The 57671-nt window shown below is 46.4% G+C and carries 50 protein-coding genes, 2 tRNA genes and 2 pseudogenes; 30 read left to right on the top strand and 24 right to left on the bottom strand.

What is annotated here, in order from left to right; all coding sequences use genetic code 11:
- The first annotated feature begins 37 nt into the window (after window positions 1–37).
- From QUA10_RS12520 to QUA10_RS12500, 5 genes are all read left to right on the top strand, one after another.
- Entirely contained in the window at window positions 38–208 is a 171-nt protein-coding gene (locus tag QUA10_RS12520; RefSeq protein ID WP_333082970.1) for a hypothetical protein, read from the top strand.
- A gap of 741 nt (window positions 209–949) precedes the next feature.
- Window positions 950–2050: a saccharopine dehydrogenase NADP-binding domain-containing protein gene (locus QUA10_RS12515; protein ID WP_333082971.1), complete on the top strand. Its 1101-nt coding sequence runs from the start codon at window positions 950–952 to the stop codon at window positions 2048–2050.
- Between the two features lie 387 nt (window positions 2051–2437).
- Window positions 2438–2788 carry a hypothetical protein gene (locus tag QUA10_RS12510; RefSeq protein ID WP_333082972.1) on the top strand — a complete coding sequence of 117 codons (351 nt, stop codon included), beginning with the start codon at window positions 2438–2440 and terminating at the stop codon, window positions 2786–2788.
- Between the two features lie 286 nt (window positions 2789–3074).
- Window positions 3075–3596, top strand: a complete 522-nt coding sequence (locus tag QUA10_RS12505) for a hypothetical protein (RefSeq protein ID WP_333082973.1) — start codon at window positions 3075–3077, stop codon at window positions 3594–3596.
- Between the two features lie 564 nt (window positions 3597–4160).
- The gene (locus QUA10_RS12500; RefSeq protein ID WP_445243580.1) at window positions 4161–5486 is read left to right on the top strand and encodes a hypothetical protein; all 1326 of its coding nucleotides are present in this window, start codon (window positions 4161–4163) and stop codon (window positions 5484–5486) included.
- A gap of 140 nt (window positions 5487–5626) precedes the next feature.
- On the opposite strand, the gene QUA10_RS12495 is transcribed toward QUA10_RS12500, so the two are convergent.
- On the bottom strand, window positions 5627–5938 hold the full coding sequence (locus QUA10_RS12495; protein ID WP_333082977.1) for a hypothetical protein: 312 nt from the start codon (window positions 5936–5938) through the stop codon (window positions 5627–5629).
- A 145-nt stretch (window positions 5939–6083) separates the two neighbouring features.
- On the opposite strand from QUA10_RS12495, the gene QUA10_RS12490 reads away from it, so the two are divergent.
- The 7 genes from QUA10_RS12490 to QUA10_RS12460 all read left to right on the top strand — a co-directional run bounded on the left by QUA10_RS12490 (window position 6084) and on the right by QUA10_RS12460 (window position 15463).
- A complete protein-coding gene (locus QUA10_RS12490) occupies window positions 6084–6986 on the top strand; it encodes an ion channel (protein WP_333082979.1) in 903 nt (300 codons plus the stop codon).
- 67 nt (window positions 6987–7053) lie between these two features.
- Entirely contained in the window at window positions 7054–7380 is a 327-nt protein-coding gene (locus QUA10_RS12485) for a DUF433 domain-containing protein (RefSeq protein WP_333083023.1), read from the top strand.
- Window positions 7381–7383: 3 nt separating this feature from the next.
- Complete coding sequence (locus tag QUA10_RS12480; protein ID WP_333082981.1) at window positions 7384–7725, top strand: DUF5615 family PIN-like protein; 342 nt, start codon at window positions 7384–7386, stop codon at window positions 7723–7725.
- 80 nt (window positions 7726–7805) lie between these two features.
- Window positions 7806–8981, top strand: coding sequence for an exonuclease SbcCD subunit D (locus QUA10_RS12475; RefSeq protein ID WP_333082982.1), 1176 nt, complete (start codon window positions 7806–7808; stop codon window positions 8979–8981).
- A 253-nt stretch (window positions 8982–9234) separates the two neighbouring features.
- Complete coding sequence (locus QUA10_RS12470) at window positions 9235–12276, top strand: SMC family ATPase (protein WP_333082983.1); 3042 nt, start codon at window positions 9235–9237, stop codon at window positions 12274–12276.
- An 84-nt stretch (window positions 12277–12360) separates the two neighbouring features.
- On the top strand, window positions 12361–13533 hold the full coding sequence (locus QUA10_RS12465; protein ID WP_333082984.1) for a pyridoxal phosphate-dependent aminotransferase: 1173 nt from the start codon (window positions 12361–12363) through the stop codon (window positions 13531–13533).
- 16 nt (window positions 13534–13549) lie between these two features.
- Window positions 13550–15463, top strand: a complete 1914-nt coding sequence (locus QUA10_RS12460) for an aminopeptidase P family protein (RefSeq protein ID WP_333082985.1) — start codon at window positions 13550–13552, stop codon at window positions 15461–15463.
- Between the two features lie 240 nt (window positions 15464–15703).
- Here the strand turns inward: QUA10_RS12460 and QUA10_RS12455 are convergent, their stop codons facing one another.
- From QUA10_RS12455 to QUA10_RS12445, 3 genes are all read right to left on the bottom strand, one after another.
- Complete coding sequence (locus QUA10_RS12455) at window positions 15704–15838, bottom strand: hypothetical protein (RefSeq protein WP_333082986.1); 135 nt, start codon at window positions 15836–15838, stop codon at window positions 15704–15706.
- Window positions 15839–15953: 115 nt separating this feature from the next.
- A tRNA-Thr gene (locus tag QUA10_RS12450) sits at window positions 15954–16026 on the bottom strand.
- A 124-nt stretch (window positions 16027–16150) separates the two neighbouring features.
- Window positions 16151–18307 carry a WD40 domain-containing protein gene (locus QUA10_RS12445; protein WP_333082987.1) on the bottom strand — a complete coding sequence of 719 codons (2157 nt, stop codon included), beginning with the start codon at window positions 18305–18307 and terminating at the stop codon, window positions 16151–16153.
- A 379-nt stretch (window positions 18308–18686) separates the two neighbouring features.
- On the opposite strand from QUA10_RS12445, the gene QUA10_RS12440 reads away from it, so the two are divergent.
- The 5 genes from QUA10_RS12440 to QUA10_RS12420 all read left to right on the top strand — a co-directional run bounded on the left by QUA10_RS12440 (window position 18687) and on the right by QUA10_RS12420 (window position 28213).
- On the top strand, window positions 18687–19832 hold the full coding sequence (locus tag QUA10_RS12440) for a sulfate ABC transporter substrate-binding protein (RefSeq protein ID WP_333082988.1): 1146 nt from the start codon (window positions 18687–18689) through the stop codon (window positions 19830–19832).
- 101 nt (window positions 19833–19933) lie between these two features.
- Window positions 19934–20794 carry a sulfate ABC transporter permease subunit CysT gene (gene cysT, locus QUA10_RS12435; RefSeq protein ID WP_333082989.1) on the top strand — a complete coding sequence of 287 codons (861 nt, stop codon included), beginning with the start codon at window positions 19934–19936 and terminating at the stop codon, window positions 20792–20794.
- Complete coding sequence (gene cysW, locus QUA10_RS12430) at window positions 20784–21662, top strand: sulfate ABC transporter permease subunit CysW (protein WP_333082990.1); 879 nt, start codon at window positions 20784–20786, stop codon at window positions 21660–21662. The genes cysT and cysW overlap by 11 nt, the downstream gene beginning before the upstream one ends.
- A 155-nt stretch (window positions 21663–21817) precedes the next feature.
- Complete coding sequence (locus tag QUA10_RS12425) at window positions 21818–22177, top strand: NIL domain-containing protein (RefSeq protein ID WP_333082992.1); 360 nt, start codon at window positions 21818–21820, stop codon at window positions 22175–22177.
- Window positions 22178–22855: 678 nt separating this feature from the next.
- Window positions 22856–28213: a DUF4347 domain-containing protein gene (locus QUA10_RS12420; protein ID WP_333082994.1), complete on the top strand. Its 5358-nt coding sequence runs from the start codon at window positions 22856–22858 to the stop codon at window positions 28211–28213.
- Between the two features lie 145 nt (window positions 28214–28358).
- Here QUA10_RS12420 and QUA10_RS12415 read toward each other — a convergent pair whose 3' ends face one another.
- Window positions 28359–28739, bottom strand: coding sequence for a c-type cytochrome (locus QUA10_RS12415; RefSeq protein ID WP_333082996.1), 381 nt, complete (start codon window positions 28737–28739; stop codon window positions 28359–28361).
- A gap of 180 nt (window positions 28740–28919) precedes the next feature.
- On the opposite strand from QUA10_RS12415, the gene petG reads away from it, so the two are divergent.
- The gene (gene petG, locus QUA10_RS12410; RefSeq protein WP_006632329.1) at window positions 28920–29039 is read left to right on the top strand and encodes a cytochrome b6-f complex subunit V; all 120 of its coding nucleotides are present in this window, start codon (window positions 28920–28922) and stop codon (window positions 29037–29039) included.
- A gap of 217 nt (window positions 29040–29256) precedes the next feature.
- Here petG and QUA10_RS12405 read toward each other — a convergent pair whose 3' ends face one another.
- From QUA10_RS12405 to QUA10_RS12355, 11 genes and pseudogenes are all read right to left on the bottom strand, one after another.
- Entirely contained in the window at window positions 29257–30339 is a 1083-nt protein-coding gene (locus QUA10_RS12405) for a glycosyltransferase family 1 protein (RefSeq protein ID WP_333082997.1), read from the bottom strand.
- Window positions 30340–30437: 98 nt separating this feature from the next.
- Window positions 30438–31508 (bottom strand): glycosyltransferase family 1 protein, encoded by a 1071-nt coding sequence (locus tag QUA10_RS12400; RefSeq protein WP_333082998.1) that lies wholly within the window; start codon window positions 31506–31508, stop codon window positions 30438–30440.
- A 14-nt stretch (window positions 31509–31522) separates the two neighbouring features.
- Window positions 31523–33652 (bottom strand): glycosyltransferase, encoded by a 2130-nt coding sequence (locus QUA10_RS12395; protein WP_333082999.1) that lies wholly within the window; start codon window positions 33650–33652, stop codon window positions 31523–31525.
- Between the two features lie 10 nt (window positions 33653–33662).
- Window positions 33663–34196, bottom strand: coding sequence for a hypothetical protein (locus tag QUA10_RS12390; protein WP_333083000.1), 534 nt, complete (start codon window positions 34194–34196; stop codon window positions 33663–33665).
- A 345-nt stretch (window positions 34197–34541) separates the two neighbouring features.
- Window positions 34542–35612 (bottom strand): glucose-1-phosphate thymidylyltransferase, encoded by a 1071-nt coding sequence (locus QUA10_RS12385; RefSeq protein WP_333083001.1) that lies wholly within the window; start codon window positions 35610–35612, stop codon window positions 34542–34544.
- Window positions 35613–35896: 284 nt separating this feature from the next.
- Entirely contained in the window at window positions 35897–36607 is a 711-nt protein-coding gene (locus QUA10_RS12380; RefSeq protein WP_333083002.1) for a M15 family metallopeptidase, read from the bottom strand.
- Window positions 36608–36652: 45 nt separating this feature from the next.
- Window positions 36653–36877 (bottom strand): annotated as a pseudogene (locus tag QUA10_RS12375) (DUF433 domain-containing protein).
- A gap of 124 nt (window positions 36878–37001) precedes the next feature.
- Window positions 37002–37664: a class I SAM-dependent methyltransferase gene (locus QUA10_RS12370; RefSeq protein WP_333083003.1), complete on the bottom strand. Its 663-nt coding sequence runs from the start codon at window positions 37662–37664 to the stop codon at window positions 37002–37004.
- A gap of 36 nt (window positions 37665–37700) precedes the next feature.
- Window positions 37701–38060 (bottom strand): hypothetical protein, encoded by a 360-nt coding sequence (locus QUA10_RS12365; RefSeq protein WP_333083004.1) that lies wholly within the window; start codon window positions 38058–38060, stop codon window positions 37701–37703.
- A gap of 142 nt (window positions 38061–38202) precedes the next feature.
- Entirely contained in the window at window positions 38203–38625 is a 423-nt protein-coding gene (locus tag QUA10_RS12360; protein ID WP_333083005.1) for a type II toxin-antitoxin system VapC family toxin, read from the bottom strand.
- Window positions 38622–39029, bottom strand: a complete 408-nt coding sequence (locus QUA10_RS12355) for a type II toxin-antitoxin system HicB family antitoxin (RefSeq protein WP_333086267.1) — start codon at window positions 39027–39029, stop codon at window positions 38622–38624. Before QUA10_RS12355 ends, QUA10_RS12360 begins: the two co-directional genes overlap by 4 nt.
- A gap of 287 nt (window positions 39030–39316) precedes the next feature.
- Between QUA10_RS12355 and rpmH the strand changes: the two genes are divergently transcribed.
- From rpmH to QUA10_RS12305, 10 genes are all read left to right on the top strand, one after another.
- Window positions 39317–39454 carry a 50S ribosomal protein L34 gene (gene rpmH, locus QUA10_RS12350; protein ID WP_006632320.1) on the top strand — a complete coding sequence of 46 codons (138 nt, stop codon included), beginning with the start codon at window positions 39317–39319 and terminating at the stop codon, window positions 39452–39454.
- Window positions 39455–39496: 42 nt separating this feature from the next.
- A complete protein-coding gene (rnpA, locus tag QUA10_RS12345; protein WP_333083007.1) occupies window positions 39497–39901 on the top strand; it encodes a ribonuclease P protein component in 405 nt (134 codons plus the stop codon).
- Window positions 39873–40265 carry a PH domain-containing protein gene (locus QUA10_RS12340; RefSeq protein WP_333083008.1) on the top strand — a complete coding sequence of 131 codons (393 nt, stop codon included), beginning with the start codon at window positions 39873–39875 and terminating at the stop codon, window positions 40263–40265. Before rnpA ends, QUA10_RS12340 begins: the two co-directional genes overlap by 29 nt.
- Window positions 40266–40468: 203 nt before the next feature.
- Window positions 40469–41617, top strand: a complete 1149-nt coding sequence (yidC, locus tag QUA10_RS12335; RefSeq protein WP_333083009.1) for a membrane protein insertase YidC — start codon at window positions 40469–40471, stop codon at window positions 41615–41617.
- Window positions 41618–41628: 11 nt separating this feature from the next.
- Window positions 41629–42102 carry a R3H domain-containing nucleic acid-binding protein gene (locus tag QUA10_RS12330; protein WP_333083010.1) on the top strand — a complete coding sequence of 158 codons (474 nt, stop codon included), beginning with the start codon at window positions 41629–41631 and terminating at the stop codon, window positions 42100–42102.
- 90 nt (window positions 42103–42192) lie between these two features.
- Window positions 42193–42705 (top strand): YceD family protein, encoded by a 513-nt coding sequence (locus QUA10_RS12325; protein WP_333083011.1) that lies wholly within the window; start codon window positions 42193–42195, stop codon window positions 42703–42705.
- A 115-nt stretch (window positions 42706–42820) separates the two neighbouring features.
- Window positions 42821–44329, top strand: a complete 1509-nt coding sequence (locus QUA10_RS12320) for an AAA family ATPase (RefSeq protein WP_333083012.1) — start codon at window positions 42821–42823, stop codon at window positions 44327–44329.
- Window positions 44330–44512: 183 nt separating this feature from the next.
- Complete coding sequence (locus QUA10_RS12315) at window positions 44513–44974, top strand: SH3 domain-containing protein (protein ID WP_333083013.1); 462 nt, start codon at window positions 44513–44515, stop codon at window positions 44972–44974.
- Window positions 44975–45528: 554 nt separating this feature from the next.
- On the top strand, window positions 45529–45705 hold the full coding sequence (locus QUA10_RS12310) for a hypothetical protein (RefSeq protein ID WP_333083014.1): 177 nt from the start codon (window positions 45529–45531) through the stop codon (window positions 45703–45705).
- A 530-nt stretch (window positions 45706–46235) separates the two neighbouring features.
- Window positions 46236–47810 carry a peptidoglycan-binding protein gene (locus tag QUA10_RS12305; protein WP_333083015.1) on the top strand — a complete coding sequence of 525 codons (1575 nt, stop codon included), beginning with the start codon at window positions 46236–46238 and terminating at the stop codon, window positions 47808–47810.
- Window positions 47811–47987: 177 nt separating this feature from the next.
- On the opposite strand, the gene QUA10_RS12300 is transcribed toward QUA10_RS12305, so the two are convergent.
- From QUA10_RS12300 to lipA, 4 genes and pseudogenes are all read right to left on the bottom strand, one after another.
- On the bottom strand, window positions 47988–48515 hold the full coding sequence (locus tag QUA10_RS12300) for a transcriptional repressor (RefSeq protein WP_333083016.1): 528 nt from the start codon (window positions 48513–48515) through the stop codon (window positions 47988–47990).
- 411 nt (window positions 48516–48926) lie between these two features.
- On the bottom strand, window positions 48927–50168 hold the full coding sequence (sigC, locus tag QUA10_RS12295) for an RNA polymerase sigma factor SigC (RefSeq protein WP_333083017.1): 1242 nt from the start codon (window positions 50166–50168) through the stop codon (window positions 48927–48929).
- A 475-nt stretch (window positions 50169–50643) separates the two neighbouring features.
- Window positions 50644–50862, bottom strand: coding sequence for a hypothetical protein (locus QUA10_RS12290; protein WP_333086266.1), 219 nt, complete (start codon window positions 50860–50862; stop codon window positions 50644–50646).
- Between the two features lie 113 nt (window positions 50863–50975).
- Window positions 50976–51851 (bottom strand): annotated as a pseudogene (lipA, locus tag QUA10_RS12285) (lipoyl synthase); the annotation flags it as partial.
- Window positions 51852–51942: 91 nt separating this feature from the next.
- On the opposite strand from lipA, the gene QUA10_RS12280 reads away from it, so the two are divergent.
- A tRNA-Pro gene (locus QUA10_RS12280) sits at window positions 51943–52016 on the top strand.
- Window positions 52017–52494: 478 nt separating this feature from the next.
- Window positions 52495–53616 (top strand): EAL domain-containing protein, encoded by a 1122-nt coding sequence (locus QUA10_RS12275; RefSeq protein ID WP_333083018.1) that lies wholly within the window; start codon window positions 52495–52497, stop codon window positions 53614–53616.
- A 165-nt stretch (window positions 53617–53781) separates the two neighbouring features.
- Here QUA10_RS12275 and QUA10_RS12270 read toward each other — a convergent pair whose 3' ends face one another.
- From QUA10_RS12270 to QUA10_RS12255, 4 genes are all read right to left on the bottom strand, one after another.
- Window positions 53782–54657, bottom strand: a complete 876-nt coding sequence (locus QUA10_RS12270) for an SDR family oxidoreductase (RefSeq protein WP_333083019.1) — start codon at window positions 54655–54657, stop codon at window positions 53782–53784.
- Between the two features lie 171 nt (window positions 54658–54828).
- Window positions 54829–55614, bottom strand: coding sequence for an exodeoxyribonuclease III (gene xth, locus QUA10_RS12265; protein ID WP_333083024.1), 786 nt, complete (start codon window positions 55612–55614; stop codon window positions 54829–54831).
- A gap of 295 nt (window positions 55615–55909) precedes the next feature.
- A complete protein-coding gene (locus QUA10_RS12260) occupies window positions 55910–56206 on the bottom strand; it encodes an IS66 family transposase (RefSeq protein WP_445243578.1) in 297 nt (98 codons plus the stop codon).
- A 34-nt stretch (window positions 56207–56240) separates the two neighbouring features.
- Window positions 56241–56945: an IS66 family transposase gene (locus QUA10_RS12255; protein ID WP_333083021.1), complete on the bottom strand. Its 705-nt coding sequence runs from the start codon at window positions 56943–56945 to the stop codon at window positions 56241–56243.
- Between the last annotated feature and the right edge of the window lie 726 nt (window positions 56946–57671).

Raw genomic sequence — 57671 nt, 5'->3', positions numbered from 1 at the left:
TTTCGGAGTTTCCTCAGTAGAGGGGAATTCTAGTCAAATGTTAATATCAATTGATATTGTATTTTTCTCAATCACACCTATACCAACTCTTTTTACTAATGCTTCTGTGGGTACAGAATTATTTATTTTAAATTCAGGAGAAGACAGAGTTTTCGATCCGGCTTCCTGTAGCCGATCGCAAATATTGCGCCAATTTCCTACAGGTTAGTTAGGTACATCTGCGAGTTTTTTAACATATTGGTATAAAGTTTTACATAAATGAAATTCTGCACTTTTGGAACTCTGAAATAGTTGGCGAGCGATTTCGGCGGGACTGCAACCGGAAAGCAATCCTCGGAGGTAAAGTTTTTCTGTTTCTGTTAGTCCCCTTCGCGATCTCATACTTGTAAAGTGCTGACAACAAATTACAACGGAGACTATAACAGCGGCGACGATTTCGATCGGGTTCCCACCTCCAATTTTTAGCTGGGCTACCCATGTGAGATGCTCCCCACTCTGCTCCAATTAAACAATTTTTTTTATAGCCTAACTAAAATTAGTTGGCAAGAGGTATATTCAAAAAATACCCAAAACTATTTGGATAAAATTTAAAATTTTGCTCTATTGATAACTGATGAATCAATCAAATATGAGGCATTGAAACATCTAGCTAAAAACAATCCTGGAAGCGAAAAAATACGATCGAGTTGTTCAGATTGCTAAAATTATAGGGCTAGAGTGAGTCAGAGTTACTTCTTGGGGGTTGATTGTTGGTCCCGATTGGTAAAGCTAGTACGGGACTAAATTAACAACTCATTCTCTTTGTCTCTCGCCCCTGCCCATCTCTGGATCAGGGCGATCGCCGCCGATCCCCCAGCATCTCGCATTCTCCTCAATTCATACTTTATGCGGATGAAAACGCTGGCCCCAATTTGAGAAACTGAAAAGTGGCGTTACCCTTTTTTTAGCGATGGCAAACCGAGTTTTGATTGTCGGCGGTCGGGGACGAATTGGCAGCAGCGTTGCCCAAGACCTTGTTACCCATACCGACGCGGAAATTACTGTTACCGGACGCAATTCTGAAGCCTCTATTGGGCGGGGATTGCCGCCGGATCGGGTGCATTTCCAAACTTTAGATTTAGCAGACAGTGCAGCCCTGCACCAAGCGGTTTCATCCTCTAATCTCGTCGTTCACTGTGCCGGGCCTTTTCACTACCGAGACGCCAGTGTATTGAAAACTTGCATAGAAGCAGGTGTTAATTATACTGATGTCAGCGACAGCCGCAGTTTTACTCGCAGGGCTTTAGAATTGCGTGAAACTGCTAAGAATGCTGGGATAACGGCTATTATTAATACGGGAATTTTTCCCGGTGTGTCTAATAGCATGGTGCGGCGAGATGTGGAACAATTAGATGAAGCAGAACACATCCATTTGAGTTATGTTGTCGGAGGTTCCGGCGGCGCTGGCGTTACCGTCATGAGAACCACTTTTTTAGGTTTGCAAACCCCTTTTGACGTTTGGGCCGATCGCAAGTGGCAGCAAGTACAACCCTACAGCGATCGCGAAACAATTGAATTTCCCGCACCCTACGGCAACACAGGGGTTTACTGGTTCGATATGCCGGAAGCAATCACTTTGCCCGAAACTTTCCCCGTCAAATCAGTTGTGACCAAATTCGGTACGTCTCCCGACCTTTACAATCACCTTACCTGGTTTGTTGCCAAGTATTGGCCGGCTAGCTGGCTCAAAAATAACTCCGTGATTGAATTTCTCTCCTATGTCAGTTATGGGATGACCAGTGTTACTAATAGTTTTAGTGGGGTTGGTGTGGCAGTGCGATCGCAAGTGACTGGTCTCAAAAACGGCAAACCGACTAAAGTTTGCTCGACAGCGGTACACCCCAGTGCTGCCGTCGCTACGGGCATCGGTACTGGCAGCATAGCTCAATTAATGTTAGAAGGTAAACTGGAAAAACCGGGCGTTTGGTCGGTAGAGCAAGCTCTTTCTACTGAGCTATTTGAACGAGCTATGCAGAACAGAAACCTAGAGATAGAGCAGGTGGTTTTGTAGTGAGTTAGGTTATTTATAGCAATTTAAAATGTTGAGAAATGGAATTTGTTCCAGAACTGCAAAGACGCGAAAGACGCGCCGAAAAAGAAGAGTCAGGGGCTTCGTAATAGATGAGAAAACCCCTAGATACGGTTCCTCGCAGGAATTGCGATCGCCCCTCATAGGAGATGAGTTCCGCTTGTCTAACTAATCTATCTTTTGGTAGAAGTAATAGTAACAAGCAGGCGCTTAAGATATGGGATGTCACGGGAAACATCCCTTTTGGCTCGCTCTAGATGCGGTAGCTGCGACAAAGATTGCGCTTGAACCAAGGTTGTAAATGTGCGATCGCAGTGAAGGGGCGACAAACACCATAATTTTTGCGGAAAAATACGAGGAGAAGTTGATATGAAGCGGGTTTTAAAAGCTCTCGGAAAAACATTGAGCCAAAGCATTTTGCTGGTCTGTACCCTGGCGTTCATTGGTCTGCTAAGTCTAGCGGTAGTACCCAGTCAGGCTGCTTACGCAGGTCAAGACAGGACTCAGGCGCAGCCAGAAGCTAAAATTACTGACCCCGCAGAAAGTTTCGAGGATCTCAATCCCCAAGCAGCTTACGAAGAAATAGTCAAAACCTCTCAAAATCCTGCAAAGGTTGAGAAAGCTTACGACGAAAGCTTAAAGGAGTACAAGGGAGAACACCCGCAAGAAGGAATAGTTCAAAAAGCTGAAGATTTGATCGAAAAGGTCACGGGCAACTAATAAATCAAGAGATTTATATCTAACTCAAGTTGCTGGTAAATACACAGCTTCAGCGAATAGACATTTGAGCCGAGTTCAGAACTCACTTGAAAATAATTATCTAGGGTGCGCCTCGGCGCACCTTATTGCTTAAGAGTAGCGTGTAAAACTCGTTTTTGAGTCAAAAAGTATGTTCTCATTTCCCTTCTTTTTAAGCTAGCAGATTCATCCTTAAGGCAGATGAATAGATATGAATTTAAAAGGTAAATTTAATAATAGTTACATTTAGATAAAAGGAAAAAATATCATGAGCGATGACAAAAAAACGGTACATGAACCTGATGCTAACCTCGACCCGCTTTCGGGGGAAACAGGGGCTCATCCAGTGGCAACGGGTATCGGTGCGGCGAGTGCCGGTGCTGCGGGTGCTGCGATCGGCGGTGCCATCGGCGGGCCTGTAGGAGCAGTTGTCGGCGCTGTTGTGGGTTCATTTAGCGGCGGTTTGGTGGGCAAAGGTGTGGGCGAGGCGATCGACCCCACGGTAGAAGATGCTTACTGGCAAAGCAACTACAGTTCCCGTCCTTACGTGGACACTAGCGCAACTTATGAAGACTATCAGCCTGCATACCGCACCGGTTATGAGGGATACAGCCGCTATGGCGCTACTGGTAAGAAATACCACGAGATCGAACCGGATTTGCAGCGCGACTACGAAACAAATCGCGGTAAGTCTAATGTGACTTGGGAAAAAGCTAAGCACGCCACGCGCGACGCTTGGGATCGGGTGGAACGGGCTGTTCCTGGTGACATTGACAAAGACGGCCGCTAAGGGCTTACGCCAAGTATTTCTCTGTCTTGGAGACACAAAAACTCAAGCGTTCCGGTTATTTTTAGCCGGGTACCGGAATGGAGAGAAGTGTTTGATCAAAAAAAACCCCGGCTGCTGCGTCTTGGACTGTTGTTGATAGATAGCACAGTTTTTAACGCGAGTTTAGCGAAGTTTTTGGGGATTTTCAGCCCCTCTCTACATCGGAGAGGGTATTTTTATGCTCCCTTGAAATCCCATTTTTCATCACTATTTTTATTTCACAGGACTGTTCGCTGTGAGAACTCTCTAGAGACGTAGAGGCTTTGCTGTGCGGGACGATCGCACTCCTAAAAAATGCTTTTTACAAAATTGGGATGCTTCCGTTTGAGATTAACATTTTTTTTTGACTATTAGCCTTAAAATTAAACTTATTCAGGACTGAGGCATCGATCGCATATTTCTGTCATTGTTCGCCATGCGCTTTATTCAATCGCAGCCCCAGCGTAAAGCGTTGGTTGCTTCAAGCCCGATAATTGTTAAAAATCTAAATCCTCTCATTCAAAATCGGTATAAATTGTGGATGAAATGTTGGACAGAGCTTGGACACTCAAGCAAAATTTAATTGACTTTGTGCTGGATGCTGAGGGAGAGTTGGCGGTAGCTTTGGAAGCTTATGCTGCTGCTCGATCGACCGGCGAGCGCTACGATATTGCTCAGCAAAATCAAGTGATTGACAGTTTTACCATCGAAGGTAAAGTCGGAGAGAAAACCCCGATCGACATATTTGTCGAAAGTCAGCCGGATTTAACCGAGAGCGATCGTAGCTTGCTCGAAAGTTGGGAGCACAGAAGCTTCACTGGCTTATTTGAAATCACTCAACTTTCCCCCGACAAGTTTGAACTGATGAACTGGCTGACGGCTAAGCACTACATTGTCAAGCCCAACAGTCCTAATTTTCTGGCAGAAATGTCTCGCTTTAAATTAGGAGAAATCTTGCTGGCTCGAATTTCTCCCCTTACCGATGACTGGTGGATACTTTCGAGTTCTCCCATCCTGAAGGGGAAATTGGGTAAGCCGAAGTTGGCGGTGGCGATCGGCAATTTCAAGCAAAATCACAAAAATAACCTATACTGCGATGCGCCGGAATTGTTAGAGCAAGCTTGGCAGTCAGTAGAAAAGTACCATGAAGATTTTACCGAATTTTTTGGCAGTGAGGAAGTCACGCTATCGGGATATCATCTAAATAAACAGTTGGCTGAATTTCAGGAATTTATCACTAAAAAACACCTAGCTGATATCGGCATTGATGAACATAAATCTCTGGCGGATATTGTTGAAGATGCCGGAGTCGATCGAGAAGAAGTCAAAGCAGCGGCAATCGCGGCTGCAGGTGCCGATGCTAAAGCAGTTGAGGTAATGCTCGACAGCAATGCTAGTTCAAAAATGGTAATGCCGAAAGTCGAATTGCCCGATCGCTTCAAGAAAGCCGAACAGGTGACAGCACTTTCTCATCCTCGCTGGGGACAAACCTTTTTGTCTACCTACGCTCAATTTACTGCACTGCTAACCGCCGAAGACTTTTCAACCGTTCCCGGTTACGAAAAGCTGGTGCGTAACTATTTAGAAGATCCTGCAATTAATGCCTGGATTTGGCAACGTTTAGCTAAAGTTAATCCAGCGAAATTAGAACAAATTTTGCAAACTGTATTGCAACGTACAGACTTTCAGCTCGATCGCGATTTAGATGCCCTGCTGCAAGAGTTTAAAAAACCCTTAGAACCCGAACTCCCGGAAATTGCCAGCGTTCCCGTACACCTGCACAACTTATTTCAGGAAGCTTTAGGCGAAGTTAATAAGTCAAAGTCTAAACCGCAGGAGAAAAAGAAAAGCTCTAAAGGCTTTAAATCCTAAGCAACCGAGTTCGTGGCATACTCACAGCTAACTGTGAGTTTATTGCCCGGTAATATAACTCAAATAGCTTTGCAGTCAGGACTTTAGTTTTTCTTCAGCGCGATCGAAAGAACTGAAGTCCTCACTACAAAAACTTTTTTTTAATCTTCAACTTCTCGGACAGCCATGCGTTGCAGCGGCAGGCTGAGTATGCTAGAAGCAGTCAACAAGTAAGAAAGAACCGTAGTCAGCTTCAAACTGAGCAATAACCAGCTATCTTCTGGTAGATGAAGTTTCAACCCGAAAAAAGAGATGCAGTACACTATCCAGTAAGTAAAGCTCATCTTGATTAGGATTTCTTCGCTCAAAGTACGTGAAGCGAAGCTATCCCGTAGGGAATCGTCTGTTGGCTGCGAGTCACGATTATCACCCAGCAGGACTAGACCCGCAATAGATGCCACAAAAGAAACCATAACGAGATAGTCATGCCAGTTAAGCTCAACCATTTCTAAACTCCGCTTTTATCCGAATATTTGGAATCAGACATCAGTCTAAAGGATAAGTTTTCCCGGTCAAAGCAATAGTTACAAATTGAAACAGCCGCAGTTACAAATCGCAATGAAAAGCAACCGCAACCGCCAGCAACAGGCGCGTTTAGTCAGCCGCCAAGGACAATTCCCCTTAAATATTGTCAAGTTGGGAGTACCTCGCCTGCATTTTGCCGACCTCTACCACAGGCTGCTAACTCTTTCTTGGCCACGATTTTTCCTGCTCATTTGTCTGTCGTATACAGTCGCGAATTCTTTATTTGCCTTAGCATACTTGGCGGGAGGAGATTGCATTGCTAACGCGCGGCCCGGTTCTTTCCCAGATGCCTTTTATTTCAGCGTACAAACAATGGCGACGATCGGCTACGGCTCTATGTATCCGCGCACGGATTACGCTAATACTATAGTTGCGATCGAAGCGCTTTTTGGTTTGTGGGGAGTGGCGATGGTGACGGGGCTGGCTTTTTCGAGATTTTCCAGACCAACAGCCAGAGTTCTCTTCAGCCACGTAGCTGTGATCGCTCCTTTCAACGGTGTTCCGACTCTGATGTACCGCACTGCAAATCAGCGTTTTAACCAAATTTTAGAAGCGCAGCAGCGAGCTACTTTGATCCGTGACGAGGTAACAGCGGAAGGAGAATTTATGCGGCGTTTTTACGATTTGCAATTAGTGCGAAGTCACTCTCCGGTTTTTGCCTTAACTTGGACGGTTATGCACGCAATTGAGGAGAGCAGTCCTTTGTACCAACTTACTGCCGAAGACTTGATGGAACAGCAAGCAGAAATTGTAATTACTTTAACAGGAATTGACGAAACTGTTTCGCAAACTATTCACGCGCGGCATTCTTTTGTTGCCTCGGAAATTATGTGGAATATGCGATTTGTAGATATTCTTTTGAAATCGGCGACGGGAGGGCGGGTGGTTGATTATACTCGGTTTCACGATGTGAAGCCTGTGGAAGAGAAGTTGTGAGTATAATAGTGCTAGAATACCTCTCTGACGACAAAAGTGGATATTTATGACTTCAGTTACTACGAAGATGACACTCAAAGAATTGCAACCGCAACTCTTGGCTTTAACTCCCGAAGAAAAGGCTCAAGCTATACAATTCCTAGCCCAAAGTTTAAGCAACTTTTGGCCGGGAATTCAAAAGACTCCGGGTGTCATGGGTGGAGAAGCCTGTATCCGAAAAACTCGGATTCCTGTTTGGCTGTTGGTAAGTTATCGCCGTCAAAGTGCCACAGATGCTCATATTTTAGAAGGTCATCCCGATCTGAGTGCCGTAGATTTGGTGAATGCTTTTAGTTATGCTGAGGCATATCCTGATGAGATTGAAAGAGCAATTCGAGAACAGGAAGAGGCATAAACTGTGGCGCGTCTTTATGCAGATGAACAATACCCGTTTCCTGTTGTAAAATTACTGCGAAATTTGGGCCATGATGTCCTGACAGTTCAAGAAGCGGGGAAGGCTAACCAAAAGATTCCGGATGAAGAAGTTCTAGATTTTGCTATTAGCAATAATCGTGCAGTATTGACATTAAATAGACCGGATTTTATTCGACTGCATAGGTTTAACTCTGACCATACGGGCATAATTGTCTGCACAAACGACCACAACTGGGAACGGCTGGCTGTACGCATTAATCAAGCTATTTCTAATCTAGAAACACTGAGAAGTCTACTGATTCGAGTTAATCGGCCGTCGGAGTGAGTATAACAGCCGCAGAATGAATCAATTCATATAGCAGCTATCGCACAAAGTATTAAAATAAACAAAATACTCCTCGTACTATGCGAATAATTCATACTGCTGACTGGCATTTAGGGCGACGTTTTCGAGGGATCGATCGCACTTTTGAAATTGCGATCGCCCTCGAACAGATTTTGAAGCAAGCAAAAGCCTTGGATGTCGATGCTGTACTGGTTGCCGGTGACATTTTCGACGTACCCAACCCGCCCGCTTACGCCGAACGCATTGCTTATAACTTTTTCTGCGAACTCCAAGCGGCAGGAATTCCCGCAATTGCGATCGCCGGTAATCACGATTCGGCATCCCGCATCGACAGCATCGCGCAATTGCTTTCCCTCGCCGGTGTTCGCGCTTTAGGCAAACCCAGGCTTTCTGCAGACGGCGGCACAATTACTCTCAACACAAAAAGCGGTAAACTTTGCGTGGGAGCGATGCCTTTTGCTTCCGAACAAAGACTGTTAGATGCTAATTCTCTCTGGCAGTCTGGCGATGCCGACCGCCGCAAAGATTACCGCGAAATCGTAGCATATTTACTCGAAGATTTAAGCAGGGATTTTAGAGACAATACTGTCAATTTTCTCATGGGACACATGAGCATTGACGGCGCTCGATTGGCAAAATCCGAAGTCGCTTATTACACGCGAGAAAAATACCTGCTGTCCTCGCAAACTCTGCCGCCGGAAGCTCAGTATGTCGCCCTCGGACACATCCACATTCACCAGCGGATTTCTGAGACTTCTCCCGCTTATTATTCCGGTTCTTTGATTCAGTTAGATTTTGGAGAAGCGGAACAGGAAAAAGGATTTTGCTTGATAGAAGTTGAGCCGGGAAGTCAGGCAAAGGTGGAATTTAAGCCTGTGGCTTGCCACAAGCCGTTAAAAGTGCTTAAATGTCATAACGACAATCTTGATGAAACTTTACAAGCTCATCAGTATCATCCGGGTTTCTTGAAAGTAATTGTCGAACTGGACAGTCCGCAAATCGGACTTGCCGATCGAGTGCGCCAAATTTGTTCTCAAGCGCTGTTAATTGAACCGCGCTATCCAGATGCAGCGCTAGAACCAACAGAAATAACTAATATCGATCCCAATAATTTCGATCCGGCAGCAGAGTTTTGCAACTATTATCAAAACCGATTGGGAACGACACCGAAACCGCCAGTATTGGAGGAATTTAAAAATTTGTACAAGAAGTTTAAGGAAACAGTTAACAATTAAATGGGTAAAAAGATAGAATCCAAAATCCCAAATCTCAAATTTCAAATAGTTTTAAGACTGAAACCCACGCTCAATGTCGCTTGTAGTCGAGTCTAGAACCCCCTAAATCCCCCTGGTTGTTGGGGGACTTTGATAATACTCTTGTCCCCCCCCTTGTTAAAGGGGGTTAGGGGGGATCGGGAAGACTGTAGAAGGAAGACAGTAGACCTCAATATAACAATCTCAAACCCCAAATCCTAAAACTAAAATCAGTATGCGTCCACTCGAACTTATTCTCGAAGGATTTACCAGCTTCCACCGCGAACAGCGTTTAGATTTTTCTCAACTCGATTTGTTTGCAATTACTGGTGCTACAGGTGCGGGCAAATCTTCGCTGTTAGATGCCATGACTTACGCTCTTTTTGGCACGACAACTCGCAGCGGCAAACAAGTAAGTGATTTGGCGAGTCAAGGCAGCGAAAATTTTAAAGTGCAGTTGCATTTTGCTGTGGGTTCGGCACAGTATCGGGTGACGCGAAGGTGGCGTTTTCGTCCGAAATCTCCCGAAAATAAGGTGATTTTGGACAACTGGCAAAATGGTCAATGGGAGACTTTGGGGACGAGTATAGTTGCTGTTCAAAATACCATTGAACAGATTTTAGGAATGGATTTTGATACTTTTACGCGAGCAATTGTTCTGCCTCAAGGCAAGTTTGATGAGTTTATTAAAGGGGATACATCAAAACGCCGGGAAATTTTGCGGCAGCTAGCGGGATTTGAGATTTTTGAGCAGATGCGGAAGGAAACAAATGAACTCGCAAAGTTGCTGAAACAGGAACGGGAAATGGTGGAAAGGCAGCTAGCGGATTTGAGTGCACCGACGGCTGAGGAGGTGGCTCAAAAACGATCGCAACTTTTGATTTTAGAGCAGCAGTTACCCCAGTTCGATCGCGCTGTGATGAAAGCTCAAAAGGATCTAGATGAAGAGGAACAGCTATTTTCGCAAATTGCTCGCTGGCAAGAGCTACAACAAGAACTCGCTAAATTAAATGCTAATTCTGCTGAGGTTGCAATTTTAGCACAGCGTTTAGAGAGAGCGCAAGCTGCCAATCATTTACAGGGAGATTGGGCTTTAGTGCGATCGGCTCGCAGTCAGTATGAAACTGCCGAAAGTGCCTCTGTGGCAGCGCGAAAGCAGTTAATTAAAGCTCGCTCTGAGCTAGCAGTAGAGCAGCAGCAACTTGACGCGGCAAAAGCTAAAGAAGAGGTGCTAGCGCCACAAATTAAGGCTCGCGAAGATGCTTTAGCTGCTGCTAAAGTATATGAAGAACAACGCGCTCAATTAGAAAAAGAAGTTGCGCTTGCCCAAAAAATTCAACAGGAAAAACTCCGCTTTTTTATGGCAGCAGATAAAGAACTGCAAGCTGCTAACACTAAAATTCAAGGTGCGGGTTTTCGAGTTACTCAAGCAGCGGCGCAGCTCGAACAGTATGCACCGGGAGGGAAGCGTTTAGAGCAATTGCAGCAAATTTCACCCTTATTGATGGAATTGCAGCTAATTACCAAGCAGCAAAAGACTCAGCAAGAACAGTTGGATAAATCTCTGGCAGATAAGGAAAAAGCTCAACAGAATTATGTGCAGGTTGCCGCTAATTTAGAAGCAGCAGAAATCCGACTAAAAGAGTGCGATCGCGAGTTAGAAGTGGCCCAAACAGCTAATGCGGAAGCCGCACGTTTAGAGAGTGTGGCTGCTGTCAGAATGTCGCTGAATTCTGGCGATACTTGCCCGGTGTGTGGGGGGGTGCATCCTGAGAGCGATCGGCTCCCTCCTTTGCCCGATTCTAATATTGTCGATGTCGCTGGTTTGCGGCAGAAATTGGCTGCTGCAAATCAGGTTTTTCAAGATGCTCAAAGGTTGGCTGCTGAGGGAAAAAGTGCAGTGGCAGCCTGCCTGCAAAAAGAGTCGGAAATTGCTCAAATGTTGGAATTAACTGCGACTAAAGTTGCTCAATTGCAGCAGGAAATCACTCATGTGCTGGAAAATCCTCAGTGGGAAAGCTTGGGGTTGCAGCAGGAGTTGGCACTCCTTAAAGAGAGCGATCGCCAATACCGCCAAACCGAACAGCAGTTCCAACTCGCATCATTGGAATATGATAATTTTCAACAAAAATTTAATTTTGCTGTGGCGACTCAAGCAGCTAAACAGCAGGAATATCAAGATGCGATCGCTGAATCAGACCGTCGCCAGCAGCAGTTGCAAAGTTGTGTAAATGCGCTTTATCAAATTACCGAATATCAACCTTATGCTAATTTAGCAAAAGTCTTAGAACAAGACAAGCAAGACTTGGCAAATCTGCTGAAAGTTGCCGAAAAATCATATCAAACTGCTCAAAATAAGGTTATTCAAGCTGCTGAGAGAGAGCAACAAGCTGGAGAAGCTTTTGGACAAGCCCAGACCCAGAAACAGCAGTTAAACCAGGATTGGGCCACAAAATTAACAGCGGCTGATTTCACAGAAGAGACCTTTTTAGCAGCGGTTGCGACAGTTAAGGAACAATCAGAATGGGAAAATGCTATTCGCTCTCACCGCGAATCAAAAATTCAGTTAGAGACGCGGGCGAAAGATTTGAGCGAGGCGATCGCAGGCAGAACTACCGATGAGAATACTTTAGCACAAGTGCGATCGGCAAAACATACCGCCCAAGAAAACCTCAAACAAGCCAACAACAACCGCGCCGAACTGTTAGCTTGGATTCAAGTAGCAGCTCAAAATCTCGAACAAGCCGAAAGACTGTCACAGCAAATCACAAATTTCACAGAACAAGAGCAAACTTATCACACCTTAGCGCAGAACCTCAAATCCAACGAATTTCAATCATACATTTTAGAACATTTAGAAGCAGAATTAGTCGGCAGCGCCACCTTAATTTTGCAAGAATTAACCGAAAATCGCTACAAACTAATAAACCAAGACGGCGAATACTGGGTAGCAGATAATTGGAACGGCGGCGAAGCTAGACGAGTGCGTACTCTTTCCGGTGGCGAAACCTTTGCCACTTCTTTATCAATGGCTTTAGCTTTGTCAGAAAAACTGTCTCAAGGAACTCACTTGGGCAGCTTATTTCTAGATGAAGGATTTGGTACTTTAGATACCGAAACTCTCGAAAGCGTTACTCAAATTTTAGAATCTTTGCGGCAGCGAGACAGGCTGATTGGAGTGATTACCCACGTTCGAGAATTGGGGGAAAGATTGCCCGCACAAGTTAAAGTTTCCAAATCCCCGCAAGGTTCTAAAATAGAAGTACATAGATCCTGAAGCGGAGAAGCGCGTGCGTGAAATAGTAAACTTGCTTAAGGACGTACATTATCACTAAACCTGCCCTACAATTACCTATAATATATGATAAAAAATCACGCGAGTCGAATGCAATCGGTACAGTCGCCCATAATTCCAGTAGTTGGCGAACTGATTCGTCAAAATCCGGGAACGATATCTTTAGGACAAGGCGTAGTTTACTACAATCCGCCACAAGAATCATTTGAAAAAATTCCCGAATTCTTCGCAAATCCCGACAATCACAAATACAAAGCCGTGGAAGGAATTCCACAATTACAAGATGCCATCGCAGCTAAACTCAAAACAGATAACGACATAGATATTAATAGCAAAAACTGCATTGTCGTTACCGCCGGCAGCAACATGGGATTTACCAATGCCCTTCTCGCTATCACTTCGGCGGGGGACGAAGTTATAATCCAATCACCTTATTACTTTAACCACGAAATGGCGGCAATTATGGCAAATTGCCGACCAGTGATAGTAGAAACTGACGCCAATTATCAACTTAATATCGATGCTATAAAAAAAGCCATTACTGACAAAACACGAGCCATAGTTACCATTTCACCAAATAATCCCACTGGTGTTGTTTATCCTTCCGAAGCACTGCGGGAAGTTAACGAAATTTGTCGCCAGCACAACATTTATCACATCAGCGATGAAGCTTACGAATATTTTACTTATAACGGCGTCAAACACTGTTCGCCCGCCGCTTTTCCCCACAGCAGCGAACATACAATTTCTCTATTTAGCCTCTCCAAAGCCTACGGTTTTGCGAGTTGGCGGATCGGGTATATGGTAATCCCAGAACACTTGCTCGTTTCAGTGAGAAAGATTCAAGATACAATCTTAATTTGTCCGCCCGTAATTTCTCAGTATGCAGCGCTGGGAGCCTTGCAAGTTGGTAGAGGTTACTGCGATAATTATGTAAGGGCGATCGCATCTGTGCGACAACTCGTATTAGACGAACTCAATACCATCCAAAATTTGTGTACAATTTCCCCAGCCTGCGGAGCATTCTACTTTTTCTTGAAAGTTGATACTGAAATCGATACAATGGAATTAGTAGAAAAATTAATTCGCGAATATCACGTAGCAGTGCTTCCCGGTACAACCTTCGGCATGGATAGCGGCTGCTATTTGCGCGTTGCTTACGGTGCTTTGGAGAAAGCAACCGCCACCGCTGGTATTAGGAGATTAGTTAAAGGTTTGAAGACAATTTTAAACAAGTAAAATAGGAAGATTCAACATGGTTGCCACTAACTTAAAAGCAAATACAAATATCCAAGATACCTCCGCTGCCAGACTGGCAGACTTGCGCGATTTGATGGCAGATTATGAATTAGATTGCTATTTCATCCCAGCGGTTGACGAACACTTAAATTTATCAGTTCCAGCAGCCAAGCAACGACGAGCTTGGATGTGCGGTTTTACGGGTTCCGCCGGTGATTTGTTGGTTGGCAAAGATTGCGCTTGGTTGTTTGTGGATTCCCGCTATTACGAACAAGCCGAATTGCAAGTCGATACTGGAATTATTCAAATATCGAAACTCGGCTTAGAAGGAAATTTAACCTTAATTGAAACTTTAGAAAAACTGGCGGTAGAATCGGCCGAAAAATCAACTAAAATTCGCATGGGTTTTGACCCGTTTACTGTAGCCACAGAGCAATATCAAAATTGGGTTAAAAAATTCGCAACTGCGGAGATTGAGCTCATACCGATCCGGGAGAATTTGACAGACAAAGTGCGATTGCAAACTCCTTGGCAAACAGCAGAGACTTTACCCGCAATTGATGCAGAGCCCATATTTAGCTTACCTGTATCCCTGACAGGAGAAACCGCCGCCGAAAAATTAGCCAGAGTCAGGGAAGCGATGCAAAAAGCCAACATCGATGTGCTTCCGATTACCAACCTCAATCAAATAGCGTGGCTGTTCAACCTCCGAGGCTCGGATATTCCCCACATTCCCATTTTCATATCCTATGCCATTGTCACCACAGATTCAGCGTTTTTGTTTACAAATCCCGAACGAATTTCGCTAGAAATCAAGCAAGAATTGCGGGCGGATGTAACATTGCTTCCCTACGCCGACTATCCGCATACATTACAAACTTGCATAAATTTGCCACATAAAGTTCGGGTACTTTTAGACCCGAAACACAGCACAGCAGGGACGTACCAGTTAATATTAAACCATCAACAAGCGCAGTTATACAACATCGAAATACTTTTTGAGACACATCCGGTAGAAGGGATGAAAGCTCGCAAAAATCCGGTTGAAATCGAGCAGATGAAATCAGCTAATTTCAAAGCAAGTCGAGCGAAAACTTTGACTTTAAAGTGGTTGAATGAACAGCTAGAAAATGGTAAGATTTTGACAGAGTTTGATGTCAAAGAAAGCATCGAAAGATTTTACCAGGAAGAAACTGATTTTCAGACTTTAACTTTTAGAACGATCGCAGGTGCGGGAGCCAATAGCTCGATCGTACATTACGGAACCCCCAGCCCAGAAGTCACATTAAAACCCCGAGAATTGCTGCTGCTTGACTCAGGCGCGCAATATTTAGCAGGTACAACCGACGATACGAGAACAATAAGTATCGGAGAACCGACGGCGCTACAAATAGAACACTACACCACAGTGTTAATCGCGCACATCAACTGTGCAATGCAGCAATTTCCCAAAGGAACAACGGGAGCGCAATTAGATGCGATCGCCCGTGCGGTATTATGGCAAGAACAGCTAGACTACGGACATGGCACCGGGCACGGAGTCGGCGCGTTTTTAGCTGGTCACGAAGGGCCAAACGGCATCAGCAAATCGGTACAATATCCCCTGGAAGCCGGAATGGTAACTAGCATCGAACCGGGATATTACGAACCGGGATGGGGCGGAATTCGCATCGAAAATCTCTATGTTGTCAGGGAAATGCCCTCCAAAAACGGTTCGGTTTGGTACGGATTTGAATCGCTGACGTATATTCCGTTTGAGCGCAAATTGATAAATGTCGATCGGCTGTCAAAGACTCAACTCGCATGGTTGAATAATTATCACGCTTCGGTAGTCGAGAAACTGGAACCCGTACTTGATGCAGCAACAATTGAATGGTTGAAAACAGCCTGCACTGCGTTAGGTAAAATTGATGTTACTTTTAGCCAATAAGCCGATCGTACTCTGCGTGCGCGCCGATCCAAAACCACAAAATCCCCTGCTCAATCCCTATACCCAAAGCTCGGTAGTCTTGTCCGGCTCTGACTGACGAATACTTGCCGACTTTTTTGAAATGGAGCGATGGATGAGTTGGATCGGCTTTGAGTAATTCGTAACATCAATCGGCTGAAAGCTTTACGGTTTCAGGTAAAGCGTTGTAGCATTCCCAAAATCGACCAGTCGTGTAGTGCATCAAATTTCCCGATAGCGCCCCGCCTCAAAATCTGCGAGTGCCTGCTGGGCTAAATCTTCCAACTTACCGCCAGCAATATCTTGTTCTAACTGCTCGTCCCAACGCCGATAATCCAACTCAAAAAACCATTCCAAAAGTTGATGAAACTTATCTGGTGGTAGATCCAGGATAGCGGCTTAAATTTGCTCGATCGTCAACATAGAGCTGGTGATTTGTAGATAGTTATATCTATCAAAATTATACTAATAAAGCTGGTGACAGGATTTGAACCTGCGACAGGCTGATTACAAATCAGCTACTCTACCAACTGAGTTACACCAGCAGTGAAACTTAATATAGCAAACTTATAGTCATTAGCGCAACCCCCCCAGCCATTTTTTTTCAAATTCGCTCAAAACCCCTCCCCGTAAGGGCACAACCGAAATTGTCTGCCCAGTGCCAATTAATTAATCGCAGCGCCAAATCTTAATCGTCTGATCCGCACTGCCGCTGGCGAGCAAATTGCCCGAAGGTGCGATCGCCACCGAGTACACCGTACCCGAATGTCCCTTCAGACTGCTCAACAACTCCCCCGTCTGCAAATTCCAAATATTAATCGTATTATCATCGCAGCCACTAACCAAAGTCAAACCGTCCCCACTGATAGCAACCGAATCGCCCCGACTCACATAATTCTGCAAAATATGCACCGCCTCATTCGTTCCTAAATTCGTTACACCCTTTCCCTTCGCATAATTAGTATTTAAAATCCGCAACAAACTGCCCGTGTGCAAATTCCGCAGCTTAATCGTATAATCATTGCTCACGCTAGCAAGAATCTGACCGTCCGGGGCGATCGCCACAGAATTCACCCCAACATTCAACCCCGAAAGAGTCCGCAGCAACTTGCCGCTTTCCACATCCCAAACCTTACTCGTCGCATCCGAACTGCCACTCGCCAATATTTTACCGTCCGGGCTAAAAACCACCGCATTCACATTGTCAGAATGACCCTTCAAAGTCCGCAGCAACTCACCACTCCGCAAATTCCACAGCTTAATCGTATTATCAGCCCCGCCGCAGCTAGCAATTACCAGGCGCTTCGGGTTAATCGCCACCGAATTCACCTCCATAGAATGTCCCGGAAAAGTACACAGCAAATCACCGCTGTGCAAATTCCAAAACTTAATTGTTTCGTCCGAACTGCCACTAACCAACATTTTTCCGTCAGAACTAATAGCAACCGAATTTACGCGATCGGAATGTCCCGTCAGAGTGCCAATTAATTCCGCTGTTTCTAAATTCCAAATCTTAATAGTTTTATCCCAACTACCGCTAGCCATAATTTTACCGTCAGGGCTAATCGCCAGAGAATTCACAAACGATGAATGTCCCGGCAGCGTATATACACACCGCCATTTTTGATGTTTTAATTTGTGAGCTAATTCCTTCACCCGCTTAGCTGCCGCCTCAGCTTCCTCTCTGCGTTTGAGTTCAGCCTCCTCCAAACGCTGGCGTTCCGCCTTAGCTTTCGCCTCTCGCAGCGCCAGCCGCCGCATCTCTCCCTTATAGACTATTCGCTGTTGCTCCTGAATTTCTTTAAGAGTTTCAATATACGGTTGGGCCCAATCTTTAGAAAACCATTCCTGAGCAAATTCCGCCTCTAATTTAAATAACTGAGGTTCGTGAGTAAAATCGATATTTAAATAATACAAATCAGCTAAAAAAGCGGCCAATAACTTGTGAATAGTCACAATTATTTGCCGAATAATCCGCAGGCTCAGCTTTTTGTCTTTCCCCTCTGCCTCCAACTGGTTATAAACCTCTTCCCAATTCCAAGGCTGCATCGCCACTAGAGAAACGCTCTGATTGATGACTCCCCAAAAACCCACATGAAAATTAACTTCATAATCGCTGATATCGCTGTACAGTATAGCTGTCGGTACGGGAGACAACACAGTCTGCAACCGCTCCACATCAATATCAGAAATGGATTTTTTGAAATAGTCTCCGTAAAACTGAACCGGGCACAAATCTCCGTGGGGGGGGTAGTGCTGATTCAAGAAAGCTCTTAACTTAGCTGGTAGCTCGATATTCAGATTGTGGCGAAACGAATCAGGGCAATCTTGGCTAATTTTTGCGGGAGCAACTAACAGCAGCAATCGGTGCTGCTGCTGCTGCAAAATCTGTTCAGTTTCCTGCCTGCTCAAATTAGAAAACCAGTTGTCCCTGTCCCAAATAGTTTGAATTTCGCTCAGCTTCACTCGAATTGCTTCTGATTGAAACTCCCGCATTAAGTCGCGGCAAAGCCGGCTAATTGCCCGCTTATCTCTTACTTCTTGTGCCTTAATTCGATTAGCTCGTTCTTCCTTTACCCATTCTTCTGCGTCGGCGATGGCGATTAATTCTTGTTCTCTGGCCTGCTGACGCTGCAAATATCTTACTTGTGCTTTAATCCAGCGGGGGTCTTTTTTGATTTGCTGGTTCAAAGCTGAAGAACCAGACGGCTCAATTTCTGCATAGCGTTCGTTGACAGCGCTTGCTCCCAATCTTTCTCCCAATTCAGAGGCTACAGGCTTCAACAGTTCAATTAGGGTGTCTGAGACGGGGCGGGGTAAGGACATACCAGTTAAAACTTTTTCTTATTTAAGGACGATCGCGCGAGTCAGGGATATCTCACTGGGGCGGGGACTCTTGGCAGGGCTATTAGATTTGGGCGATCGGCCGATGATATATGTAAGGCGTATCGTGCAGGCGTATCGTGCAGCGGCGCAAGTTTAGCACCTTAACTCAATAATAGTATTTATACACTTTACATTTTACCCCGAATCTGAATCCAAAGCACCGACGGAAAAGACTTCAGGATATGCGATCAACCCTGAGTTACCCCAATTTGTTTTTTTTGTTGCCTTTTGACTCGCTCTTGTCTATAATCGTACTTCACAACCATAATTACGGTATTCCGACCTAATAACCGTACTTTCTCGCTTAGGAACAAATATAATGAGCCCGTGGCAACGCCTAACTCAACACCTTCACTGGCCACAGCAGCCATCAGCCAGCACAAATCAATCATTTACTGCCCTGAAAAGATTTGTGTCCCTATTTTTAGTGGGAATAACTTTAAGTCTGGCGGTTGCATCCTGCGGCCAGGGAACCACCAACAACCCCGCAGCCACTCCAGGCGGTGCTACCCCAGCAGCTAACAAAGGCAACGTAGAATTAACCCTAGTATCCTTCGCCGTCACCAAAGCCGCCCACGAAGCGATAATTCCCAAGTTTGTAGAACAATGGCAAAAAGAAAAAGGCCAAACCGTCACCTTTAACCAAAGCTACGGCGGTTCCGGTTCCCAAACTCGGGCCGTAATTGACGGTTTAGAAGCAGACATCGTACACCTAGCCCTCGCCCTCGACACCGCAAAAATCGAAAAAGCCGGACTCATTGAGCCCGGGTGGGAAAAAGAAGTCCCCAACGAAGGTATAGTCAGTAAATCCGTAGGAGCAATAGTCACTCGCGAAGGTAATCCCAAAGGCATCAAAACCTGGGAAGATTTAAGCAAAGACGGAGTAAAAGTGATTACTGCCGATCCTAAAACATCAGGCGTTGCACGCTGGAATTTCCTCGCACTTTGGGGTTCGGTTGTTAAAACCGGAGGAGACGAAACCAAAGCATTAGACTTGACTACTAAAGTTTACAAAAACGTCCCCATCCTGACTAAAGACGCCCGCGAAGCCACCGACGTATTTTTCAAACAAGGCCAAGGCGACGCCTTAATTAACTACGAAAACGAGATTCTTCTGGCTGGTCAGAAAGGCGAAAAACCGACTTATACTATTCCCGAAGTTAATGTTTCGATCGACAATCCGATTGCCATTGTCGATAAAAACGTTGATAAACACGGCACTCGCGAAGTCGCCGAAGCATTTGTCAAATTTCTGTACACCCCAGAAGCTCAGCGAGAATTTGCCAAAGCAGGCTTCCGCCCAGTAGATGCGACAGTAGCGACGGAACCAGAATTTGTCCAAAAATATGCCCCCATCAAAACCCTATTTACAGCTCAAGACTTAGGAGGTTGGGGAGATATTCAGAAGAAATTCTTCGATGACGGAGCTGTTTTTGACAAAATCCAAGGTTCAATTAGACAGTAGTGGCCGGGGCGGGTTTACGAAATGATTGGTTTTAGGCAATTATTTTTGGTAAAACCCGCCCCGGAGCGCAATTATTCTTTCCAACTCAAAACTATTGACTTATGGCTGAATCATCTGCAATCAGTAACCCTCAATCTCCGATCGAAAATATCAAAAGGGCGATCGGCAAAATCACATTACCTTGGGGAATCACCCTAGGCTACCTCAGCTTAATGCTATTGCTCCCAGTTGCAGCAATGCTGCTGAAAGCCAGCACAGCAAACCCCGCCGAATTTTGGGCAATTGCCACCAGTCCGATCGCCCTTTCCGCCTACGATGTCACCTTCTTTACGGCATTAATTGCGGCATTAATTAACGGAGTATTCGGCACATTAATTGCCTGGGTTTTAGTCCGCTACGACTTTCCCTTAAAACGGATTGTCGATGCAATCGTCGATTTGCCTTTTGCACTGCCCACCTCCGTCGCAGGTTTAACCCTCGCCACAGTTTACAGCGATAACGGCTGGATTGGTTCGCTTTTTGTACCTTTGGGAATCAAGATATCGTTTACTCGATTGGGCGTAGGTATAGCGATGATATTTATTTCCTTGCCATTTATCGTTAGAACGGTACAGCCAGTTTTAAACGAAATGGAAAAAGATATCGAAGAAGCAGCTTGGTGCTTAGGGGCTTCTCAATTTGAAACCTTCTGGCGAGTAGTTTTGCCGCCACTATTTCCGTCTATTTTAACCGGAGTAGCACTCGGATTTTCGCGAGCGGTTGGCGAGTACGGATCTACTGTAATTGTAGCTTCTAACATACCGTTCAAAGATTTAATCGCGCCAGTTTTAATTTTCCAAAGGTTGGAACAGTACGACTATGCAGGAGCAACAGTTATTGGCACTTTCATGTTAGCTATTTCCCTGGCAATGCTGTTCGCCATAAATCTATTACAAGCATGGAGAAGACGCTATGACGGCTAATATCAATTCACCCGCTGGTTACAAATTTCCGCCCAGTGGTTCTAGCCGGAGTCAGGAAAAAGCTTGGGTAAAACCAACTTTGATCGGAATTGCGATCGGCTATCTCGCTCTGGTCTTATTTATCCCCACTCTCAACGTTTTTTATCAAGCTTTCAGAAAGGGATTTGAGCCATTTTTGTCTAACTTAACTTCGCCGGATTTTCTGCACGCAGCGCAACTTACCCTGGTAATTTCTCTGATAGTTGTGCCTATAAATACAGTATTCGGTTTGTGTGCAGCCTGGGTAATTGGTCGCAATAAATTTCGGGGCCGCACGCTATTAATCAGCCTTTTAGACGTGCCTTTTGCCATCTCTCCCGTAGTTGCAGGTTTAATGATTGTACTGCTTTACGGTCGGGTGGGATGGTTCGGGCCGTGGCTGGAGGCGGCCAATATCAGGGTTATTTTTGCCTTCCCGGGAATGGTGCTAGCTACTGCCTTTGTTACCTTGCCTTTTGTGGCGCGCGAAGTGATTCCTGTTTTGGAAGAAGTGGGAACTGATCAAGAAGAGGCGGCGAAAACTTTGGGAGCAAATGACTGGCAAATTTTCTGGAATGTCACGCTTCCGAGTATTCGCTGGGGATTGCTTTACGGAGTAATTTTGACCAATGCTAGAGCAATGGGAGAATTTGGAGCCGTCTCTGTGGTGTCGGGAAATATTGCTAAAAAAACGCAAACTTTACCTTTGTTTGTAGAGGATGCTTACAAGCAGTATGCGACGCAAGCCGCATTTTCGGCGGCGGTAGTTCTAGGTCTTTTAGCAGTTGTTACCCTCGTGCTTAAGGAGATTTTAGAACGAAAAACTAGGATCAAAGAAGTTGAAGAATAATCACCATTCATGAGGTTGTAGGGGGCGAACTTTTTAGTCATTAGTATGGTGTAGCGCTATCGAAAAGCTGGTTGGAATCCGGAAAATCTCACACCGACCCACCCTACAAGATATTGGTGCAAAATGTAAACTGAAACAAACATTAGGAGTCCCCAATGTTAGATAACAACACTAGCGAATCTCTATTTGAGGCGATCGGCAATTTTGACAAAACCCAAGAATCAGATATTCTCCAATCTGATAGTCGTGACAACAGACCAACTCAAACGCGCATTCGCATTCGTATTCCTAAAGAATATCATCAGGAACCTGTCATTTCTCACCTGATTTCTGAATACGGTTTGACGGTGAATTTTAATGCTGCTTTGTTGGGTGTTAAAACTTTAGATGACGGTTGGTTTGACTTGGAACTTAACGGTACAAGTAAACAGATTGAAACGGCTCTGATTTATCTCAATGATTTAGATGTGGAAATCTGGAGCAATTCCAATCATCCCGATGAAGAAACTTGGTAATTAGTGAGTCTTTGACGCACAAACCTGGAAGAGGAGTTAATATTCTGGACTGCCACGCCTAATTTTCTTTCTTCGAGCCGGTTTATTGAGTCTAATAGGCTCCAGGAATGTTAGTCATGAGTCAGCCTATCTATTCCTGTAAAATTACAGTTATCACGCTTCTAGTGAGGAATGCAAGTGGTCATAAAACTCAGAGGACTTGTATTCCTTACTGCCAAGCAATTTGATTGCGGTTGTTCGTTAGCGAAGCCCTCGAAGAGGATCGCACATACAGATAATTCAGCAGCCAACAAGTACCAAATAACACCAGCTTACAGCTAATAACCGTGATTGATGACTTTTGATTAACCAATATCGATCATCATCAGTTCACTATTCGATTGACAATTTTTATAAAATCTGCTGTTTTCTCCATATCTGGTATATCCATAAACAGCGCGCAAGTCTTTTCCAACATTTTGTAACAGCCGGAACAATATCCCCCTTTAACACTTCTAAGCAATCAAACTAACTCAGCTAGGGCAGGGGAGCATAAAAAAAGGTTTTTGTCAATATTCAATTTAGGTGAAAGTTAGGGGCGATCGACTCTCATCCGCACTCACCGGAGAAAGCTCGATCGCTGCTGCGGTTGGTTTGTGATATGAATTTGATGTGTGCGTGTACCAGGAGAATTTGAACGTGGAACTCTATAAAGAACGGAAACACCAGATTGTTTTTGCAGACTCTCAAGTTAAAGATTGCGAAAGTTTAACAGAAACGGTCAATCCCGATACAGAAATTGTTATTCTGAAAGGCGATCGCGACGGCATCGAGCAAATCGCCGAAACACTTAAACAGCGGCAAAACATTGCAGCCGTCCACATTTTGTCTCACGGCGCAGCAGCCAGCTTGCAACTGGGAGCAACAGAACTTAATCTCAGCAACATTGAAGCCTACCGCAATTATTTAGAAACATGGTTTACTTTGCCAACAACTGAGGCAAACTCTAACTCTCCAATTACAGCTAAACCAGAAATTCTGCTTTACGGTTGCAACGTCGCCGCCACAGAAGCAGGTGTTGCTTTTGTGGAAAGGCTGAGCCAGCTCACGGGAGCCAATATTGCAGCTTCCGATAACTTGACCGGCAGTGCGGCATTGGGTGGAGACTGGGTGCTGGAAGTGACTACGGGAAACATTGAAACACCTTTGGCATTTTCTGCGGAGGCGAGGGAAGCTTACAGTGCAGTTTTAGTCGCCACATTTGGAGAACTGCGAGATGCGATAACTCTGGCTAACGCTTTGCCCAATGCAGACACGATCACCATCACCGGCAACATCACCTTCGGGGTGGGACAGGTTCTGCCCAGAATTTCCACCCCCATCACCTTTACCGGCGGCGGTTTCACCCTAGATCTGGGCAATAACCGGGGCTTCTTCATCGACAGCGCGACTACCCCAGTCACATTTTCCAACTTGACATTGACCGGTGGTCGAGCGCAAGGCGGTCCCGGTACGGGGGGCGGTGGCGGTGCAGCAGGCATGGGCGGCGCACTATTTATCAACAGCGGCAATGTCACAGTTAATAGCGTTACCTTCAATGGCAACAGCGCTACGGGCGGCAATGGCAGCGCCCCCGTCGCGAACGCCGCCGGAGGCCCTGGCGGCAACACCGATTTTGCAGGCCTGTTTCCCTTCGTTTCCGCAGGCGGCCCCGGTCAAGCTGGCCTTCCCGGCTTGGTAAATAACGGCGCGGCAGGTGGGCCAGGCGGCCCTGGCGGCAGTGGTGGCGCTGGCAGTGGCGGATTGCCAGGAACCGGTCTCAACGGCGGAATTGGTGGCGCGGGAGGGGTTGGTGGCAGCGGTACACCGGGCGGTACTAATGGCGGAGTTGGAGGCATCGGCGGCATCGGTGGCACTGGAGGCTTGGGTGGCGGTGGCGGTGGCGGTGGCGCTGGCGGCATCGGCGGTCAGGCAGGTACGGGCACTGCAGGCGCTGGGGGCGTTGGTGGCACTGGCGGCGCTGCCGGATTCGGTGGCGGTGGCGGCGCTGGCGGCGCTGGCGGTACCGGCACTCCCCCAGGTGCGATCGGCAACGGTGGTGTCGGCGGCTTCGGTGGCGGAGGTGGCAGCGGTACAGCAGGCGGAGCCAGCACGACTCTCGGAGCTTTTACCCCGGGCGGCGCCGGCAGTCCAACCGGTGGCGGCGGTGGTGCTGGTTTGGGAGGCGCAATTTTTGTTAATGCTGGCAGTTTGACCCTGAACAACAGCACTTTGTTCAACAACACAGCAACCGGAGGCGCGGGGGCGACACCGGGCCAGGGCGCGGGGGCCGCGATTTTTGTCAACAGCGGCGCTACTGCAACTCTGACTAACAACACCATCACTGCTAACACTGCGACTGCTACTGCTCCTGCTGTTGCTGTCGGCGGGGGCATTGCTACTAACGGCGGTACTGTCAATGTCCTAAATTCGATCGTCGCCGGGAATTTCGGCGGCGCGAATCCTGACGTGTTCGGGACCTCTTTCGCCGCCACCAGTATCAACAATTTGATCGGGAATGTTACTGGGAGCAATTTACCTGTAGCCCAGCAACTGACAGTTCCTCTAGCAAATGTCATCGTCCCTACCGCAGCATTGAACCAGGCTACAGGCGTTCCCCTGACTTATGCTTTGGCTGACAGCACTGCGACTCCTAATCCGGCGATCGATGGCGGCGACGCGGCTGCGGCTGCGGCTGCCGGGGCAACTGATCAGCGGGGTGCTGGCTTTCCTCGGACGATCGGCACTGCTGTTGATATCGGCGCCTACGAGTACGGCCCGATCGTCACAGGCGTTAAATTCAACGACTTTAACGGGGATAGCCTCCAAGGTGCCGCGGCGACTGAACCAGGTCTTCCGGGCTGGGTGATTTCTGTAGGCACGAAGAGCGCTACTACCGCAGCCGACGGCACTTACATCATCCGCGACGTAAAAACAGATACTCCGATTACAGAAGCGCCACCCGCTGGAACCCCTGCGAATGCTTGGGTGCAGACCCTCGGCCCGACTCCGGCAAATACGGGTATTGTTAATGTCACGGGTGCCAACTTCGGTAATTTCCAGAAAACATCGATCGCAGGCAAAACCTACACCGATCTCGCCGGCAACGGCTTCACGCCCGATGACACCGTATTAAACGGCATCACCGTTAACTTATACAAAGACACCAACAACAACAACACGCTAGAAGTCGGCACAGATACTGTTGTCGGCACTGCACAAACCACTGCAGGAGCAGGAGATTACACATTCTCGGAGATAGGCCCCGGCAATTACCTGATACAAGCCACTGCCCCAGCCAACTCCAGCATCTCTTTCCCCGCTGCCGCAATTCTAGTTAGTGCCCAAAGCGGTACTCCCGTCACCGGTCAAAACTTCGGCGTTTTCCAAAACATCACCGTTAGTGGCACCAAATTCACCGACATCACAGGCAACGGCTTCTCTGCTGACGACACCCCCCTCAACGGCACTACCGTTCGCTTGTTCAAGGATACTAACGATAACAGCACTTTAGATAGCGGTGATGCGGAAATTGCCTCTCAAGTTACCGGAACAGCGCCAGCAGCTCCTGGCACTTATAGCTTTCCCAACGTCGGCTCCGGTCGGCACTTTGTGAGAGAAGACGTGCCGACTGGTTTCTCACAAACCGCAGGCCCGACTTTTTATCCAATTAACCCGGTCAGCGGCACAAACATTACGGCTCAAGACTTCGGCAACTTCCAGTTGGGCAAAATCAGCGGGATTAAATTTAACGATCTCAACAAAAATGGCATCCAAGATGGGCCAGAAGAACCACCGCTAGGAGGCTGGACAATCTACCTGGATGCCAACAACAACGGTGTCCAAGACGCAGTAGCCGCCGAAACAGGCACTAACGCCGCCGTCACCGATGTCGCCGGTAACTACCAGTTCACAAACCTGCCAGCCGGCACTTATACACTGCGGGAAGTGCCACAAACAGGCTGGACGCAAACTGTGCCCGCCGTCAATGCAGCCACGCCTACTCTTTCCGGCGCGTTTACGATCGCCGTCACTAGCGGTACCGACTCCCAAAATAACAACTTCGGCAACTTCAAGCCCAATAGCATCAGCGGTCTGAAGTTCAATGACCTCAACAACAACCGGGTACAAGATACCGGGGAAGTAGGGCTTGCCAACTGGCAATTCTTCCTCGATACCAACGATAACGGCACTCTCGACACCGGGGAACCGAACACCCTTACCGATGCAGCAGGCACCTACAAATTCCTCGATTTGTCAGCCGGAACCTACAAGGTGCGGGAAGTCTTGCAGCCTACTTGGACGCAAACTACCCCCGACCCGGATGACATCACTGTCACCAGCGGTCAAGACATCGCTAATATCAACTTCGGCAACTTCCAGTCGAGCACTATTAGCGGTCAAAAATTCAATGACCTCAACAACAACGGCCTTAAGGATGCCGGAGAATTGGGGCTAGGTAACTGGCAAATATTCCTCGACAGTATCAATCCCGATGGCATCTTTCAGCAGGGCGAACCCACTACCATCACTGATGCAGCGGGCAACTACACTCTCCGAGATATACCCGCAGGTACTTACCAGGTAAGGGAAGTCCAGCAAAATGGCTGGACGCAGACGACCCCCAACCCCGCCCCCGTTACGGTTAATCCCTCTGATAACATCACAGGCATTGACTTCGGCAACTTCCTGCCACAACCCGGGGCGATCCGAGGTCTGAAGTTCCAAGACACCAACAACAATGGCACTCAGGATGCTGGAGAACCGGGTTTACCCAATTTCCAAATTCAGTTAACCAATGTCGTAGCTGGAACTGCTCCTGCTCCTGTTACTACTACCACAGACAACAGCGGGAACTACCTGTTCGCAAACCTAACGCCGGGAACCTACCGTGTTCGGGAAGTCAACCAAACTGGGTTCACCCAAAGCACACCCGAACCCGCCGACATCACTCTAACTTCGGGCGCTATTGTCAGCGGCATCAACTTCGGCAACTTCCCAGCGCCGACGCCGACGCCGACACCTGAACCGACGCCGACTCCGACGCCACCACTGCCACCTGTACCGACGCCGACGCCTGGACCTACACCGACGCCGACGCCTGCACCTGCACCGACGCCGACACCTGCACCTGTAACGACGCCGACACCTGCACCTGTAACGACGCCGACGCCTGCACCTGTAACGACGCCGACGCCTGCACCTGTAACGACGCCGACACCTGCACCTGTACCGACAGATTTGGTTTGCCCTGAGAACTTCCCCAGGATCGCTACTCCCAATCAGCCCGGCACTCCTTCACCGGCTGTGAGCAACGGCCCTAACGGTGACGATACGATCGTGGGTAGTGTCGGCAGTGACTCTATCTTCGGGTTGGGTGGCAACGATTTGATCTTTGGTCGAGGGGGCGGTGACTATATCAATGGCAATATAGCCAACGATACTATCTACGGAGGCATCGATAACGATACTCTCTTTGGTGGCAAAGGGTTTGACCTGATTTTTGGCGATCGCGGTAACGATACGATTTATGGCAATCGTGGCAACGACTCTCTTTCTGGCGACGAAGGCAATGACATATTGTACGGGGGCAAAGCCGATGACGTAATTTTGGGAGGCGCGGGCGACGACGTGCTATTTGGCGATCAAGCCAATGACACTCTCTGCGGCGGCGAGGGTAACAATACCTTAATTGGCGGCAGCGGCGATGATTTGCTCTTTGCTGACACCGGCGATGACTTGCTCTTTGGCGGCATTGGCAGCGATACCCTCGTCGGCGGCAGTGGCAGCAATGGCTTTGTCTTGTCAGCGGGCGGAGGAATTGACACGATTTTCAACTTCACCGCAGGAGTTGATTCGATCGGGTTGGTGGGAGGCTTGGACTTCAATCAACTGTCATTGACCGAAACTAATGGCTCGACGGCGATCGGAATCGCCAACAGTGACCGGATTTTAGCTATACTTACGGGCGTACAGCCGAGCCAGTTATCGGCTCAGAGTTTTAGCTTGCTGGTTTAGTCTGCATATCAAACTCGGCAGTTAAAACCGAGCATACACTTGCCTGCTGTCCCTGCAGAGAGGGACTAGCGGGAAACAGAACCTCTAAGCATGGGTTTCGAGGCTCTGCCAAAGAAGGGGAACGAATTCCGTTCCCCTTCTTTGGTCAAATTTGTTCGAGATACTTGAGCAAGTCGGCCATTTCTTGCGGACTCGGTTGAAACTGCGGCATTGGTGGGGTTTGCCCGCTGGTGACTTGCCGGATCAGATCGAATTCGGATTTGCGCTCGGACACTCCGTGCAAGTTGGGCCCGACTTGACTGTCTGAAACGGAGATGTGACACCCCGCACAGTTCATTTGAAAGATGGCGGAACCCTGAAACGGGTTGCCCGTGAGGGATAGTACGCTTTTGACGTAAGGATCGGCGACTTGAAACTGACGAATTGCGAGCGTCGCCAAGATGATGGCAAGCAACACCGCTAGCCCAAATATGGCAAGTCGCTCGATCGGGTTTTTAATTTCATTCCGGGCAAGTTGGTTATTCAAAGGAGTTCAATTAAAAATAGTATCTACAAGAAAATTTATTTCTCATAACATAGCTTAATCGTTCGCAGCGGGGAGAGCAAGGTCTGATACTCCCGGAAGGGCGTTTTTTGGCAAATTCATCTGTGTAAGTGCTGGTAATATTAAAAATAGGTTGTTAAATCTTAACGTTAAGGAGATCTCATGGTAGAACCGCTGCTTTCAGGTATTGTTCTGGGTCTAATCTTTGTTACTCTGGCGGGGCTGTTTTTTGCTGCTTATCAGCAGTACAAGCGCGGCGATCAGTTGGGTATCAATAAGTAAAAGGGTCTACAGTCCCTCACTCAGGCTGTCAGGGGAATTGGGAATTGGGAATTGGGCATGGGGCATGGGGCATTAGTTATTAAATCGGCCTACTGACTTCTTCTCTCTTCCTTTTTCCCTCTTCCTTCTTCCATCCGTTACATCCGTTGCGGAACTTCCCTCTTCCTTCTTCTCGACATCCGTTACATCCGTTACATCCGTTGCCGAACTTCCTTCGTTAAAGATATCGATCGAGAATAGCAGCAGTTTCCAGGCCTGTTTTTTCCCAGCTAAATAGTTTTGCTCTGGCTAAACCGATCTCCCGCAAGTGCGATCGAACTTTGGCATCGACTGCAAGCTCTTGCATAGCAGAGGCAATTTCCTCGACGTTGTAGGGGTTGACTAACCATGCGCCGTCCCCCGCAACTTCCGGCATTGAAGACAGGTTAGAGGTGATGACAGGAGTGCCACAGGCCATTGCTTCCAGCACGGGGAGACCGAATCCTTCCCAAAGACTGGGGAAAACCAGGGCGATCGCTTGGTTGATGACTTTGGGCAAGTCGGCTGCGGGGAGGTAATCGAGGAATTTTACTCGATCGACCAATCCCAATTCTTGAACCTGCGCTTTCAGCAGCGGCGTATAGCGCTTATCTTCCGAACCTGCTATCCACAATTCGTACTCGGAATTATCAGGGACAGCCGCAAAAGCGGCTACAACTCGCTGCACGTTTTTATAAGGATTGTGGCGGCCGATATAAAGAAAATAATTGCTTGTTGGCAAGTCTAAAAAACGGAAAAAACTGGTATCGTATCCGGGGAAAATTGGCGTAATTAAATTAGTAGGAATATGGCAAAAATTATTGATATCTTTAGCAGTTGCTTCCGAGTCGCAAATGACGTGTTCAGCCTGCCGCAGGACTTGGGGAATGTAATAGCGGTGGTAAGGTGTCAGAGGATCGAAGCGGCGGGGAAATCGCAGCGCTATCAAGTCATGTACTGTAATTATATAGCGGCAACCTGTAAATAGAGGAGCTTCGGGAATTGGGGAAAATAACAGGTTAGATTTTAGCTGTTTGTAAATTTTGGGGAGTTGGGTTTGTGTCCACAGCAATCGGTTGATGTGTCCTTTGGTTCCTTGTTCTGGTGTGAGGTTGGGGGGGATTTGGTAGCAGTTGTTATTGGGGAAATTTTCGGCTGTTAGTAATGTTGGATTGAGGAATTTTAGGTGGGGAAATAGGTTTTTGGCGTAGATGGCTAAGCCGGTGGGTTTGGAAATTAGGAAGGAGAGGTTAATTAGTAAGTTAGATTGGGGATTGGGCATGGGATAATATGTAGATTGCGGTTTTTGGGTGGCATTTTTTTTATTTAACCGCAGAGGGTGCAGAGGACGCAGAGAGGAGAAAGGAAGAGAGGGAAGATTTAAAGATATTGCTGTAAGATGTTGGCGGTTGCTGTTCCGGTTTTGTGCCAACTAAATTGAGATGATCTGGCTAAACTAGCAGTTTTTAAGTTCGATCTCACTTTTGAATCTGTGGCTAGTGTTTGCATGGCTTCGGCTATTTCTCCGACGCTGTAAGGGTTGACTAATAATGCGGCATCTCCGGTGACTTCTGGTATTGATGACAGGTTGGATGTGATGACGGGTGTGCCACAAGCCATTGCTTCTAAAATTGGTAAGCCGAATCCTTCCCAAAGTGTAGGGAAAACTAGGGCGATCGCCTGATTCATCAGTATGGGCAATTCAGAATAGGGAACGTAACCGAGAAACTTTACCAAAGATTGTAAACCTAATTTTTCAACTTGTGCTGTCAACTGCGGTGTGTAGGCATTGGGAGGCCCTGCTAGCCACAATTCGTAATTTGTGCGATCGGGCAAACTCGCAAATGCACCGATTAATCTTTCCAAGTTTTTGTAAGGATCGTGTCTGCCGGTATAAAGAAAATAATTTTTGGCTGGCAAGTCGAGATATCTAAAATTGATATTATCGCAAGCTAGGGGAATTGCGGTCATCTTTTTAAGAGGAATTTGGAAAAAGTTAGCAACATCTGCCGCCGTTGCTTGAGAATCGCAAATAATGTGTTCTGCTTGCCGCAAAACCTGCGGTATGTAGTAGCGAAAATAAGCTGTTAATCGAGAAAACCGTCGGGGAAATCGCAAAGGAATTAAATCGTGAACTGTGACAATGTAGCGACAGCCGGAATACAAAGGTGCTTCGGGAATAGGGGAAAATATCAGGCTTGACTGCAATTTTTTGTATATTTTAGGTAACTCAAACTGAGTCCACAGTAGCCTGTTAATTTGTCCTTTCGGGCCGCGATTCGGTGTCAGAGTTTCGGGAATTTGGTAGCAAGTATAATGGTTAATTTGCTGGGAAGTCAGTAATGTTGGTTTTAGCTTTTGCAGTTGCGGGAAAAGATTAGCTGCATAAGTTCCGATTCCCGTTGGTTCAGCACTTAAGAAGGATAAATTGATTAAAAGTGGGTTAGACACGCTTGAATTAGCCTTTAAGTTCGATCGAGCATTTGAGCTATATCGGCAGGATTTGGCAGCCGAATTGTAGCATACTCTTGGTGAATAATATCAAAAAAACTATTGACTTTTTTCTCAAAATATGCAAGTTTAAAGTTCTGACTGCGTTGCTGTGCACCAGCTTGAAGTTCTGCTAGCAAATCAGGATTAACAATTAGTTGATGTGAATGCTGGCACAGTTCCTCAACGGTATTGAACACAAAGCCCGATCGCCCATGTTCGACAATTTCCGGTTGGCCGCCACCGTTGAAAACAATCGGAGCACAATAGTTGTGCATTGCTTCCACCGTCGCCATCCCGAAATGCTCAAATCTTTGAGGATTGACTTCACCCAAACCGCAGCCGTGCCAAAATATACTTGCTCTAGCATAAAGTGATTTTACCTCATCAAAGTCAACATTGACTTTGATATCTATCCCCCTTGAATCTTGCTTCAATAAATTCTGAACCGTCTTTAAATAAGGATTTTTCGGAATGCTGCTGCCAACTAAGATTAGTCGCCATCCTTCAAGTTGTTTGGGATAATCGGCTAGCAAACAGCGGAAAGCTTTAATTAGTTCAATTTGCTTTTTTGTTCCCCCAGCTTCAAACTGTCCCACAGCCAAAATTATGTTTTCTTTCGGCACTTTAACTGTTGCCATTTCCACGGGCGGATAAAGCAGAAAAGTTGGCTGTAGGTTCCAGCGTTTCTCCAACCACTTGACGGTAAATTGACTGTTGGCAATAATGAAAGTGTAATCATCGACAGCAAAGTGACGGTTGCGGAAGGTATTGGGAAAGTGGCAGAAAAATACTGAGATCGGCGACAGTGGTTTAACTTTTTCCAGTTGGTTCGCGTTGATGAAAATATCGTAGTTTTTGCTTTCTCTGGCAATTTCATCAAAGGGATTTTCCATATCTTCCACGATGATGCTGGAATCGATACACTGCATTCCGCGTTTCTCGTAAAACGCCAAGGGCATAATTTTAATTTTGCATCCTGAAAGGTTGAGTCCGTACCAGGATTCTAAGTCGGAAACAGCAACTGGTTTGTTGGCGATAAAAGTAATATCAAATTCATTTTGTAGCAGCGATGCGAGGGTAGCGACGTATTTTTGACCCCCACCAATAAAATGCAGTCCGTGATCGTAAATGGCGATCGACATTTTGCGATCGCCCCGAACCACCTGCAATCGAGACAAAATGCGATCGATCTTCATCCGACTGTAAATCACCGCCAACTTTTCCGACAACTGTGGTAATACAGTTTCAATGATTTCTGGTTTCTGATAATCTAGAAGTTTTTTAATCGCGACAAATAAACTCTCGAACAGCAAATCGTACTGCTTGTTAGTAAAAAAATCCGAAGTGTGAATTCCTTTGACTAATTGCAACGGTTCATGTTTTGCCAAATACAAAAACCGATTGCGGTTGCAGAAATACTCGGTAAGTTTGCTGCCTTTACTCGAACCTCGATACTCGTGATGGGCGATAGCTGCGGGAGTATAAAGCATTTTCCAACCGCGTTTGTGGCAGCGTTTGGCAAACTCTACATCCTCAAAATACATCACAAAATCTTCATCTATCGGCCCCACATCTTCGAGACATTTCCTGCGGAAAAGTACCGCCGCCCAACAAAGCCCTTCGACTTCCCGTTCTGTATCGTACTGTCCCGAATCTTTTTCACCAAAGCCGACATCTTGCCAATAAAAATTAGGTAATTGCTGAATACCAGCGCTGTTAATTCGCCCGTCTTTAAACAGTAATTTGCCGCTAGTCGCACCTACTTCTTTATTAGTTTCTAGCCGTTTTACAAGAATCTCTAACCAGCCACTGTTAAGGGTAGCATCGTTATTTAGAAAGCCGATATATTGCCCTTTTGCTTCACTGATGCCGAGGTTGAGGGCTTTCGCAAAGTTGTTGGCGGAGTTGACAAAAATCCGAACTTTGGGGAATAGTTCGCGCAGGGAAGTAACGGAATCGTCTTGAGAACAATTATCAATTACAATTAAATCGAGTTGCGATTCGGGATACGCAAGTTTTTGTAGAGATTTTAAGCAATCTTTCGTGTGGCGCAGACCGTTATAGTTGACTATAATTAACGAACATATGGGCAGTGTGGTCATCTTTGATGCTTTATTTTTCTCGATCGAGCAATTGAGCGGTAATCTTCTCTAAAATAGCAGTATGTTGCTGCTGCACTGCTTTAATTTGCTCTATTTCCGACTGAAAAGTTGCGATTGCTCTTTGTTGAGTCTCAAGCTGTGCTGTAACTTCGGGATATTCGCTGCTGAATTCCGATTCAATTTTTTCAAAGATAGTTTGTTGATTTTCTTGCAATTTTTGCAATTGTGTGCTTAATGTATGCACGACCCGCGTATTAGCAAAATTGTAAATTACTTGTCGTTCGAGTACCGGTCTGAGCAATTTTCGGACTATTTTCCTAACAACGATGACTGCGGAACCGAGTCGCCTTTGGTAAGAGGTAATGGGGATATTATAAATGTCGAAACCTGCCTTTAAAAGGGCGATATCTTCATCATCTTCATTTTGGGCGAGCGTACTATTTTCTGTTCCCAACAGCGACAGCTCAGCAATACCAATTCGCGGCTCCAAAGTTTGCCGCAATTTATGTATTATCTGTTGAGTTGGTATTTCTTCGTACTCCAAACTTTCCTCTCCTTGAAATAACTTACTATGACTTAGTTATGGAACAGGCATCTTCGCTGTTGCAATCATTGTAACTAATTGTGAACACGCCGCTTTGCTGTGTGAATAATTTTAATTAATTGTGGAACAGGCATCTTGCCTGTTCAAGGGCGGGCCGGATGCCCAACCCCTACTCCCCACAAGAAAATTTATCTCTTGTTAAATCAGGATTATTGCGTCCGATATGGGCAATATCTCAATTTAAGCTATAGCAATCCTAAATCATTTGTGAATTTCTTACTACCTGCCCTAACCCGCGGGGAGGGTTGGGGTGAGGTAAAAAGTTTACGACTCCTGCAAGGATTGCTATAACTCAATTTGACTGTCATCACCAATCATAAACCGCAGAGCTTTTGGACGAGCCGGTGCATTGGTGAGTTGAGCTCGCTGCCCGATCACGCTGTCAACAATTCGCTGGTGAATGCCAACTATTTTCGCCCCTTGCAATATTACACTGTGTTCGATATCAGCATCAATCATCGTCACGCGATCGGCAATACTGCTGTAAGGCCCGATAAAGCAATTTTCAATGCGACAATTTTCCCCAATTACCACTGGCCCGCGAACTGTAGAATTAATGATTTCCGTTCCTTCTCCTATTTGGACTCGCCCGATAATTTGACTTTTCGCATCTACTTTTAATTCAGTTGAAGCTACGATGCAGCTATCTAAAATGATTTGGTTTGCACTGAGCAAATCATCTTTTTTCCCCGTATCCAGCCACCAACCCTCTAAATTGCAGGCTTCTACGTGTTTTTCCTGATTGATGAGCTGTTGAATGGCATCGGTAATTTCGAGTTCGCCCCGGGGCGAAGGTTGAATTTGATCGATCGCCTCGTGGATAGTAGGAGCAAAAAAGTAAATTCCCACCAGTGCTAAATTTGACGGCGGAACTTTTGGTTTTTCTACTAACTGCAAAACTCTGCCTTTCTCATCAACTTTTGCCACACCGAAAGCAGAGGGATTGGAAACGGGACGCAGCATAATCAGAGCGTCTAGTTTCTGCTTGTTAAAAATCTCTAAAAACGGATCTAACTGATTCTGAATTAAGTTATCTCCCAAATACATAATAAACGGAGAATCGCCCAAAAACGGTCTGGCAACTTTTACCGCGTGAGCGAGCCCTGCCGGCTCTGCTTGCAAGATATAAGTAATTTTCGCGCCGAAGCGAGATCCATCACCTGTTTTCGTCTTCACCTCTTCCCCGGTTTCGGGACTAATAATAATCCCAATATCAGTAATCCCAGCCGCCACAATTCCTTCAATGCCGTACCACAGTATCGGCTTATTTGCTACAGGAACCAACTGCTTAGCACCCGTATAGGTGAGGGGACGCAAGCGTGTTCCTTTACCGCCAGAGAGGATGAGTGCTTTCATTGGGTGAACTCTGAGTTATCCTTTAGGGTTTGCGGTGCTGGCAAATATTGCCTGCACTTGTTAGCTCTCGTTGATTTTAAACCACCGCTACCCCGCTGGCAATAGTTGCAGTGTATCCTGACACAAATGATTTATTTTGCTCATACTTTTATAGTGCGGGAGGCACAGAGTGTCAGAAACCAGGTTTATTGCCACAGGAAGCAGTTAAAAGCTGAGGTTTTTGGTCAAAAAAACCCTTTCTTAAGGTCGCGGGTGCGCCCGTTCCGATTTAATTGTTTACCCTTTTAATAGCGGCCATATCGGGCAATCAATTGACTACCACTATTGTTTTGATTTGTCAACCAAGCCCACATCTGATCGCCCAGACAAAAATGCCACCATTCGTTAGGATGTTGCTGAAAACCCGCAGCTATCATCGCATTTTTTAATATTTGCCTGCGACGGTGATATTCCTGTTTTTGCGGCTCCTTGCTATTACAAAAATAATCGGGATAAGAACGTTCTGATATTTCATCAATCGGAGAACCCATATCAATTTGCCGATTGTTTTCATCCACTAAAGTTATATCTAAAGCTGCACCTGTACTGTGAGGGGGAGGGGTTGCGTGATCAAGAGTGGGTACTGCCCAAAATTGATATACGTGTTCTATAATCACTTGGCGTTTGTCTTCGGAAACCGGAAATTCGCAGCCTTGAGCTATGGCAATTTGATTAAAAGTATAATCTACCATAAATTGCTGCACTTCCACCGGCCGATAAGCGTCAAATATCAGAATTTTCCAATTTTGATGATTTTGCTGTAGCTGGGTTTGAGCGGCGATTAAACTATCTACAACTCCTTGCCGCAAGTAGTAAGGGGAATCTGCTTTGCTGTTGTGATACGGTGCACCCAACTTTTGATAAGGGTGCGGCATTTCAAAGGCAAAATGTTCTGCTGGAATAGGGACTAAAGGTTCGCCAGATTCGTCGATCGCTATTTGCTGGTATGGTTTCATATCAAGGTTTTACCCTACTTTATGATTACTGATGAACTACAATACTCAGTATATGCTTTTCACTTGATTCCGTCGCGCTGCAAATAGCAAACCAGCTAGAATATCCTCATGTTCTAAATCGTCATAGTCATCTATAATTTCTTTAGCATTCATACCAGAACTAAGTAATTCAATAATTCACTATACTGGATATCGGAGAGCGCGCATACAGGGTTTTCCGTGACAGATATTTGGATCGAGTGTGATGCGCTGCAAAAGTTGGTTTTCCATATTTTAGGAACAAATATTAAATATATCCTAACCTAAAGAGCTTAGCTTTAGATGGGTTTGTAGTAAGGACTTTAGTGTTTTCAATCTCCACCTAAAGTCCTAAAGTCCTTACTGCCCCAAAATCCTAACTTTGGCGGTAAGCAACTACCGCATAAAACGGATCGCCACTTCCTATTCGCAGCATTTGCATAAAACTCGGCAAGTTAGGCTTGCGAACAATTACTTCCGGCTTACTAAATCCAGGTATATTCGCTCCTTTGACAGAATCAAAGTAACCCTTAACTAATTCGACCCGATCGCCCTCGGAACCTTCCCGCCAAGCCGCGATCGCCTTTTGATAAAACATCCGGTTGGAAAAGCTCATAATTGCTACGCCACCCGGCTTCAATATCCGGTGAATCTCGGCAAAAACCGCATCTGGGTGCTGCAAATACTGTACCGAAACGCAGTTGACAACGGCGTCAAACTCTGCATCTGGCAGTGGCAATTTGGGATTTACGTTCAAATTCTGCACGAAATAATGATTTAGTCTGCGATTTTTTGCCAACTCTTCTTCATTCATGCCGTGCCCTTCTACATGGGCAAATTGCATCTCGTCGGGCAAGTGAGAAACCCAACTGCTCATCATATCAAAAATCCGAGTATTCGGTTTCAGCCGTTCCCGATATAAATCGGTTAGTTGCTCAATGAATCCATCGTCTACGTGAGTCACAAACCGGGGAGCGGAATAGAAAAAATTGTCGTCGGTGTCGTCTAACTTAGTGCGTTGGTCGGCTGGAAGCAACATAAATTCTGATCGCGAACTAGATTTACTCTTTCTAGTTTAAGAACAATAAGAATTGTTAACATATCCGGCAGAGGGCGGATTCCCGCTTTTAGCGTAGCAGTCGATCGCCAAAAAACCTGCCGCCACCCTTTGGGCTGACCGCTTTTCACTGGCTGGTAATCCGCTGCTTGTGCCCAGAAGACGGTTTGCCGACTTCCAGCATTGGCGACAAACTGCAAGAGGTAGGCGGGACGCTGACAGGCGCGATCGCATGGCAGAAAGAGGCCTATTCCGTCGGGAGAGAGCCACGCGCATTTGGCGCATTTGGCTGAGACACTCTGGCGTCGTCTGCGCTCCAAAAGCGATGGCTGCCGCTGTTGCCACCGAATTACTCAGCCAGCATTTCGCCAACTTCATCGAGTTGGTTCGGCTCGAACAGGTCGGTGGCGTCGGCCAGGGCGATCGGCGCGGCGGTGTCATTGGGTGTAGTTGGTCGAATCATCGTGAACTCCATCGAACTTTTTTCCACAACTACATCATGCTCGATCGCACATCTCAATCATTGCACTGACCAGTCTTCAAACCTCAATCCAGGGATTCTTTCAAAATCTCGACGATTCCGGGTAAGTAGAATACCGCTTTTTGCAAGTGCGATCGCGGCTATCCGTAAATCTTGCGTGCCAACGCGGATTTTTTGCCGCCAAAATTCCCTATAATAATTTTCAGCATCTAGATCGAAGTCAAGCAACTCAAAATCGGTCAGATAGTTAATGGTTTTTCGCAGACTTGCATAAGCTGAGATTATTTCATTCCCTGATGTCGCTCGTCTGATACGGTTAAGTCGTCCATACATTTGCTCTTCAAATTTAACGATCGTAATAGCAATATCTTTTGGATTAAGTTCACTGACACGCTGCACTATTTGTGGATTCCCCTGCCCAAAAAGTGTGGCATGGTCTGTATCAAATATCCACCAAGTCACTTAGCTGTTTCCTCCACCTCAATTTTATTGGTGGCTTCTGCTTCATCGAGTCGATCGTAATATTCTGCCATTTGTGCATTCCGGTCGCGGCGCAGTTCTGCAATATCTTCTAGCATCTCATCAAAGTGCGGATCATTTTTAAAGGCTCCTGCCCACTTCATTAAAGGATTTTCACTTTGGGGAATGTCTACTGTCAGAGAGACTATTTCGACTTTTTTTAGACGCTCGGTCAACAATCGGTGCAAAATTTTTAAAGCTTCTTCTTTAGTAGATCCTGAGCTTCTGCACTCTGGCAATTCCCAAACTATTGCGCTGTAGAGGTCTTCATCGTGCTTTTCAATGAGAACTTGATAAGTTAATTGGGTTAAATGATTCGGAGTTGGGGTTAATACTGTGGCATTCATCTGTTTTTTCTGGTTGGTTATATTTGGCATTTTAACGCATTGTTTTTCAAACATCCAATTAATTCTTTTCGCAAGGCTTTCAATAGATATCAGTGGTTCAGAACGCCACCGCACTTAAAGCCTGCGGGATTCTAGCCTTTACCAATCATTCAAGGCTGCGATCGCAACTTCACTCTTAGTCTCAATTCAAATCATCAAAACATTATTGCCAAGAAAACAACTCTATGGTACACTAGAAGATTGTGAATATTAATCAAAAGTAAAGTAACAAGCCGGGAGAAATCAAAATGACACAGCAAACCCTGCACGGAACCAGCCGCAAAAGAAAAAGAACATCCGGTTTTCGCGCCAGAATGCGTACGGCAACCGGTCGATTGGTAATCAAAGCTCGCCGCAGCAAAGGTCGCCACCGCCTCGCAGTCTAGCACTGCATCAAGGTTGAGAGGCCTCCACGATCGCCCTACGCCATGTTGCCCGAGACAAACCGACTTAAGCACCGAAAAGACTTCAGCGCCGTCTACCGCAAGGGAATGCGCCGCAACTCGGCCCATTTCAGTTTAAGAGCTCTGCGTAAACCAAAAAGCGCCGAATTTGCGAAACCGACAGACGAAAAATCCTTGCAGCCCACTCGCACAGGCATTTCCATCAGCCTGAAAGTCAGCAAACGCGCTGTAGTCCGCAACCGGATTAAGCGTCAGATTCGGGCAGCTTTGCGACAGCTATTGCCCCGATTAAAATTCGGGTGGGATTTAGTAATTGTCGTGCGTCCGATCGCACAAGAGTGCAATTATGCAGAAATTCTGCAAGAATTAGAGCAGTTGTTGGTAGAAGCCGAGGTACTAGATGGGAATTCGAGAGGAAGTATATTATGAAGGCGGCCCCGCGGCCGGAGACTTGATCCTGAATTTACTCCTGGGGCTGACTGTGGTGGGAATCCCCCTAGCAGTAGGAGCAATTGTCCGGGCTCTGTGGCTACGCTATCGGATTACGAGCCGCCGAGTGTCCGTAACTAGCGGTTGGATGGGGGGCGATCAGACAGACGTTATCTACTCAGATATAGTCAAAATCGTCACTGTACCTCGCGGTTTCGGGACTTACGGAGACATGGTGCTCACCATGAAAAATGGCAGTCGCTTGGAACTCAGAGCTATGCCGAAATTTCGAGCAATGTATGACTACATTAACGAAAAACTGCCCATAGCCGCTCAAAAAGCAAACGCGGCCAAAGCTAAATAACCGAACCGCTTCGCCCTCAAATCAGGGTAAAGTGAGTGCGAGTATTGGCAAACTAATTACAACAAACCCGCAGACTGGGCGGTCGATCGACAGGCAATGTCCTAAGATAGAGACAAAACCCGAAAAATTGAGGCGGCTCGCGTTCAGCGGGTGAAAATAGTTCTCAACAGTAAACATAGAGCACCTAAATTAACTCAAAGCGAATGGATTTTGGTATCTCGTTTCTCTCCAACAACCTCATGCTCCCGATCCTAGATTTTTTCTACGGGATCGTGCCAAGCTACGGTTTAGCGATCGTAGCTCTGACGCTCGTGATTCGCTTTGCTCTTTATCCTCTCAATGCAGGCTCTCTTCGCAATATGCGGCGCATGAAAGTAGCGCAGCCATTGATGAAAGAGCGAGTAGATCAAATTCAAAAACTCTATAAAGAAAATCCTGCAAAACAGCAGGAGGAAATGAGCAAAGTATACAAAGAATTTGGTAATCCTTTAGCAGGATGCTTCCCATTGGTGCTGCAAATGCCAGTGCTGTTTGCACTGTTTGCAACGCTCAGGGGTTCGCCGTTTTCTGACATAAATTACAGCGTTAACGTTCAAGTTTTGCCGAAAGAACAAATCGAAACTGTTCAACCGCAAGCTTTTGCTACACCGCCACAAAATATTTACGTCACAGGTACTTTTCATGCTCCTGTTGTGGGCGTAATTCCAGGCGGCGACAAACTCGCAATCGGCGACACAACCAAAATTAATTTTCAAACCCCAGAGGGCAAACCTCTCAAAGTTTTAGCAGCAGAAAATAAGAGCGAAATCGACTTTGAACCCGGCTGGAAAGTCATCAAAGGCGAAGAAGTGGTCAAGGTAGATGAACAGGGTAACATCACGGCATTAGCGCCCGGTGAAGCCACAGTTCAAGGCACAATCCCTGGATTGGCTACTAACAAAGGATTCCTGTTTATTGAAGCTCTAGGCCGCGTTGGCGCGATCGACTCAGACGGTACAATCCACTGGGATATTTTGGTGATGATCCTGGGCTTCGGCATCAGTTTGTACATCAACCAAACCCTTTCAGGACAAGCACAAGGGCCAAACGATAACCCCCAACAGGCTACAGTTAACAAACTGACGCCAGTCATATTTTCAGGGATGTTTTTGTTCTTCCCGCTGCCCGCCGGCGTATTGATGTATATGCTGATTGCTAACATCTTCCAAACAGTTCAATCGTTTATTTTGTCGCGAGAACCGCTGCCCGAAAACCTCCAAAAAATAGTGGACGAAGCAGAGGCGAAAACCCAAAAAGAACAAGGATTAGATGCACTTCCCTTTGAGCCCAAGCGTTCTAAGAAAAAGGCTTGATTTTAACAACAATGAAAGACTCTCAAATGCAGCGCGGACAGGCATGGTTAGAAGAATTGCTACAACTGTCCGCAATTCCTTCAAAAGTGGTATGCGAACAACAAAAAGATTGCTATTGGATGACAATAGATGAAAGCAATCTGACTCCAGAACAAGTTGCAATCTTAGTCGGGCCAAACGGTAATGTAATAGATGCCATTCAGTACCTCTGTAACACGGTTCAGAATATAGGTCAGGAAGTAGAGGAATCAATTCCTTATACAGTTGAACTAAATGGCTATCGCATTCGCCGGCAAGAGGAATTGCGATCGATGGCAGAGTACGCAGCAGATCAAGCCCGATCAACGGGAGTTGAATTTGAAATAAAATCGCTGTCTTCGGCAGAACGCCGTCAAGTCCACAGCTTTTTGAGCGAATGTGAGGATATAGAAACTTACAGTCAAGGACAAGAACCCGATCGGCGTTTGGTAGTGCGACTGCGCTGACGCTAAAGAAGGAAGAAGGAAGAAGGAAGAAGTTAAAAATTAACTATTCCTTTTGACCTTTGAATTCAAGAAGTAGGAAGGCAAAAGATTATGGAGACAATTTATATCCCTCATCTACTCACAAAAAGTGAGCGGAAAGAGGTCATTGATTTTGAAGAATTTATCCCCGATTTAGAAACTCTTACTCCGGTGCGAGGGCGACTGCAAGTGACTCACCAAGGGAATTATCTTGAGGTGAAGGCAAAAGCAGAAACAATTGTTACTCTCACCTGCCACAGATGCTTGAAACAATACAATCATCGTTTGGCACTCAACTCATCAGAACTAATCTGGCTCGAAGAAACAGCAAATCAAACAGATTCAAGTTCAGCAGAAATAGAAGTTGCTTTAGAAGATTTGGTGGAAAATTTGTCCCCAGGCGGCTATTTCTCTCCGGGCGATTGGGTGTACGAGCAAATGTGCTTGGAACTGCCGCACAAACAGATATGCGATACTGAATGTCCGGGAATTTCTTTAACTGATGATGCAAATACAGAAAGCTCCGAAACCGTCTCAGACAGTCGCTGGGCATCTCTGGAAGCACTTAAACGGCAATTGCCTTAGTCAGTTGGCAGTTGGCAGTTGGCAGTTGGCAGTTGGCATTAGCTAATAAGAAATAACAAATAAAAAATAACAAATAACCACTGACAACTAACAACTAACCACTGACAACTGACTAATGACTATTTTTAGCGACGAGTTTGAACTACTGCTGCGATCGCGCTACCCCCTAATTTACATTCCGACACGGGAAGAAGAGCGCGTAGAAGCCGCGATCGCCCAAAGTGCCAAAAAACAAGGTTCTCGCGCCGTCTACATCTGGGATTTTGTTGATGGCTACCAAGGCAATCCCAACGATGCCGGTTTTGGCAAGCGCAACCCGCTGCAAGCTTTGGAATTTCTCGAAAAATTACCGGCCACCGCGCCGGCAATTTTTATTCTGCGCGACTTTCAGCGGTTTTTGGAAGATGTCTCGATTTCCCGCAAGCTGCGGAATTTGGCGAGACTCCTCAAATCTGTACCCAAAAATATTGTCATCGTATCTCCTATAGTTTCGATCCCGGAAGACCTCAGCGAAGTGATGACTGTTTTGGAGTTTCCCCTGCCTGCTGCGGCGGAAATCAAAATTGAGGTAGAAAGGCTATTAGGGGCTACCGGACAAGCCATTGAAGGGCGTTTGCTGGACGAAACAGTGCGCTCCTGTCAAGGGCTGTCGCTCGAACGAATCCGTCGAGTTTTGGCCAAGGCGATCGCCACCAGAGGCGAACTCCATCCCGACGACGCGGAACTGATTTTAGAAGAAAAGCGCCAAACCATTCGCCAAACTCAAATTCTGGATTTTTACCCAGCCCGCGAAAATATATCCGATATCGGTGGTTTGGACAATCTCAAAGAATGGCTGCTGCGACGCGGCGGTGCTTTTTCCGATCGAGCCCGCCAATACGGTTTGCCACATCCCAGAGGTTTGTTGTTAGTCGGAATTCAAGGAACCGGAAAATCCTTAACAGCAAAGGCGATCGCCCACCACTGGCATTTGCCTTTACTACGCTTGGATGTCGGGCGTTTGTTTGCCGGATTAGTAGGAGAATCGGAATCCCGCACCAGGCAAATGATTCAGCTAGCCGAAGCTTTGGCCCCCTGCGTGCTGTGGATTGACGAGATTGACAAAGCTTTTGCTGGATTGGACGGTAAAGGGGATTCCGGCACAACTAGCCGGGTGTTCGGGACTTTTATTACTTGGTTGGCAGAAAAAACTTCGCCGGTGTTTGTGGTAGCAACAGCCAACAACATCCAGTCTTTGCCGCCAGAAATGCTGAGAAAAGGCAGGTTTGACGAAATATTTTTTGTGGGTTTGCCCAGCCAGGAGGAACGGCGGGCGATTTTTGAGGTACATTTGTTGCGGTTGCGATCGCACAGCATCAAAAATTACGATTTAGAGCGATTGGCTTACGAAACTCCCGATTTTTCAGGGGCCGAAATCGAGCAAACTTTGATTGAAGCCATGCACATTGGGTTTAGTCAAAATCGAGACTTTACGACAGATGATATTTTAGAATCAGCTAGTCAGATGGTGCCCTTAGCCAGAACGGCTCAAGAACAAATCCAGTTTCTCCAAGATTGGGCCGCTGCGGGTAAAGCTCGCCTTGCTTCTAGGTACGGCAGTTTGAGCCGCCGGATTCAGGGGTAAGCTTTTGAAGTCAGTAGTCAGTAGTTAGTAGCCAGTTGTCAGTTGGCAGTTACCAGATTTTACTCAACATTCAGCAGTCAACACTCAACAGTCAACTTTCTGCCTTCTGCCTCCTGCCTTCTGCCTGACATCCGTTACATCCGTTACACAATCCGTTGCCGAACTTCCTTCATTTGCGGTTTTATGAACAGTGTATATAGCGTTTTCAAATTTTTAGTAGGTTTTCTGCTAGCGATCGTCCTGATGGCAGGTGCTAGCGTGGCGGCTGCACTTTACTTTGCCGCTAAGCTAACTACTGTGCCCGAAAAACCTGTTTTTCCCAACGACAAAACAGCAGTTCAGGTTGCAGGCGCTGCGCCGAAGTCAACAGCCCAGGCTAGCCCTGTTTATACATCTAGCGATGCCCCGTCTCCCAAACCGCTGGAACCGGGAGCTTACCGCGCCATGGTGACTCAGCCGATCGGCTTAATTCTCCGGGATACTGGTAGCCGAGACTCGAATCGCATTGGCGGTGTTGGTTACAAGGAAAAAGTCGTAGTTTTGGAAGAGTCGCCCGACAAAGAGTGGCAGCGAATTCGGATTGAGGATGACAATCGCGAAGGTTGGGTCAAAGGTGGCAATACTGAAAGAGTTGAGGGCGAATAAAACTTAGATAGTAATTAGACAACAAATATAACCTTTCTCAGTAATATGAGGTGCTCATAGGGCATAGGGCATAGGGCATAGGACTCGCCCCCATACCTCACCACGCTTGAGAACTGCTATATACTCATCTCATTGTGAGGGCAGCGAAGCAATCGCAGTGTGAAAATTGTTCACCAACGCCGGGTTTTTTCCTGCCTGCCTGTTGCCAAAATATCTATATACACATTTATCACAAAAAGTCAAGTTAAATTTATTTGCGATATTTGGGATTGCAGTTTGATGTGCTGAGAGTGCGGGTGCGATCGCCACTGCAAAATCCTGGATTTGACATAAAAGCCCATCAGACAAGAGGTTTCCAAAGCTAAAACTCAACAGAAAAACTCGAAAATACATAATCCCAACTTATGTTATTTAGGACAGTATGTTAAGAAAATTAGCAAAATTTTAAGGTTAGTTGCAAAACCCAGGCGGTTGTCACCGCCGCAGAGGCAAGAGTGGTAGCTTGGATTACAAGATGTAAGTTTTCAGCTTAACAGCTACCAACAATAAAAAATATGTACGACAAACGTCCCGATAAAGATTTGGCGACTGCTGCTGTTACTGCGGCTTTGGGAGCTGGGGTCGTTACCTCTTTTGCCGTGAGCAGAGGGCAAAACCCGCTGGTAGCCATCGCCATTACTGTTTTTGCAGCGGGAGTAGCTGTAATTTGCGATCGGTTCGGCTTAATTTAAGCGATCGTCGATTTTTTAATACAAAGTCAACTTATCAAAAAATCCCCGCCCTATTTGCAACTTGCAAAAGTGGGGATTTTTAGTGGCTAGTTTTTTGGTTAATCAGCGGTACTTTCCCAGACGCACTCGCCACATGAAAAAGCCGCGTTTCTTAACAAAAAACCTGCGATTTCAGGCTCTTTACCCGACAACCAATTAAGGTGATGACAACCTGCACCCAAGTCTTGTGGTAATTTCTGCTGCAGCCAGATAAAATATTAGCCAGCACTACCCCAGAACTTATTCTTTTTTGGTCTTAAAGGCTAAGAGTATGCCTGCAAACTTTTTTGCTGAGTCTCGCGCCTCTAGAAGCAGCGATGCTATCTTAGTTGTTACCTGTAATTATTTTTGACGGTAAATTTTTTAGAAAAACGGGTGCTTCGCGCTTTCCAGGTAGAACTTAGCGTTGATAGAATCCAAGCCAAGCGTGCCAAAAATGATTTTTGGCAGTTTGCTCACACAACCCACCCACAATTTCACACTAAAAAATTATGGAATCTCTTGCTTACCTCGAACTTGCTCTTGTTTGCGAAGCACCCGCAGAGTCGAAAATTTTTGATGAGCCCAAGTGGCAAAACCTATCGAGTCAGGCTTACGTCCGTTTGCTGTCTGTGGCTTTGATGCTGTCGGTTTTGAGTGCAGCGGGTGCGGCTTTTGCTCAAATAGATCCGGGATATCCAAATTTGCGCTCTGTTCAAGACAGGTTGCGGGAACTCGGCTATTTTCCCAGATCTTCGACTGGTCAACTCGGCCCGGTTACTCAACAAGCTCTGACTAACTTTCAGCGAGACTATCAACTGTCGCTGACTGGCAGGCCCGATCGAGCTACTGTGATAGCACTCAACAGTTTGGCCGGGGACGATCGACCTTTTAATACTATTTATACAAATTATCGGGAGCTGCGTTTTGGAGACGCGGGTGCAGGTGTTTCTGCTCTCCAGCGCAGGTTGAAGCAGCTAGGCTACTTCAACGCGCATCCCACAGGGAGTTTTCGGGAAGTGACTCTTCATGCGGTGAGATACTTCCAGCGAATTAATCGACTGCTGGTGACTGGAGTTGCTGACAGGCAAACTTTAGCTTTGCTGTTTGGTTCCACCAGGCCGATTCCCCCCGTTACGCTTCCAGGGAATATTTCGGGAAATGGCGGTTGCAAGGGGCTGCGGTTCGGAGACAGAGGAGCGACGGTAGACTTGATCCAGCGGCAATTAAAAGCTTTGGGCTATTTTGAAGGTGGCGTTGACGGTAAGTTTCGGGAACGCACTCTCTACGCTGTGACTCGTTTTCAGCAAGATTACAATCTGGTTTCTGACGGCTGCGCTGACACTGCTACTTTGACTGCTATCGATGCCCAGATGAGGCAAGCTGAAATTACCTCCTGGACTGAGGAAGATGATCAACAGAGTAATGGCGGAGATTTTCTAGAGTTGGGCGACAGAGGCCGACAAGTGGAATTTGTGCAGCGGCGACTGCAAGAATTAGGTTATTACAGGAGCCAGATTCACGGTTGGTTCGATCGACCAACTCAAGCTGCTTTGATCCGCTTTCAGAGGGATAGCGGGCTGTTCGGGACTGGAAGGGTTGATCGCAGCACTCGATCGGCTTTGCGGCAAGGCAACAGGCAGGCAGCAGAGCATGTGCCGCAAATGGTTGCTGGTCTGCGACGGGGCGATACTGGGCCTGCTGTTCGACAACTTCAGTCTGCCCTCAGCAGTCTGGGCAAAAACCCCGGCTCGGTGAACGGAGTATTTGGAGCCGAGACCGAGTTTGCGGTGCTGTCGTTTCAGCAGGAACGCAATTTGTCACCGGCGACGGGTATTGCCACTCCGGCGACTTTGGCTGCGCTCCAAAACGGATTAGCTGGGCGGGTAGCTGTTCCTGCTGTTCCAATTAGCAGCAGTTTCAACTCTCGATCAAGCATTCAGCAATTACAAAGGCGGCTGCAAGATCTCGGCTTTTACACAGGCTCGATCAGCGGAGTTTTCGATGGTTCGACGAGAGACGCCCTCGATCGAGCTCAGCGCAGTTACGGGGTCAGCAGCGACGATTTGTTGAGCCAAACTTTTTAGCCCCAAGCTTGCGGACGCTACATCAAAGAAATCGGGTTTCAGGTTTCCGACTCATTCCTGAAATGATGTATTTTTCTTAAGAAACCCGGTTTCGGCGTAACTGTGATCGCACTTGGGCTACCGATTTTTGTTAAAACTTGTAACAAGCCGTACTTAAAATGCGAAAATAGTGTAATATCACTCGATCAAATCCGGGGCGGTGCTGCCGTTCTGGGCGATCGACCTCGGACAAGACCAATTGCTGGAAACCAAAGACGGCCATCCCATCCGCAAAGCTTCGTGGCACACCGTATGAATGGTTAGCTGGCAGTCTAGCAGGTGCAACCCAGACTTTTCAGCTTGCTTCATACCAATTTTCAGAATCGAGTCGTTGTTAAATTCGATCGTTCTGTTGCACTGAACGCAGACTAGGTGGTGGTGGTGATGCGGGTAAGGCTGGTTTATTTCATAGTGTTTGTGACCTTCTGCTAGTTCGAGTTCGCGGAGGAGGCTCATCCTTGCCATTAACTTTAAAGTTCGGTAAATGGTGGACAAGCTAATGTTTTCTCCGCGATTTTTTAACAAAGTGTACAAATCCTCCGCACTCAGGTGATTGCCTTTGGGGAGGTTCTGAAACACGTGCAAGATGGTTTCCCGTTGGGGAGTCATCCGCCAGCCTTTGTCATTGAGTTCGGATTTGAATGAAGACGCGGTGTAAAGTGCCATAGTGACCCTCTCAAGAAAGTCTGCCTATTGACAATAATACACAACGATCGAGATATTTTGCAAATATCGCAGCTTATTGAAAAAAGATTGAGGAAAAAATTTGGTTTGTGATATTGTTTGACTTTTAACCAGCTTTATGAATGAAAGCATCCAGGATACAAGCCCCCGGATTCATCCGTCCAGAAATAAAAAACCTGTATCCGATGAAACTTGCCCCCCGAATTTATCCGTGGGGTCAATGCTTCAAATCTAAAATCTAAAATCTAAAATCTAAAATCGATTGACTTGCAGCAGAGGACAGAGAAGTTGTTTAGAAGTAAATATTGTTACTTCTGCCGAATACCTCATGCCTTCTGCACAAGTGCCAAATGCCTTGCTCCCTGATTAATCGCGCTGACTGACCTGCTCAATTTAAGTCAGAGACTCCAGATAATCGCGGACGCGGTTGCGACGCTTGGGTTGGCGGAGTTTTTGCAAAGCTTTGGCTTCAATTTGCCGGACTCGCTCGCGGGACAAGTCGAGGGCGCGACCGATTTCTGCCAGCGAATAGGGGTGTCCGTCACCCAAACCAAAGCGCATCAGAATTACATCTCGCTCGCGGCTGGTCAAATCTGCCAGCAGTTGCTGCAAGTCGCGGTGCAAAGCTTCTCGCATCAGCATTTCTTCTGGGGAGATGCTGTCGGTTTCGAGCAAGTCGCCCAACTCTGTATCTTTTTCGTTGCCCACTTTAGTTTCCAAAGAAACAGAACGGGGAACGCGCAGCAAAACTTCTCGAACTTGGGAGGCCGTCATGTCCAACTCGACAGCGATGTCTTCGATCGTAGCTGTCCGACCTTTTTCTTGAGAAATTTTGCGCTGGGCTTTTTTGATTTTGTTAAGTTTTTCGGTGATGTGGACGGGGAGGCGAATGGTGCGGCTTTGAGTGGCGATAGCCCGCGTAATTCCCTGCCGAATCCACCAGTAGGCATAGGTGCTAAACCGATAGCCCCGCGTCGGGTCAAACTTTTCTACAGCTCGCTCCAGTCCGAGAGTACCTTCTTGTATTAAGTCGAGCAATTCTAAACCGCGATTTTGATATTTTTTCGCCACCGAAACCACCAGGCGCAGGTTCGCCTTAATCATGTGGTCTTTAGCTTCGACGCCTTCAGCTTGAATTTTTTCGATCGCCTCCACCGTCATTTCTGCTAACTCGGCCCACTGGCGCTTGCCTTCTGCCATAATTCGCTTTAGTTCTGGCACGTCACCGACGCCGGCAGTTAAGGCCCAGCGTTCCAAGGAAGGTTTATGTCCCAACTGTGCGGACAAGCGATCGCGCACTTCAATTAAATGCACGAAGCGCCCAATTAGCCCTTCTTCTTGGGATGCGACGGTGTTGCGTAATTCCAGCAATTTGATATAGCGCTGAACTTTTTGAGCCTCCGAGACTTCTTCGTCTCTACCCAAGAGACGAACCCGACCTATTTCTTGGAGGTACAGGCGCACTAAATCTGTAGTGCGACGGTTGGCGTTTTTTTGCAATTTGGCTGCTGGGTCTTGGTCGAGCAGTTCGTCTCCAGCTTCTTCAGCATCTTCATCCAACACATCACCTTGCAAGGGATTGACTCGCAGTTGTTCGTCGAATTCAGCTTCAGCGTAAAAAGAGGTGGCTGGCATAGTGATTTTCTCAGTTGCTCCGGGTGAAAAGATGCTACGCTTAGCGGTTATTGATAATTAAGATGCCCACTTAGTTAAAACGAAGCATCACCGCTTTTTGTTTCTTTACTAACTTTCCTGACTTTTCTGCTGTTGTTCGATCGAACTTTTGCTGCCCCACTTGTTTTACCAAGATTCTGGAAAACGCTAAGAACTTTCTGATGTAACAGGTTGAAGGCCCGAAAAGTGTGTTGTACTTCTTTGTTTATGTAGCTAGTATAGATAGTGACTCGCTATAAACAAGTGACGTTAGTCAGAAGTTAAGTTAATCTTCATCACCAATAAGCTGGTTCCCGATCACTTCGGAAAATTAGCCATTTTTTTAATAAAACTTTATATAACTCGGCGCTCTTGATTAAATACGCGGCAGTGAGGGCAGAAGTTTAATCCCTTATATAATATGGGTTTCAGAGTGGCTAGAGTCCCCAGTACCGAGTTATTGGCTGACGCAAAAACCGGGTTTCTTCCTCAATTTTCTGGATGCAAACCTAGAAGTGTGAGGAAGAAACCCGGTTTCTGGATCTTTTTTAGGTAAGTCGCGACTTTGAGGCGGCGATCGACCGATAATTGTTTTGCTGTTGGCTGCTGCTTCTCGCTTAAGATCACGCCCCGAACACCAGCATCTGAAACCGGGTTTTTCGCCCTGGGCCTGCATATCAAACGCAAGTTTTTCCTCGCTGTTACCCGGTTGATCTGGTTTTAGTGAGAATGGTGCGATCCTCTTCGAGGGCTTCGCTAACGGGCGTGAGTCAACTCAAATTAAAATTGCTAGCGTGGGTAAAGTTTCATCAGTTCCCTCACCTGTTCGGCGTGATAGGAACTGCGAGTTAAGGGAGAAGCGACAACTTGCAAGAAGCCCAAAGATTCGCCAAACTTTCTCCAAGCATCAAACTGTTCTGGATGCACAAAGTTTTCTACGTTCAAGTGCTTTTGAGTCGGTTGCAGGTACTGTCCAATTGTTAAAATATCGCAGCCGACAGCCCGTAAGTCCTGCATCGCCTCCCGAATTTCGGCGTCTGTTTCTCCGAGCCCCACCATGATGCCGGATTTAGTGTAAACCCCAGGTGCGAGTTCGCGGCTTCGCTGCAATAGTTCCAAGGTGCGATCGTACTTTCCTTGTGGCCGCACCTTGCGGTAAAGTCGCTTTACGGTTTCGGTATTGTGGTTGAGTACCTCTGGCCGAGCTGCGAGAATGATTTCTAAAGCCTGCCAGTTGCCGCACAAGTCGGGAATCAAAACTTCTATAGTTGTATTGGGCATCGTCGATCGCACTGCTTGAATGCACTCGACAAACTGAGACGCGCCCCCATCCGGCAAATCGTCCCGGTTGACAGAGGTAATCACGACGTGGTTGAGTTTGAGCCGCTGCACCGCCTGCGCCAATCTTTGGGGTTCCGTAGGATCTAATGGTTGGGGCTTTTTCTCAAAATCGATGTCGCAGTAAGGACAGGCGCGGGTACAAGCCGGGCCCATAATCAAAAATGTCGCAGTACCTGCGTTGAAGCATTCGCCGATGTTCGGACACGACGCCTCCTCGCAAACCGTATTCAGGGACAAATCCCGCAAAATTTCTTTGACGTTGCCGACGCGCTCCCACTGGGGGGCTTTAACTCGCAACCACTGGGGCTTAACTGTCACGTCTGTCTCCGCCTGAGTAGTGTTTTACAAATCATTATATACGAGCTTGCTAAATTTTAACTTGAATGTGATAAGCTTAAAATATAGTGACTAATTTCGGGATGTAGCGCAGCTTGGTAGCGCACCTCGTTCGGGACGAGGGGGTCGCAGGTTCAAATCCTGTCATCCCGATTATAAAATTAAATTGAATATTCCGCCGCAAGTGAGTGTGTTTTGGGCGATCGTCCGGGTGTGTATATTTGTGGTTGGGATAAATTAGTCGATCGGGCGATTCCCTACGGGATAGCTGCGCTTCACGGGCGTGTTAATTCCCCTTAGCTAAAAAATTAACTGTAGCGACTGTTTTGGCAGAGGGAATTATAGAATAAAACATAAACAATCAGAGCAGCAGTAGAGAGTAGAGAACAAGTCTTTGCCTTTTCCCTCTGTGATGACTTGGGACAGTGTTTAATCACAGGTACTTGCTCAATGCTGAGAACTTTGACCAAGGTTTGAAACCGGAGGCAAGTATAAATACTGCAATAATTCTTAAATACAAGTTCATTAAGATTTACATCTTGAGATAGATGAATTAATAGGTAAATGAGCGTATAATAAAACTTAATTGTTAGCGTGTCTAAAATTAACCCAAAAACCGGAGGATATTCCAATGCAAAAAAGTGGCAAAGCCTTCGGCTCCTGCTCTCGCTGCGAAACAGTACCCGAAAAAATAGAGGGCAGGGGAGGTCTATACCTATGGTTTCCAGTATCGCACACGCTGACCAAGGTTATTTCTGCACTAACCAAGACTGAATTTGAATTCCGGCTGTTAGAAGAGAGTAAGTGTTTGTACATTATGCTTGACGGAATAGCAAAAGAAAAGTTTAACGCCCTAGCATCATCTGTGCTGACAACTCAAGAGTTGAAAGAGACAAAAGTTTTGTGGATGCGCGAAGTTGAACAGCCAAAACTTAGTGATTTTTATCGCAGCACTTCCTTAGACTCTTTTATTAATTTGAGTAACTCTGATTGGCTGTTAGATTTATTGTCCGAAGAACGCATTACTACGCATTTTCAGCCCATTGTTTATACCTCAGATACTTCTAAAATTTTTGCCCACGAAGCGCTGCTCCGAGGAATTGACGAGCAAGGAAACTTAATTTATCCGGGTCGGATTTTTTCCCAAGCAGAATCAGCAGGCCTAATTTTTCAACTAGATGTTTTAGCCCGGACTCGCGCTATCCGCGAAGCCCATGTTTACGATATCAAAGAACTACTTTTTATTAATTTTTCTCCCACTTCAGTTTACGATCCTGCTACGTGCCTGCGAAGAACAGTACAGGCTATTGATGAAGCGGGAATTCCGCACAGCAATATTGTTTTTGAAGTAGCGGAATCTCAGCACCCTCCTGATATCGATCACTTGATTAATATTCTGAGGTTTTATCGAGAGGCGGGATTTTTAATTGCCCTGGATGATTTTGGCAGCGGTTCTTCTAATTTAAATTTGATGCACCAACTGCGTCCCGATTTTATTAAGTTGGATATGCAATTGATTCGTAATGTCCATCAAGATTATTATAAAGCACTAATTACGGAAAAGATGTTAGAAATTGCTGCTCAACTAGAAATTAAAACTGTTGCTGAAGGTGTGGAAACTTTGGAGGAGTTTGAGTGGGTGCGACAACGGGGAGCAACTTTTGTTCAAGGTTATTTGATTGCTAAGCCTACTTCTCCGCCGATCGCAGTTACGAGCTATATTGGTGCTGAACCAGTACCTATTTCTGCTTAAATGGTTTTTAGTTGCGATTTGGCGCTACATTTGCTCGTTCGCAGGCAGAGCCTGGGGACGCATGTATGAAGGCTCTGCCTCCATTAAAATGAGACAAGGGTTTGGAGGCAGAGCCTCCGGATATTCATTACCAGGCATAGCTTGGTAACGAGAATAACTAGCATTTTAAACGCTCAAATTGCGCCGAAAAAAGCTTTCTAAGGATTCCATTCTCATGCCGTAGATTGATTCCAAATTTTGCACTTCTTCGGGAGTGCAGAAATACTCGTTACCCAGCAATACGCGCAAAGTTCCTAAGTCTTTTTGAGCTTGAGGATTCAATAAACCCAACGCATTTCTCAAACCGTCAAACACAACCAGTGGCGGGTTGATTACCATCGGTTCGCGATTGAATAAGCGTCCAAAAATGCGGGGAATGTCGTCTCTTGTCAGCACATCGGGGCCACCGACTCGCAGAATTTGGTTGCGGGCGCCTTCGACTGTTGGGGAGTCTGCGGCAATCTTTGCTAAGTCGTCGGTACTGACAACAGAGGTGCGGTTTTTGCCGTCGCCAATCAGCAGGTAAAGTCCGGTTTCTCGAAATCTTTCTGCTAGGGGTAACAAGCTGGAAGCAAAACCTGCAGGCCGCAAGATTGTATAATTCAATCCGCTGTTTTGCAGGTATTTTTCAACTTCTCGCTTGGCTTTGAATACTGCGGAATCTTCGTATCCCCGATCAACTCCCAGTACCGAAATAAAGACAAAGTGCTGCACTCCGGCTTCTTTGGCGCAGTCGATTAATTCTATGTTAGCGCGGTAATGTACTGCTTGAACGTCGCCGCCGATACCATGGCTGCTGATGATATATTGCACTCCTTGGCAGGCTTTTTTAATATCTTTGTCTTGTTTTAAGTCGCCGATAAAAATCTCGGCGCCTCGGTTTTCTAGTTCAGAGTAGCGAGATGCGAGGCGAACGAATGCGCGGACAGGCTTTTCTTGCTGTCGGATTTCTCGTACAATTCGGCGCCCTAGCGCGCCTGTTGCTCCGGTTACTAAGAACATGATTTTTAGTTGTTGGTTGTTACTTACATCTTGTACTTTTCTCAATAGTAAGCAAGATGCCTGTACCACAAAGAGTTAATTTTCTTGTGGTGTGTGCATCCTGCCCGCCCATCCAAGGCTTATTGAGAATGGTGCAAGATGTCAATTGTTATTAACCTTATAACTTATAAATCAAATTTCAACAATTACGGGGGCGTGGTCGCTGGGTTTGATTAATTTTCTAGGAGCAATATCTATTGTACAGTTTTTTGCTTGTTCGTACAGGGGAGGGCTGAGATAATGGTGATCGATTCTCCAGCCGTTGTTGCGGGGAAATGCGGCGGCGCGGTAGTCCCACCAGCTATAATGGCCACCTTCTGATGTGAATTTGCGAAAGGGGTCGCTTAATCCTAATTCTATGATTTCTGTGAGTGCGAGGCGCTCGGCGACAGACAAGCCGACGGAGTTAGCATTGGCTTTGGGATTGTGGATATCTCGATCGTCCGGGACGATGTTGAAGTCGCCGCAAATGCACAAGTTGGGGGATTTATCTAGTGCTATTTTGAGGTATTCTTGCACTAGTTTGAGCCACCTTAGCTTATACTCATATTTCTCGCTGCCGACTTCGGAACCGTTGGGAACGTATACGCAAATAATGCAAATATCGTCTATAACCCCGGCTATTAGGCGTTTTTGTTCGTCAAAAATACCTGTGGTTTCTTCGCCGAGAATGGGGGCAAATCCGGTGCTGATTTGCGTTAGGGGCGATCGGCTAAAAATGGCGACACCGTTGTAGGATTTTTGACCAGAAATGTAGCAGTTGTAGCCGAGGTTGGTGAAGGGTTCTAGGGGGAAGTCTTTGTCTGTAACTTTGGTTTCTTGGAGGCAGAGAACGTCTGGGGAGTTTATGTGCAACCAGCTAGTAACGTGTTCTAGGCGGGTGCGGATTGAGTTGACGTTCCAGGTGGCGATTTTCATTAATACAGTAATCCTAACGGTGATGTGGGGTGAACCCAAATTCGGATGACTCGGCGGTTGAAAGAGACTGTGGGCGAAGGTCTGAGGGGTTTCACCCCTCAGACCTTCGCCATCCTGAATAGGCAGAATGATTGTGTAATCACGCAGCATATTAAATAATTTATTATGACTCTTCACCCCCGCGACTGCTCGTCAATTCCAGAAATGACAGTAACTGTTGCACGAACATCCTTTCCCAACGGAAATCCATATATAGCATTGATCAGAAAGATGAGGTATGATATAACGTAATTGCTCAACTAGGGGAAAAAAGAGAGCCATGAATAGAGAGGGCTTGTTGAATAGCTTGATAAGCAGTTAAGCCCTGCCTTTTACCAGTATTGACAACTGAACGAACCGCCACAAATAAATCTCGTCCCCATTCGGAACGAAAGCAATTAGTCACGCGACGAAATATCACGCTCATCCGAATCCCTTGTTCGCTAGAATTATTTGTCGGTGGAATTGCAGTATCTTCCAGAAATAAAAACAAATTATCCATCAGCTCGCCATAGCGTTTTCGCAACCGAACACCATCCGGTTGATATGGCATTAAACTCAAAATTGTGATTAATCTTTCTCGTAAATTACTGCGATATCGCTCCAGTCTTGCCTTGTCCATCCTGTCGCGTCGTCGATGGATGACAAAAGCTCTTAATAATAACCTCTTCATCGCCCTTGGCAAAAATCTGGTCTTCTGCATCAATGGCATATTGACAATCCCGCAGTTGATGGGCTAAACACACCTGCCATTGTGCTGCGGGGTGATTTTTTTGAGCGCTAAATAAGTCTGATACCCAAATATCGGGACGATGTTCTCCTAGAACTTCGTTAATTACTCGAGTTCCTCGGCTGGGGCGGATGACGTGTAAGCAAACATCAGGGTTCTGAAACACCCACTCCCACTGATTTTGTGCGTTAACTCTCGCACTCGTTTCATCTGAACAAATTAATTTTGCCCGCCGCAACCGTTGTAGTATTTGACTTACTTGATCGTCTAAACTGGTTTTGACCTTCCCCAGCAAGTTGGCGATAGCACCTTCTGATATCTTTAGTCCAAAGACTGAGCCAAATATCAACGATAGCCGTTCGTAGCTGATGGCATGAGTGTAACGCAGATATGTAACTAAGCTTTGAATAGAACTGCCAAACGGTGAACCTGGTTCCATTCCCAATGGTACAGGTGCAACATACTCAGCCTGACAGCAGGTACACTGACCACCATAGCGTTCGATTCGGGTGATGATGGGGCGAATTGGGGGTAGTTCGATTTTTTCGTAGACGGATTGCAATTTTTGTGCGGCGCCGGTGACTTTCTCTCCACACTGGGGGCAATTTTTGAGTTGGGCGATGATTCTTTGGTCGGGATGAGGATGTAGTTCTCTTCCCCCTCCGACTCTTCCTAGGCTTTTTTGTCTTTGGCTCCCCTCAATTTTCGATGGCCCAATGTTGGGCTTGAATCATGAGGACGGTGGAGTGCTGGAATTTTTGCTAGTTTTTTTGGGAGATGGCTCTGGCTTTGGTTTTGGTTTGTAGATGGCTAATGTGGCGCTGAGTTTTTGGCTCTTCTCCCATAGCTCTACTATCAAGGCTTCTTTTGCCTCGTTCGATAGTTGTTTTAAGTCGGGAAGTTTTTCCATTCCTTTATCTAATGTCTATCTCGTCTTCTTGTCAAGGGGGTTGAGCAATTACCTTTTTTGTCTTTGGTTGAGTCGATGGGAAGTATTATCCTCCGCACCTCTCAGTTAGATCCGGACGTGCGACTTTCACCGCATCCGGCTCCCGATGTTCTTGGCTTTCGCCTTTGCTAATGTGGATATAATCGTGGCATCTTTCGTGAACCGCTAGAAGGTTGTTTATTTTCGAGTTACTATGATTTCCGTCTACATGATGTAGATGTACCTTTTCATCGCCTAGCATTTTTAGACCACATTTCCCATATTGGTAGTCCTAAACAAGTAATGATAAATTGTAGTGATGGATAAAATACCAAATCGCACCGATGTGATTATTTAATG

This window comes from Microcoleus sp. Pol8_D6 (genome assembly GCF_036700965.1).
In the GTDB taxonomy this organism is placed as follows: Bacteria; Cyanobacteriota; Cyanobacteriia; order Cyanobacteriales; family Microcoleaceae; genus Microcoleus.
Note: the sequence above shows the minus strand (reverse complement) of the source record. Positions and strands in the feature narration are given on the sequence as shown.

Excerpts from the sequence above, each read along its gene's own strand:
- rnpA (WP_333083007.1), top strand. The coding sequence starts at position 39,497 with ATGTTGCCCGAGACAAACCGACTTAAGCACCGAAAAGACTTCAGCGCC.
- QUA10_RS12510 (WP_333082972.1), top strand. The coding sequence starts at position 2,438 with ATGAAGCGGGTTTTAAAAGCTCTCGGAAAAACATTGAGCCAAAGCATT.
- QUA10_RS12485 (WP_333083023.1), top strand. The coding sequence starts at position 7,054 with ATGACACTCAAAGAATTGCAACCGCAACTCTTGGCTTTAACTCCCGAA.
- QUA10_RS12445 (WP_333082987.1), bottom strand. The coding sequence starts at position 18,307 with ATGTCCTTACCCCGCCCCGTCTCAGACACCCTAATTGAACTGTTGAAG.
- sigC (WP_333083017.1), bottom strand. The coding sequence starts at position 50,168 with ATGCCAGCCACCTCTTTTTACGCTGAAGCTGAATTCGACGAACAACTG.
- QUA10_RS12380 (WP_333083002.1), bottom strand. The coding sequence starts at position 36,607 with ATGAAACCATACCAGCAAATAGCGATCGACGAATCTGGCGAACCTTTA.
- QUA10_RS12270 (WP_333083019.1), bottom strand. The coding sequence starts at position 54,657 with ATGTTCTTAGTAACCGGAGCAACAGGCGCGCTAGGGCGCCGAATTGTA.
- QUA10_RS12260 (WP_445243578.1), bottom strand. The coding sequence starts at position 56,206 with ATGCCATATCAACCGGATGGTGTTCGGTTGCGAAAACGCTATGGCGAG.
- QUA10_RS12395 (WP_333082999.1), bottom strand. The coding sequence starts at position 33,652 with ATGACCACACTGCCCATATGTTCGTTAATTATAGTCAACTATAACGGT.
- QUA10_RS12355 (WP_333086267.1), bottom strand. The coding sequence starts at position 39,029 with ATGAATGCCACAGTATTAACCCCAACTCCGAATCATTTAACCCAATTA.
- QUA10_RS12520 (WP_333082970.1), top strand. The coding sequence starts at position 38 with ATGTTAATATCAATTGATATTGTATTTTTCTCAATCACACCTATACCA.
- QUA10_RS12300 (WP_333083016.1), bottom strand. The coding sequence starts at position 48,515 with ATGGCACTTTACACCGCGTCTTCATTCAAATCCGAACTCAATGACAAA.
- QUA10_RS12460 (WP_333082985.1), top strand. The coding sequence starts at position 13,550 with ATGGTTGCCACTAACTTAAAAGCAAATACAAATATCCAAGATACCTCC.
- QUA10_RS12315 (WP_333083013.1), top strand. The coding sequence starts at position 44,513 with ATGAACAGTGTATATAGCGTTTTCAAATTTTTAGTAGGTTTTCTGCTA.
- QUA10_RS12385 (WP_333083001.1), bottom strand. The coding sequence starts at position 35,612 with ATGAAAGCACTCATCCTCTCTGGCGGTAAAGGAACACGCTTGCGTCCC.
- xth (WP_333083024.1), bottom strand. The coding sequence starts at position 55,614 with ATGAAAATCGCCACCTGGAACGTCAACTCAATCCGCACCCGCCTAGAA.
- QUA10_RS12500 (WP_445243580.1), top strand. The coding sequence starts at position 4,161 with ATGTTGGACAGAGCTTGGACACTCAAGCAAAATTTAATTGACTTTGTG.
- QUA10_RS12490 (WP_333082979.1), top strand. The coding sequence starts at position 6,084 with ATGAAAAGCAACCGCAACCGCCAGCAACAGGCGCGTTTAGTCAGCCGC.
- cysT (WP_333082989.1), top strand. The coding sequence starts at position 19,934 with ATGGCTGAATCATCTGCAATCAGTAACCCTCAATCTCCGATCGAAAAT.
- QUA10_RS12475 (WP_333082982.1), top strand. The coding sequence starts at position 7,806 with ATGCGAATAATTCATACTGCTGACTGGCATTTAGGGCGACGTTTTCGA.
- QUA10_RS12340 (WP_333083008.1), top strand. The coding sequence starts at position 39,873 with ATGGGAATTCGAGAGGAAGTATATTATGAAGGCGGCCCCGCGGCCGGA.
- QUA10_RS12495 (WP_333082977.1), bottom strand. The coding sequence starts at position 5,938 with ATGGTTTCTTTTGTGGCATCTATTGCGGGTCTAGTCCTGCTGGGTGAT.
- QUA10_RS12440 (WP_333082988.1), top strand. The coding sequence starts at position 18,687 with ATGAGCCCGTGGCAACGCCTAACTCAACACCTTCACTGGCCACAGCAG.
- QUA10_RS12330 (WP_333083010.1), top strand. The coding sequence starts at position 41,629 with ATGAAAGACTCTCAAATGCAGCGCGGACAGGCATGGTTAGAAGAATTG.
- QUA10_RS12515 (WP_333082971.1), top strand. The coding sequence starts at position 950 with ATGGCAAACCGAGTTTTGATTGTCGGCGGTCGGGGACGAATTGGCAGC.
- QUA10_RS12325 (WP_333083011.1), top strand. The coding sequence starts at position 42,193 with ATGGAGACAATTTATATCCCTCATCTACTCACAAAAAGTGAGCGGAAA.
- cysW (WP_333082990.1), top strand. The coding sequence starts at position 20,784 with ATGACGGCTAATATCAATTCACCCGCTGGTTACAAATTTCCGCCCAGT.
- yidC (WP_333083009.1), top strand. The coding sequence starts at position 40,469 with ATGGATTTTGGTATCTCGTTTCTCTCCAACAACCTCATGCTCCCGATC.
- QUA10_RS12505 (WP_333082973.1), top strand. The coding sequence starts at position 3,075 with ATGAGCGATGACAAAAAAACGGTACATGAACCTGATGCTAACCTCGAC.
- QUA10_RS12465 (WP_333082984.1), top strand. The coding sequence starts at position 12,361 with ATGATAAAAAATCACGCGAGTCGAATGCAATCGGTACAGTCGCCCATA.
- rpmH (WP_006632320.1), top strand. The coding sequence starts at position 39,317 with ATGACACAGCAAACCCTGCACGGAACCAGCCGCAAAAGAAAAAGAACA.
- QUA10_RS12470 (WP_333082983.1), top strand. The coding sequence starts at position 9,235 with ATGCGTCCACTCGAACTTATTCTCGAAGGATTTACCAGCTTCCACCGC.
- QUA10_RS12425 (WP_333082992.1), top strand. The coding sequence starts at position 21,818 with ATGTTAGATAACAACACTAGCGAATCTCTATTTGAGGCGATCGGCAAT.
- QUA10_RS12305 (WP_333083015.1), top strand. The coding sequence starts at position 46,236 with ATGGAATCTCTTGCTTACCTCGAACTTGCTCTTGTTTGCGAAGCACCC.
- QUA10_RS12370 (WP_333083003.1), bottom strand. The coding sequence starts at position 37,664 with ATGTTGCTTCCAGCCGACCAACGCACTAAGTTAGACGACACCGACGAC.
- QUA10_RS12405 (WP_333082997.1), bottom strand. The coding sequence starts at position 30,339 with ATGCCCAATCCCCAATCTAACTTACTAATTAACCTCTCCTTCCTAATT.
- petG (WP_006632329.1), top strand. The coding sequence starts at position 28,920 with ATGGTAGAACCGCTGCTTTCAGGTATTGTTCTGGGTCTAATCTTTGTT.
- QUA10_RS12365 (WP_333083004.1), bottom strand. The coding sequence starts at position 38,060 with ATGAAGTTGGCGAAATGCTGGCTGAGTAATTCGGTGGCAACAGCGGCA.
- QUA10_RS12275 (WP_333083018.1), top strand. The coding sequence starts at position 52,495 with ATGCAAAAAAGTGGCAAAGCCTTCGGCTCCTGCTCTCGCTGCGAAACA.
- QUA10_RS12290 (WP_333086266.1), bottom strand. The coding sequence starts at position 50,862 with ATGCAGGCCCAGGGCGAAAAACCCGGTTTCAGATGCTGGTGTTCGGGG.
- QUA10_RS12320 (WP_333083012.1), top strand. The coding sequence starts at position 42,821 with ATGACTATTTTTAGCGACGAGTTTGAACTACTGCTGCGATCGCGCTAC.
- QUA10_RS12310 (WP_333083014.1), top strand. The coding sequence starts at position 45,529 with ATGTACGACAAACGTCCCGATAAAGATTTGGCGACTGCTGCTGTTACT.